Source organism: Enterobacter sp. BIDMC93 (assembly GCF_001037805.1).
Taxonomy (GTDB): Bacteria; Pseudomonadota; Gammaproteobacteria; order Enterobacterales; family Enterobacteriaceae; genus Enterobacter; species Enterobacter hormaechei_C.
Window position 1 is genome coordinate 1,137,415 of record NZ_KQ089962.1, and the last position, 56,234, is coordinate 1,193,648.

At 56.7% G+C, this 56,234-nt stretch carries 52 protein-coding genes and 1 riboswitch (2 of these 53 only partly in view); of the genes, 29 read left to right on the plus strand and 23 right to left on the minus strand.

Features of this window, described 5'->3' with window-relative positions:
- The 3 genes in view from SK58_RS05390 to hldE are tightly spaced (at most 40 nt apart) and all read left to right on the plus strand, a layout consistent with a single transcriptional unit that may run on beyond the window.
- On the plus strand, window positions 1-253 hold the end of the coding sequence (locus SK58_RS05390) for a CYTH domain-containing protein (RefSeq protein ID WP_023295460.1). Its footprint begins 1,049 nt before the window's first position; only the last 253 of its 1,302 coding nucleotides appear in the window; its start codon lies off the left edge, out of view; the stop codon is at window positions 251-253.
- 21 nt (window positions 254-274) lie between these two features.
- On the plus strand, window positions 275-3,130 hold the full coding sequence (gene glnE, locus SK58_RS05395; protein WP_023295459.1) for a bifunctional [glutamate--ammonia ligase]-adenylyl-L-tyrosine phosphorylase/[glutamate--ammonia-ligase] adenylyltransferase: 2,856 nt from the start codon (window positions 275-277) through the stop codon (window positions 3,128-3,130).
- 40 nt (window positions 3,131-3,170) lie between these two features.
- Window positions 3,171-4,601 carry a bifunctional D-glycero-beta-D-manno-heptose-7-phosphate kinase/D-glycero-beta-D-manno-heptose 1-phosphate adenylyltransferase HldE gene (hldE, locus tag SK58_RS05400; RefSeq protein ID WP_015571898.1) on the plus strand — a complete coding sequence of 477 codons (1,431 nt, stop codon included), beginning with the start codon at window positions 3,171-3,173 and terminating at the stop codon, window positions 4,599-4,601.
- A 115-nt stretch (window positions 4,602-4,716) separates the two neighbouring features.
- Here hldE and ubiK read toward each other — a convergent pair whose 3' ends face one another.
- Window positions 4,717-5,013 carry a ubiquinone biosynthesis accessory factor UbiK gene (ubiK, locus tag SK58_RS05405; RefSeq protein ID WP_000566823.1) on the minus strand — a complete coding sequence of 99 codons (297 nt, stop codon included), beginning with the start codon at window positions 5,011-5,013 and terminating at the stop codon, window positions 4,717-4,719.
- Window positions 5,014-5,133: 120 nt separating this feature from the next.
- A riboswitch (FMN riboswitch) is annotated at window positions 5,134-5,284 on the plus strand.
- 105 nt (window positions 5,285-5,389) lie between these two features.
- On the opposite strand from ubiK, the gene ribB reads away from it, so the two are divergent.
- Window positions 5,390-6,043 carry a 3,4-dihydroxy-2-butanone-4-phosphate synthase gene (gene ribB / locus SK58_RS05410; RefSeq protein WP_015571897.1) on the plus strand — a complete coding sequence of 218 codons (654 nt, stop codon included), beginning with the start codon at window positions 5,390-5,392 and terminating at the stop codon, window positions 6,041-6,043.
- 44 nt (window positions 6,044-6,087) lie between these two features.
- Here the strand turns inward: ribB and SK58_RS05415 are convergent, their stop codons facing one another.
- The 5 genes from SK58_RS05415 to zupT all read right to left on the minus strand — a co-directional run bounded on the left by SK58_RS05415 (window position 6,088) and on the right by zupT (window position 12,026).
- A complete protein-coding gene (locus SK58_RS05415) occupies window positions 6,088-7,149 on the minus strand; it encodes a fimbrial protein (RefSeq protein WP_045141809.1) in 1,062 nt (353 codons plus the stop codon).
- Entirely contained in the window at window positions 7,133-7,894 is a 762-nt protein-coding gene (locus tag SK58_RS05420) for a fimbrial biogenesis chaperone (protein ID WP_047057457.1), read from the minus strand. The genes SK58_RS05415 and SK58_RS05420 overlap by 17 nt, the downstream gene beginning before the upstream one ends.
- A 9-nt stretch (window positions 7,895-7,903) precedes the next feature.
- Window positions 7,904-10,348 (minus strand): fimbria/pilus outer membrane usher protein, encoded by a 2,445-nt coding sequence (locus tag SK58_RS05425; RefSeq protein ID WP_045344008.1) that lies wholly within the window; start codon window positions 10,346-10,348, stop codon window positions 7,904-7,906.
- 76 nt (window positions 10,349-10,424) lie between these two features.
- Entirely contained in the window at window positions 10,425-10,985 is a 561-nt protein-coding gene (locus tag SK58_RS05430) for a fimbrial protein (protein WP_032672010.1), read from the minus strand.
- Window positions 10,986-11,252: 267 nt separating this feature from the next.
- The gene (gene zupT / locus SK58_RS05435) at window positions 11,253-12,026 is read right to left on the minus strand and encodes a zinc transporter ZupT (RefSeq protein ID WP_015571892.1); all 774 of its coding nucleotides are present in this window, start codon (window positions 12,024-12,026) and stop codon (window positions 11,253-11,255) included.
- Window positions 12,027-12,156: 130 nt separating this feature from the next.
- Between zupT and ygiD the strand changes: the two genes are divergently transcribed.
- The gene (gene ygiD / locus SK58_RS05440) at window positions 12,157-12,945 is read left to right on the plus strand and encodes a 4,5-DOPA-extradiol-dioxygenase (protein WP_017692656.1); all 789 of its coding nucleotides are present in this window, start codon (window positions 12,157-12,159) and stop codon (window positions 12,943-12,945) included.
- Between the two features lie 82 nt (window positions 12,946-13,027).
- Here ygiD and SK58_RS05445 read toward each other — a convergent pair whose 3' ends face one another.
- The 3 genes from SK58_RS05445 to tolC form a co-directional block, all read right to left on the minus strand.
- Window positions 13,028-14,188 carry a glutathionylspermidine synthase family protein gene (locus tag SK58_RS05445; RefSeq protein WP_017384039.1) on the minus strand — a complete coding sequence of 387 codons (1,161 nt, stop codon included), beginning with the start codon at window positions 14,186-14,188 and terminating at the stop codon, window positions 13,028-13,030.
- Window positions 14,189-14,190: 2 nt separating this feature from the next.
- Window positions 14,191-14,856: a DUF1190 family protein gene (locus tag SK58_RS05450; RefSeq protein WP_017384040.1), complete on the minus strand. Its 666-nt coding sequence runs from the start codon at window positions 14,854-14,856 to the stop codon at window positions 14,191-14,193.
- A gap of 194 nt (window positions 14,857-15,050) precedes the next feature.
- Window positions 15,051-16,529 carry an outer membrane channel protein TolC gene (gene tolC / locus SK58_RS05455; RefSeq protein WP_017384041.1) on the minus strand — a complete coding sequence of 493 codons (1,479 nt, stop codon included), beginning with the start codon at window positions 16,527-16,529 and terminating at the stop codon, window positions 15,051-15,053.
- A 203-nt stretch (window positions 16,530-16,732) separates the two neighbouring features.
- On the opposite strand from tolC, the gene nudF reads away from it, so the two are divergent.
- Genes nudF through parE form a run of 5 tightly spaced genes read left to right on the plus strand, consistent with a single transcriptional unit; the run spans window position 16,733 to window position 21,141 of the window.
- On the plus strand, window positions 16,733-17,365 hold the full coding sequence (gene nudF / locus SK58_RS05460; protein ID WP_017384042.1) for an ADP-ribose diphosphatase: 633 nt from the start codon (window positions 16,733-16,735) through the stop codon (window positions 17,363-17,365).
- Window positions 17,362-17,784 carry a DUF1249 family protein gene (locus tag SK58_RS05465; protein ID WP_003862516.1) on the plus strand — a complete coding sequence of 141 codons (423 nt, stop codon included), beginning with the start codon at window positions 17,362-17,364 and terminating at the stop codon, window positions 17,782-17,784. Before nudF ends, SK58_RS05465 begins: the two co-directional genes overlap by 4 nt.
- Window positions 17,785-17,811: 27 nt before the next feature.
- The gene (cpdA, locus tag SK58_RS05470; RefSeq protein WP_048219474.1) at window positions 17,812-18,639 is read left to right on the plus strand and encodes a 3',5'-cyclic-AMP phosphodiesterase; all 828 of its coding nucleotides are present in this window, start codon (window positions 17,812-17,814) and stop codon (window positions 18,637-18,639) included.
- Window positions 18,639-19,220: an esterase YqiA gene (gene yqiA / locus SK58_RS05475; protein ID WP_015571888.1), complete on the plus strand. Its 582-nt coding sequence runs from the start codon at window positions 18,639-18,641 to the stop codon at window positions 19,218-19,220. Before cpdA ends, yqiA begins: the two co-directional genes overlap by 1 nt.
- A 28-nt stretch (window positions 19,221-19,248) precedes the next feature.
- Window positions 19,249-21,141 carry a DNA topoisomerase IV subunit B gene (gene parE / locus SK58_RS05480; RefSeq protein WP_017384044.1) on the plus strand — a complete coding sequence of 631 codons (1,893 nt, stop codon included), beginning with the start codon at window positions 19,249-19,251 and terminating at the stop codon, window positions 21,139-21,141.
- Window positions 21,142-21,226: 85 nt separating this feature from the next.
- Here the strand turns inward: parE and SK58_RS05485 are convergent, their stop codons facing one another.
- Window positions 21,227-23,356, minus strand: coding sequence for a TonB-dependent siderophore receptor (locus tag SK58_RS05485; protein WP_015571887.1), 2,130 nt, complete (start codon window positions 23,354-23,356; stop codon window positions 21,227-21,229).
- Between the two features lie 384 nt (window positions 23,357-23,740).
- Between SK58_RS05485 and SK58_RS05490 the strand changes: the two genes are divergently transcribed.
- The 5 genes from SK58_RS05490 to SK58_RS05510 are packed head-to-tail and all read left to right on the plus strand — an operon-like array spanning window position 23,741 to window position 28,402.
- The gene (locus SK58_RS05490) at window positions 23,741-24,553 is read left to right on the plus strand and encodes an ABC transporter ATP-binding protein (protein WP_017384046.1); all 813 of its coding nucleotides are present in this window, start codon (window positions 23,741-23,743) and stop codon (window positions 24,551-24,553) included.
- The gene (locus SK58_RS05495; protein ID WP_048219477.1) at window positions 24,550-25,533 is read left to right on the plus strand and encodes a FecCD family ABC transporter permease; all 984 of its coding nucleotides are present in this window, start codon (window positions 24,550-24,552) and stop codon (window positions 25,531-25,533) included. Before SK58_RS05490 ends, SK58_RS05495 begins: the two co-directional genes overlap by 4 nt.
- Window positions 25,530-26,570: a FecCD family ABC transporter permease gene (locus SK58_RS05500; protein ID WP_048219479.1), complete on the plus strand. Its 1,041-nt coding sequence runs from the start codon at window positions 25,530-25,532 to the stop codon at window positions 26,568-26,570. The genes SK58_RS05495 and SK58_RS05500 overlap by 4 nt, the downstream gene beginning before the upstream one ends.
- A gap of 9 nt (window positions 26,571-26,579) precedes the next feature.
- A complete protein-coding gene (locus SK58_RS05505; protein WP_047746986.1) occupies window positions 26,580-27,530 on the plus strand; it encodes an iron-siderophore ABC transporter substrate-binding protein in 951 nt (316 codons plus the stop codon).
- Window positions 27,527-28,402: a MurR/RpiR family transcriptional regulator gene (locus tag SK58_RS05510; protein WP_048219481.1), complete on the plus strand. Its 876-nt coding sequence runs from the start codon at window positions 27,527-27,529 to the stop codon at window positions 28,400-28,402. The genes SK58_RS05505 and SK58_RS05510 overlap by 4 nt, the downstream gene beginning before the upstream one ends.
- Window positions 28,403-28,443: 41 nt before the next feature.
- Here SK58_RS05510 and SK58_RS05515 read toward each other — a convergent pair whose 3' ends face one another.
- Window positions 28,444-29,283: an AraC family transcriptional regulator gene (locus tag SK58_RS05515; RefSeq protein ID WP_023295450.1), complete on the minus strand. Its 840-nt coding sequence runs from the start codon at window positions 29,281-29,283 to the stop codon at window positions 28,444-28,446.
- Between the two features lie 166 nt (window positions 29,284-29,449).
- Here SK58_RS05515 and SK58_RS05520 point away from each other — a divergent pair, with 166 nt between their 5' ends.
- The 3 genes from SK58_RS05520 to SK58_RS05530 are packed head-to-tail and all read left to right on the plus strand — an operon-like array spanning window position 29,450 to window position 33,777.
- Window positions 29,450-31,264 (plus strand): DUF2264 domain-containing protein, encoded by a 1,815-nt coding sequence (locus SK58_RS05520; protein WP_048219483.1) that lies wholly within the window; start codon window positions 29,450-29,452, stop codon window positions 31,262-31,264.
- Between the two features lie 31 nt (window positions 31,265-31,295).
- Complete coding sequence (locus SK58_RS05525; RefSeq protein WP_048219486.1) at window positions 31,296-32,561, plus strand: oligosaccharide MFS transporter; 1,266 nt, start codon at window positions 31,296-31,298, stop codon at window positions 32,559-32,561.
- A gap of 28 nt (window positions 32,562-32,589) precedes the next feature.
- Window positions 32,590-33,777 (plus strand): glycoside hydrolase family 88 protein, encoded by a 1,188-nt coding sequence (locus SK58_RS05530; protein ID WP_048219488.1) that lies wholly within the window; start codon window positions 32,590-32,592, stop codon window positions 33,775-33,777.
- A gap of 32 nt (window positions 33,778-33,809) precedes the next feature.
- On the opposite strand, the gene lysM is transcribed toward SK58_RS05530, so the two are convergent.
- From lysM to qseB, 5 genes are all read right to left on the minus strand, one after another.
- Window positions 33,810-34,250, minus strand: a complete 441-nt coding sequence (gene lysM, locus SK58_RS05535) for a peptidoglycan-binding protein LysM (protein ID WP_014885249.1) — start codon at window positions 34,248-34,250, stop codon at window positions 33,810-33,812.
- A 153-nt stretch (window positions 34,251-34,403) separates the two neighbouring features.
- Entirely contained in the window at window positions 34,404-34,718 is a 315-nt protein-coding gene (locus SK58_RS05540) for a putative quinol monooxygenase (protein WP_015571877.1), read from the minus strand.
- Window positions 34,719-34,748: 30 nt separating this feature from the next.
- Complete coding sequence (locus tag SK58_RS05545) at window positions 34,749-35,330, minus strand: NAD(P)H-dependent oxidoreductase (RefSeq protein WP_048219490.1); 582 nt, start codon at window positions 35,328-35,330, stop codon at window positions 34,749-34,751.
- Window positions 35,331-35,434: 104 nt separating this feature from the next.
- Complete coding sequence (gene qseC, locus SK58_RS05550) at window positions 35,435-36,784, minus strand: quorum sensing histidine kinase QseC (protein WP_048219492.1); 1,350 nt, start codon at window positions 36,782-36,784, stop codon at window positions 35,435-35,437.
- On the minus strand, window positions 36,781-37,440 hold the full coding sequence (gene qseB, locus SK58_RS05555) for a quorum sensing response regulator transcription factor QseB (RefSeq protein WP_023295445.1): 660 nt from the start codon (window positions 37,438-37,440) through the stop codon (window positions 36,781-36,783). The genes qseC and qseB overlap by 4 nt, the downstream gene beginning before the upstream one ends.
- A gap of 139 nt (window positions 37,441-37,579) precedes the next feature.
- On the opposite strand from qseB, the gene SK58_RS05560 reads away from it, so the two are divergent.
- The 5 genes from SK58_RS05560 to SK58_RS05580 all read left to right on the plus strand — a co-directional run bounded on the left by SK58_RS05560 (window position 37,580) and on the right by SK58_RS05580 (window position 45,059).
- Entirely contained in the window at window positions 37,580-37,981 is a 402-nt protein-coding gene (locus SK58_RS05560; RefSeq protein ID WP_003862501.1) for a YgiW/YdeI family stress tolerance OB fold protein, read from the plus strand.
- Window positions 37,982-38,099: 118 nt separating this feature from the next.
- Complete coding sequence (gene parC / locus SK58_RS05565; RefSeq protein WP_015571873.1) at window positions 38,100-40,358, plus strand: DNA topoisomerase IV subunit A; 2,259 nt, start codon at window positions 38,100-38,102, stop codon at window positions 40,356-40,358.
- Window positions 40,359-40,521: 163 nt separating this feature from the next.
- Window positions 40,522-41,259, plus strand: a complete 738-nt coding sequence (plsC, locus tag SK58_RS05570; RefSeq protein WP_003862497.1) for a 1-acylglycerol-3-phosphate O-acyltransferase — start codon at window positions 40,522-40,524, stop codon at window positions 41,257-41,259.
- Window positions 41,260-41,320: 61 nt separating this feature from the next.
- Window positions 41,321-42,733: a cell division protein FtsP gene (gene ftsP, locus SK58_RS05575; RefSeq protein ID WP_017384056.1), complete on the plus strand. Its 1,413-nt coding sequence runs from the start codon at window positions 41,321-41,323 to the stop codon at window positions 42,731-42,733.
- 151 nt (window positions 42,734-42,884) lie between these two features.
- Complete coding sequence (locus tag SK58_RS05580; protein ID WP_047636444.1) at window positions 42,885-45,059, plus strand: YgiQ family radical SAM protein; 2,175 nt, start codon at window positions 42,885-42,887, stop codon at window positions 45,057-45,059.
- 86 nt (window positions 45,060-45,145) lie between these two features.
- Here SK58_RS05580 and dkgA read toward each other — a convergent pair whose 3' ends face one another.
- Together dkgA and yqhD are read right to left on the minus strand one after the other, a co-directional pair.
- Window positions 45,146-45,973, minus strand: coding sequence for a 2,5-didehydrogluconate reductase DkgA (dkgA, locus tag SK58_RS05585; protein WP_003862493.1), 828 nt, complete (start codon window positions 45,971-45,973; stop codon window positions 45,146-45,148).
- Between the two features lie 105 nt (window positions 45,974-46,078).
- Complete coding sequence (gene yqhD, locus SK58_RS05590; RefSeq protein WP_032103337.1) at window positions 46,079-47,242, minus strand: alcohol dehydrogenase; 1,164 nt, start codon at window positions 47,240-47,242, stop codon at window positions 46,079-46,081.
- Between the two features lie 195 nt (window positions 47,243-47,437).
- On the opposite strand from yqhD, the gene SK58_RS05595 reads away from it, so the two are divergent.
- Window positions 47,438-48,337, plus strand: coding sequence for an AraC family transcriptional regulator (locus tag SK58_RS05595; RefSeq protein WP_017382749.1), 900 nt, complete (start codon window positions 47,438-47,440; stop codon window positions 48,335-48,337).
- Window positions 48,338-48,382: 45 nt separating this feature from the next.
- Here the strand turns inward: SK58_RS05595 and yghB are convergent, their stop codons facing one another.
- Together yghB and metC are read right to left on the minus strand one after the other, a co-directional pair.
- On the minus strand, window positions 48,383-49,042 hold the full coding sequence (gene yghB / locus SK58_RS05600) for a DedA family general envelope maintenance protein YghB (RefSeq protein WP_015571869.1): 660 nt from the start codon (window positions 49,040-49,042) through the stop codon (window positions 48,383-48,385).
- 142 nt (window positions 49,043-49,184) lie between these two features.
- On the minus strand, window positions 49,185-50,372 hold the full coding sequence (gene metC, locus SK58_RS05605; protein WP_015571868.1) for a cystathionine beta-lyase: 1,188 nt from the start codon (window positions 50,370-50,372) through the stop codon (window positions 49,185-49,187).
- Between the two features lie 251 nt (window positions 50,373-50,623).
- Here metC and exbB point away from each other — a divergent pair, with 251 nt between their 5' ends.
- Together exbB and exbD are read left to right on the plus strand one after the other, a co-directional pair.
- The gene (gene exbB / locus SK58_RS05610) at window positions 50,624-51,355 is read left to right on the plus strand and encodes a tol-pal system-associated acyl-CoA thioesterase (protein ID WP_003862482.1); all 732 of its coding nucleotides are present in this window, start codon (window positions 50,624-50,626) and stop codon (window positions 51,353-51,355) included.
- Window positions 51,356-51,359: 4 nt separating this feature from the next.
- Window positions 51,360-51,785, plus strand: coding sequence for a TonB system transport protein ExbD (exbD, locus tag SK58_RS05615; protein ID WP_001251472.1), 426 nt, complete (start codon window positions 51,360-51,362; stop codon window positions 51,783-51,785).
- Window positions 51,786-51,865: 80 nt separating this feature from the next.
- Here the strand turns inward: exbD and SK58_RS05620 are convergent, their stop codons facing one another.
- Complete coding sequence (locus SK58_RS05620) at window positions 51,866-52,291, minus strand: hypothetical protein (protein ID WP_017382748.1); 426 nt, start codon at window positions 52,289-52,291, stop codon at window positions 51,866-51,868.
- Between the two features lies 1 nt (window position 52,292).
- Window positions 52,293-52,697 (minus strand): hypothetical protein, encoded by a 405-nt coding sequence (locus tag SK58_RS05625; RefSeq protein ID WP_032649523.1) that lies wholly within the window; start codon window positions 52,695-52,697, stop codon window positions 52,293-52,295.
- 103 nt (window positions 52,698-52,800) lie between these two features.
- Between SK58_RS05625 and SK58_RS05630 the strand changes: the two genes are divergently transcribed.
- On the plus strand, window positions 52,801-53,304 hold the full coding sequence (locus SK58_RS05630) for an ESA_00282 family adhesion-associated protein (RefSeq protein ID WP_015571866.1): 504 nt from the start codon (window positions 52,801-52,803) through the stop codon (window positions 53,302-53,304).
- Between the two features lie 43 nt (window positions 53,305-53,347).
- Entirely contained in the window at window positions 53,348-53,836 is a 489-nt protein-coding gene (locus SK58_RS05635) for a TIGR00645 family protein (protein ID WP_006811956.1), read from the plus strand.
- Between the two features lie 77 nt (window positions 53,837-53,913).
- Here the strand turns inward: SK58_RS05635 and SK58_RS05640 are convergent, their stop codons facing one another.
- The gene (locus tag SK58_RS05640) at window positions 53,914-54,954 is read right to left on the minus strand and encodes an aldo/keto reductase (RefSeq protein ID WP_045343997.1); all 1,041 of its coding nucleotides are present in this window, start codon (window positions 54,952-54,954) and stop codon (window positions 53,914-53,916) included.
- Between the two features lie 151 nt (window positions 54,955-55,105).
- Between SK58_RS05640 and SK58_RS05645 the strand changes: the two genes are divergently transcribed.
- Window positions 55,106-56,234: the 5' portion of a methyl-accepting chemotaxis protein gene (locus SK58_RS05645; protein ID WP_015571864.1), read on the plus strand. 419 nt of this gene lie beyond the right edge of the window; 1,129 of the gene's 1,548 nt are visible here — the first part of the coding sequence; it begins with the start codon at window positions 55,106-55,108; the stop codon falls past the right edge of the window.

Genomic DNA, 56,234 nt, shown 5'->3' on the forward strand with positions numbered 1-56,234 from the left:
GGCCGAGCTGAGAACCACCTTTGCGCATCCGCTGGGCGACCAGTATGGCGATCAGCTTCCCCGCCTGGCGCGTAACATTGACAGCATGTTGCTGCTGTCAGGTGCGTATGAGGGCGTGAAGGCGCAGGCCTGGCTGGAGAACTGGCAGGGGCTGAAGCATGCCATCGAGACCCGTCAGCAGATCGAAATCGAGCATTTCCGCAACGAGGCCATTTCGCAGGATCCGTACTGGCTGCACAGCGGAAAACGTTAATTCTGGCAAGGAACCCCTGATATGCCGCTTTCTTCGCAGTTACAGCAGCACTGGCAGACCGTTTGCGAACGCCTGCCTGAGTCGTTACCCGCGTCATCGTTAAGCGAGCAGGCGAAAAGCGTGCTCACGTTCAGTGATTTTGTGCAGGAGAGCGTCAGCGCCAACCCGGACTGGCTGGCAGAGCTGGAAAGCGCGCCGCCGCAGGCTGACGAGTGGCGGCATTATGCTGGCTGGCTGCAAACCGCGCTGGCAGAGGTGGCAGACGAAGCCACGCTGATGCGCGTACTGCGTCAGTTCCGCCGCCGGGTGATGGTACGCATTGCCTGGGCGCAGGCGCTGGAGCTGGTGAGCGAAGAGAGTACCTTGCAGCAGTTGAGCGAGCTGGCGCAGACGTTGATTGTCGCCGCGCGGGACTGGCTCTACGCCGCCTGCTGTAAAGAGTGGGGCACGCCGTGCAGCGAAGCCGGGGTTCCGCAACCGCTGTTGATTCTGGGGATGGGCAAGCTGGGCGGCTGCGAGCTTAATTTCTCCTCAGACATCGATCTGATTTTTGCCTGGCCGGAGAACGGCTCCACGCGCGGCGGTCGTCGCGAGCTGGACAACGCCCAGTTCTTTACTCGCCTGGGGCAGCGGCTGATTAAGGCACTGGATCAGCCCACCCAGGATGGTTTTGTCTACCGCGTGGATATGCGTTTGCGTCCGTTTGGCGACAGCGGTCCGCTGGTGCTGAGCTTTGCCGCGCTGGAAGATTATTACCAGGAGCAGGGTCGCGACTGGGAGCGTTACGCGATGGTCAAAGCGCGGATCATGGGTGACAGCGACGATGCCTGGGCCAACGAGCTGCGCGCCATGCTGCGCCCGTTTGTGTTCCGCCGCTACATCGACTTCAGCGTGATCCAGTCCCTGCGAAATATGAAAGGGATGATTGCCCGCGAGGTGCGTCGCCGTGGCCTGAAGGACAACATCAAGCTCGGCGCGGGCGGTATTCGTGAGATCGAATTTATCGTCCAGGTCTTCCAGCTGATACGCGGCGGGCGTGAACCTTCTCTGCAATCCCGCTCGCTGCTGCCGACGCTGAGCGCTATCGAGCAGCTGCATCTGCTGCCGGAAGGCGATGCGCAAACGCTGCGTGACTCTTATCTCTTCCTGCGTCGTCTGGAAAATTTGCTGCAAAGTATCAACGACGAACAGACCCAGACGTTACCGGGCGACGAGCTGAACCGGGCGCGTCTGGCCTGGGGGATGCGGGTGGATGACTGGGCGGCGCTGACGGAACGGCTGGAAGCGCAAATGGCGGGCGTGCGCCGCATCTTTAACGATCTGATCGGCGACGACGAAAGTGAATCGCAGGACGATGCGCTCTCCGAGCACTGGCGCGAGCTGTGGCAGGACGCGCTCCAGGAAGATGACACCACGCCGGTGCTGGCGCACTTAAGCGACGATGCCCGCCATCGCGTGGTGGCGCTGATTGCCGATTTCCGCTTCGAACTGAACAAACGCGCCATTGGCCCACGTGGTCGTCAGGTGCTGGATCATCTGATGCCGCATCTGCTGAGCGATGTCTGCTCCCGCGAGGATGCGCCGGTGCCGCTGTCGCGCATGATGCCGCTGCTGAGCGGGATCGTCACGCGTACCACTTACCTTGAACTGTTAAGCGAGTTTCCCGGCGCGCTGAAGCACCTGATTTCTCTCTGCGCCGCCTCGCCGATGGTGGCGAACAAGCTGGCGCGTTATCCGCTGCTGCTGGACGAACTGCTCGACCCGAATACGCTGTATCAGCCGACGGCGACGGATGCCTACCGCGACGAGCTGCGTCAGTATCTGCTGCGCGTACCGGAAGAGGACGAAGAGCAACAGCTTGAGGCGCTTCGTCAGTTTAAGCAGGCGCAGATGCTGCGCGTGGCGGCGGCAGATATCGCCGGTACCCTGCCGGTAATGAAAGTGAGCGATCACTTAACCTGGCTGGCGGAAGCGATCATCGACGCGGTTGTCCATCAGGCGTGGGTGCAGATGGTGGCCCGCTACGGGCAGCCGAAACACCTTGCAGAGCGCGAAGGCCGCGGTTTTGCGGTGGTGGGTTACGGCAAGCTGGGCGGCTGGGAGCTGGGCTACAGCTCCGATCTGGATCTGATTTTCCTCCACGACTGTCCGGCAGACGTCATGACCGACGGCGAACGTGAGATTGACGGGCGGCAGTTCTACCTGCGTCTGGCCCAGCGCATTATGCACCTGTTCAGCACCCGCACCTCATCCGGCATTCTGTATGAAGTGGATGCGCGTCTGCGCCCGTCCGGCGCGGCAGGCATGCTGGTCACCTCGACGGAGGCTTTCGCCGACTATCAGAAGAACGAAGCCTGGACGTGGGAGCATCAGGCGCTGGTGCGCGCCCGCGTGGTATACGGCGATCCGCAGCTCAAAACGCAGTTCGATGCGATCCGCAAGGCGGTCATGACGACCCCGCGCGAGGGCAGTACGCTGCAAACCGAAGTGCGGGAAATGCGGGAGAAGATGCGCGCGCACCTTGGCAACAAACATCGCGATCGCTTTGATATTAAAGCCGATGAAGGCGGCATTACCGATATCGAGTTTATCACTCAGTACCTGGTGCTGCTGCACGCGCACGATAAGCCGAAGCTGACCCGCTGGTCGGATAACGTGCGCATACTGGAACTGCTGGCACAGAACGACATTATGGATGAGCAGGAGGCGCAGGCATTAACCCGCGCCTACACCACGCTGCGTGATGAGTTGCACCATCTGGCCTTACAGGAACAGCCGGGCCATGTGGCGCTGGACTGTTTCGCCGATGAACGCGCGCAGGTGACCACAAGCTGGCAGAAGTGGCTGGTGGAACCGTGCGTAACAAAACAAGTGTGATATTATCGCGCGCAAATTGTGAATCTTTCTGGAGTCAGGAATGAAAGTAACACTGCCAGAGTTTGAACGTGCTGGAGTTATGGTTGTCGGTGATGTGATGCTGGATCGCTACTGGTATGGGCCGACCAGCCGTATCTCTCCGGAAGCGCCGGTGCCGGTAGTTAAGGTCGACACCATTGAAGAGCGTCCAGGCGGCGCGGCAAACGTGGCGATGAACATAGCCTCGCTGGGCGCGCATTCGCGTCTGGTGGGCCTGACCGGCATTGACGATGCGGCGCGTGCCCTGAGTCAGTCGCTGGCGGACGTGAACGTGAAGTGCGACTTCGTTTCTGTTCCGACCCACCCAACCATCACCAAGCTTCGCGTCCTGTCGCGTAATCAGCAGCTGATCCGCCTCGATTTCGAAGAAGGATTCGAAGGCGTTGATCCTGAGCCGCTACACGAGCGTATTAGCCAGGCGCTGGGTAATATCGGCGCGCTGGTGCTGTCTGATTATGCCAAAGGCGCGCTGGCGAGCGTGCAGACCATGATCCAGCTGGCGCGTAAAGCCAGCGTACCGGTGCTGATCGATCCGAAAGGCACCGATTTCGAGCGCTATCGCGGCGCAACCCTGCTGACGCCAAACCTCTCTGAATTCGAAGCGGTGGCGGGCAAGTGCAAAACTGAAGAAGAGCTGGTTGAGCGCGGCATGAAAATCATCGCTGATTTCGAGCTGTCTGCGCTGCTGGTGACCCGTTCCGAGCAGGGCATGACGCTGCTGCAACCGGGCAAGGCGCCGCTGCATATGCCAACCCAGGCGCAGGAAGTGTACGACGTGACCGGTGCCGGTGATACGGTGATTGGCGTGCTGGCGGCGACGCTGGCGGCGGGTAACTCCCTGGAAGAAGCGTGCTACTTCGCGAACGCCGCGGCGGGCGTGGTCGTTGGTAAACTCGGGACCTCCACCGTTTCGCCAATCGAGCTGGAAAACGCGGTGCGTGGGCGTGCGGATACCGGCTTTGGCGTCATGACCGAAGACGAGCTGAAAGTGGCCGTTGCTGCCGCGCGCAAACGCGGTGAAAAAGTGGTGATGACTAACGGCGTGTTCGACATCCTGCATGCGGGTCATGTCTCGTATCTGGCGAATGCGCGTAAGCTGGGCGATCGCCTGATTGTGGCGGTCAACAGTGATGCCTCAACCAAACGTCTGAAGGGTGAAACGCGTCCGGTGAACCCGCTGGAGCAGCGCATGATCGTGCTCGGCGCGCTGGAAGCGGTGGACTGGGTGGTCTCATTTGAAGAAGACACCCCGCAGCGCCTGATTGCCGGAATTCTGCCTGACCTGCTGGTGAAGGGCGGTGATTACAAACCAGAGCAAATCGCAGGTAGCGAAGAGGTCTGGGCAAATGGCGGTGAAGTGATGGTGCTCAACTTTGAGGACGGGTGTTCAACCACCAACATCATTAAGAAGATCCAGAAAGACAGTCAGTAAAAAACGGGCCAACAGGCCCGTTTTTTTATGTCGGATGGCGGCTGCGCCTTACCCGACCTACGCGTTCATCCAGGCCCGGTAAGGCGTAGCCGCCACCGGGCACAGCAGGCCGCACTTATGCCTGGTCATCTACCGGTGGAATAGCTGGCGCTGGCTTCACTTCTTCCGGCGCATTGCGGCTCTCCAGCTCGCTCAGACGCTGTTCCAGCAGCGCCAGTTTCTCGCGGGTGCGCAGCAGCACCTGAGTCTGCACATCAAACTCTTCGCGGCTGACTAAATCAAGGCGAACCAACTGTGCCTGCAACGTCTGGCGGATTTTCTTCTCAACGTCATCACCAAACTCACGAATACCTTTCGGCATGGACTCATGAACCTGACGCGCGATCTGCTCAATTTTCTTTGGGTCAATCATTGTCGTTTCCCTTGATGAAAAGGTGTTAGTGCCTATTGTAGCGCGTCATGCCGTGGGTTAAACAAAATTGTTTGAAGCTTATGCATTGCCCAGGGTAATCAATAGCGTTATAGTTATCTCGCTTATTCTCAGGGCGGGGCGAAATTCCCCACCGGCGGTAAATCAGCTTAACGCTGAAAGCCCGCGAGCGCTTTGGGTGAATTCTCAAAGGTCAGCAGATCCGGTGTAATTCCGGGGCCGACGGTTAGAGTCCGGATGGGAGAGAGTAACGATCCAGTCGGGCATGGCCCGCTCACGTTATTTTTTTGCCGCTAGTACGGCGCTCCTAAGACTGCCCTGATTCTGGTAACCATAAAGTTAATGAGGTTTTTTTACCATGAATCAGACGCTACTTTCCTCTTTTGGCACTTCAACTCAACGTGTTGAGCATGCACTGGATGCACTGCGCGAAGGCCGCGGTGTGATGGTGCTTGACGATGAAAACCGTGAAAACGAAGGCGACATGATTTTTGCCGCCGAGAACATGACCGTTGAGCAGATGGCGCTGACCATCCGTCACGGTAGCGGCATCGTATGCCTGTGCATCACCGAAGACCGTCGCAAGCAGCTTGATCTGCCGATGATGGTTGAAAACAACACCAGCGCCTTTGGTACCGGCTTCACCGTGACCATTGAAGCAGCGCATGGCGTAACCACCGGTGTGTCGGCGGCTGACCGCCTGACTACCGTGCGTGCAGCGATTGCTGATGGTGCGAAACCATCCGATCTGCACCGCCCTGGTCACGTCTTCCCGCTGCGCGCGCAGCCGGGCGGCGTGCTGACCCGTGGTGGTCATACCGAAGCGACCATCGATCTGGTGACGCTGGCTGGCTTCAAACCCGCAGGCGTGCTGTGCGAACTGACCAACGATGATGGCACCATGGCGCGCGCGCCGGAGTGCATCACCTTTGCGCGACTGCACAATATGCCAGTGGTGACGATTGAAGATCTGGTTGAGTACCGCCGGGCGCACGAGCGCAAAGCCAGCTAAACATGCTGATGTGAAAAAGCCGGGGAAACCCGGCTTTTTTGTTTCTAGTGGTAGTTAATTTTGAACAGTACCACGGTTTCAAACGGCCCGGACTGAATCGCTTTCCCTTCTTCCCGTGAAAGTTCAGCCGTGTAGTTTTGCTCAACATTCATCGTATCGCCCGTAAAATCGGCGTACTCCTTGTACTGGTTGAAGGTGTAAGGCTCCGTTCCGTTAAGAATACGCAGCTTTAACCCATTCCCTATCAGTACCGCGGTGTCGTCTGCGCTAAGCGTTTCGGTTGTGTAAAACGACGAGTCCATCTTAAATCCGTCCGAGCATTGGGCATCCTGCACTTTGGTGGTTCGTATTGAAAACGTGCGCATACGCGTCTGCTGATTCACAATGTCGCGCGCGCTGAAGGCGCCGAAGTCGATCTCCTGATTTTCAGGGAAAATGCTAAACGTCGCTCCGCAATCAAGCACCGTAATGTTTTGCAGTCCGTTGATGTGATACTTGAGGTTCTTCGCGTCGGCCATCTGATTAACGCCACCCTTACCGTCAAACTGCACAACGATGTAATCGCTGAGCGAACTGATATAACCATGTGGCGGCATAGCCTTAATTCGCACGAAAAGTCGTAATCGGGCGACGAACGTGCGTGAAATATGGATATCATCCGGATTGCCGGAGCAGATGCGATTCTCCCAACCCATCTGGCGGATTTGATCCGCGGTGTAAATGGTGATGTTATCGTTGTCCAGGCACTGGCGGGTATCCACGCCGTTGGGCTGGCCCGTGGCATCGTAATCTATGCCTTCATAGGTGACGCCCAGTTCATAATAGGGATCGGTTGCGGCAGGATAAGGGTTCACCCATGCAAAGACATCTTCCAGCTCAAAATTGCTCGTGACGTTGTTATCACACGTCACCGGAATTTTAATGTCATCAGACTCCCATATTTTTTGACCAACCTGAGCGTTGCTGGGTATCGCAAAAGGGGTGATCGTTTTTGTCTCCTCGACGGGGCCGCCAGATCCACCCAGATAGCAGTTAAGCGCCAGCGCATCTTTCAAAGGCAGCGCTGAAAGCAGCAGTATAAACAGGAAACTAGCGAGCTTTTGCATCTTTATCGATTTTCCGTTCGGTAAGTTTACATAGCGCCGTTCCGGTGCACTGCACGTCGACTTTTTTTAGGGCGCCGTAATCGTCGATATAGCCGATGCTGTAATAACTACCGTGGTAATCGCCGGTAGAGGCGGTTGCCGTGGCGAAAGGCGCAATCATCAGACTGTCAAAACCCGGCAGCATGGTTTTGGCATTTTTGCTCAGCCACGCCAGCGTGATGTAGTACGGCGTAGGGTTGTGGGCCGTGAGTCCTTTCGCGCTGGCGGTAATTTCCATGCGCATTTCAGCCAGTTCGCCGGATTTTTTGCTAATCGCTTCCGGACGCCAGAACAGCTTGATTCGGCTCTGCATGGCAACCTGCATCACGCTGCGCTCCTCGCTGGCGCTGATGCTTTTTGGCGGTACTTCACGCAGGTTGAAATAAAACAGCGATTCCCTGTCTTTTGGCAGCTGGCGGGTGGCGGCTTGTTTAACAATTCTTACCTGCGACGAGGCGCCCGCTTCGATACGTTGAATGGGGGGAAGCGCCATAAAGTGCGTATCTTCTTTTTGCCCCTTTTCATCTTCAATCCAGGAGAGCGCCAGATAAGGCAGCGCCTTGCTCTGGTTGTCCACTTTCAGGCTGCTGGCCTTGTCGCTTTCTGGAAAAACAATGCGCGTGCGGTCCAGGTTAATGGCCGCATGGGTGGTAAATGCTGTGCTGATTAGCATCAGGCACAGGCTTTTAATCGGCGTTAATTTCATGATGATTTCTTACTGACACGGCAGTATCAACTGCATACTGTTTTCTAAGTGAGAAGGTAACGAGAAGCGACACTGTTGGTTGTCGCCCCATGTCACGCGAAACTGCTGTTCTGGCTCAACGGCGCCCAGCCAGACGTGGCCTTCATCGGCCACCATCCCAACCTGCAAATCGCTTTCTTCCAGGCGAACAATCGCCCCGAGCGGTGGCGTTCCTGATGACATCCGCAGAACGCCTGCCACGTCCTGACCTGCACGCGTGGCAATCTGACGAAAACCAATGGCCCCCTCAGTCCAGGTTGAGGTCACGACGCGGCTGTCCACGTCCACGCCATCCGGAAGGTTGTTCATATTGACCTGCACGCTGGAGGGGGAATAGCTGGAAAATGACGGTAAAACGCCGATGCCAAAACGGTTGGTTTCATCTCGCGACATATTCAGCGGGATATTGCCTACCCCGTCGGTGCTGACCATTACGCGGGGTTCATTACCGTAGCTGCGCCGGTGCAGCGCGGCGCCTTTCGCTGTTGAGGTGAAGGAACCGCTCCAGCTTGCGCTGAGGGAGTTATATTCGTCAGCTTTATAACTGCCGGAGAGATTGAGATCGCCGTACGCAGAATAATGCTGATAATTCCCGCTGACCTGCGCGCCGGAGTCTGGCTTCCCGCTCTCCGCGCCCGCGGAAACGCCCCAGGTGTTATTGCGATCCGACGTGTCGTACCACGACACGTTATGGCTCAGCGTGTCGCGGTTACGCAGGTCATAGTTAAGGCGATGATCGGGATCGAGCGGTACGCTGAGCGAGAGATAGAACTGAGTATCGTCACTTTCGTCTTTCTCATCGTAATGCGTTTTACTCCAGGACAGGGTTACGCCAAGGTTCTTCCAGCGGCCCATATCAAAGTTGTAGCCCGCCGTGATACTGCCGGTCGTGGAGGGTGAATCATTCCACCATGTCTGACGCAGCATATTGACGTACAGGTTCAGGGATAACGCCGAAATGTACTGGCTTGCCGTCACGCTCAGGGTTTGTTTTTCCGACTGGCGGTCACCGTCGTCATAATCAAGGTAGCGGGCGTAGCTCAAAAACTGTGGATCTGAGTAGCGGTAGCTGGCGAGCGTAAGCTGACTGCCGGTGGTATCGAAACGCTTGCTGTAGTTAATGCGATAGCTGTAACCCGTCTGGCTGCGCTGGTGTGGCAGCTGGCTGGTGGCCTGCGTGACGTCAAAAGAGAGCGCCCCCAGCCAGGCCATATTCTGGCCGATCCCGGCAGCGAGGGAACGATAGCGGTCGCCATCGGCCAGCGTACCGCCATACAGGGAGGTGTGCGACAGCATGCCCCAGGAAAATTCGCCGCTCATGAAGGCGTTATCTTCAACGTCATGGGAGGCGCCCTGGCGCGCTTTACCCGCCGCGAGCTTGTAGCGCACCTGACCCTTGCGCGTTAAAAATGGTACGGATTCGGCCGAGACCTGGAAGGTGCTGACGCGTCCATCCTCTTCCGTGACTTTGACGTCCAGCGTGCCCTGAACCGACTGGTTAAGATCCTGAATAACAAAAGGGCCTGGCGGCACTTTACTCTGGTAAATCACGCGATCGGCAAGGCTTACGGTTACCGTGGCGTTGGTTTGCGCTATCCCGGTAATCTGCGGGGCATAGCCGCGCAGCGACCATGGCAGCATACGTTCATCGCTGATTAGCGATGCGCCGGTGTAGGTAAAGGCGTCAAAAATTGCGGACTGGAAATCCGTTTCACCCAACGTCAGTTTCGCACCGATCGAGGGCAGAGGGCGGAACATATACACGCGTGAAAAACGTCCATTATGCTCCGAGCCTGCGTCAGTATGGCTTTGCGTGTACTGGTAATCGCTGCGTAGCCGCCACGCGCCCATGTTTGCACCGGCGGTGCCATAGGTATTGGCGTTGTCATTGTTGCCGCCACTATTGGGCTGATAATGGCTGGCAAAAAGATTGTAATCCAGCAGTACGCCCGGCACGCCGATGTCCCAGGTGGATGGCGGCATCCAGTCAACCGCACGGTATTGCAGCCACGCCTGGGGGATGGTCACTTTCAGGGTCTGGCTGCCTTGCTCAAAAGTAAATCGGATGTCGGGTCTGGCGGAGAAATCAACGCATCCCTCTTTCTCAGGCAAAGCGTGGCGAACGTCATCCTGCAACGCAAAGGTATCGACCAGCTCGGGGGGAATACAGACCTGAACGGCATTATTTATTTCTCGCCAGCGAAGCTGCCAGCCATTTGCCAGCGGAATATCATTGACGGCAACCGTAACGAAATAGCTTCCCGGCGTAACCGATATTTGATCTTTAAACAGTGATAAATCGACGCTGCCGCGCTGATCTTTATCGATGGCGTTTATATTAAACTCGGTGGCAGAGGCAACTTTCGTCATTAACAGGGACGCAATGATGATTATCCATTGTAATTTGTATGTCATCATCCTGTTACTCGAGTAAATAGAGAGTGCCGACCGGCATGAATTACCAGTCGGCTGGTGCCGTGACGTAACAGAATTATTTGTACATCAGGACGTAGTTAGCCGTGGCTTCAACCTGGCCTGCCGTCGCAGTTTTACCTGTAGGGACTTCCATAACCGCTTTGAAATGCAGCGTCTGGGTGGTTGAACCCGCCAGCAACTCAACCTCGTTGGCTTCTCCCAGTGTGATAGCAGACTCCGCGTTATCCAGCAGACGCACCCCCACGTTCTGCGCACCGCTTGCATAGGTGTTGCTCATCAGGCTGGTATCCGCCGCGTCTGTCGCTGCGCTGGTAAAGGTCACATCCACTTTGGTAATTGGCGTGTCGGTCTCGTCTGCCGGATCGTCAAGCTGGCAGTTTTCCAGATTGATATCGACCGGAACCGGGGTAGATTTTTTGTTGGCGTTGATAACAGCCGTGGTCACTTCACCCAGATCGACTTCTTTATCAACGCTGTCTGGTGCGATACTGCACGGTGCGTCAATAACAATACCTTTGAATTTGATTTTTCCTGAGCCTTGATCATCTGCAAAAGCAGCACCCGATACAATGACTGCCATAGCCGTCGCTAACAGTAGCTTTTTACCCATATACATGAAAATATCCTTTTTCAGAGTGATTCATAATGTGAATATTAATTTCAGAATACTCGCGAAGTATACGAATTAGGGTGGGGAGACGCGATTAACATGACTTAAATATATTTTTAGATGGTTTTAATTAATATTTGCAGGCTATTTTAAGAGGCGTGGTTTTTCGGGGTTTTAACAGGTCTATATTTTTCAGGTTATTATAGGTGAAATATATAGGATTGTTTTTTTGAATAATATATAGCCTCCGTATAAAACGGAGGCTATATATTCTTAGCCAATACCGGCCGTTTGCAGCAGTACCAGACTCATCCCCATCACTGACATTCCACACAGTACGCCGTAGCTGGGGTTATTGTTGGGATCGATCTCTTTCGCCAGCGGCATCAGCTCATCGACAGAGAGCGCGACCATAATCCCGGCCACGGCAGCCATAATCGCAGCCATCACAATCGGGGAGACGAGGCTACCGAGGATCAGCCACGCCAGCACGCCGCCGAGAATTTCAGCCATCCCGGAGATACCCGCCCAAAAGACAGCCGTACGTTTTGAGCCCGTGGCGGCATAAACGGGCCCGGCAACGGCAAGTCCTTCAGGAATATTGTGCAAAGCCACGGCCAGCGCCACACCAAAACCCATTTCCAGGTTGCTGCTGGCCGTGACATAGGTGGCGATACCTTCCGGAAAGTTATGCAGGCTGATACCCAGCGTCAGCAGAATGGCCGTGCGTTTGATATTGCCCGGGATGGGGGTAACGCTTTTTTGCATTAAATCCTGCGGGTGCGCGTGAGGAAGAATACGGTCGAGCGCAAAATAACCCAGCAGTCCAATGATAAACATGCCATAGCCCAGAACAGGCGACATACCTTCGGTGTGAAGCGCGGCGGGCAGCATCTCCATCAGCGAGATAAGCAGCATGATCCCGGCGGCGAAACCCAGCGAGAAGGCCAGAAGGCGATTAGAGGGTTTTTGCCCGAGTACCCCGAGGAACGCACCGATAAAGGTTGCGGCGCCCGCGAGTAAGGTCAAAATCAACGGTACTGACATGCATTCTCCTTAAGCGATATCTGACATTCAAATTTCCTGATGATGATCTTCACGGTTATCTGCGTTCATCTTCACCTGAATGCGCGTAATGTAGGCCCATCACATTGACACCTCCTCTAAGGATATCACCATGTCTTCTTCTCGTATGCCAGCACTGTTTTTAGGCCATGGCAGCCCAATGAACGTCCTGGAAGATAACGTCTATACCCGTGCCTGGCGTCAGCTGGGTGAGACGTTACCGCGTCCGAAGGCAATTGTGGTGGTCTCTGCGCACTGGTTTACCCGGGGTACCGGTGTGACGGCCATGGAAGCGCCAAAAACGATTCATGATTTTGGCGGCTTTCCGCAGGCGCTGTATGACACGCATTATCCTGCTCCGGGCTCCCCCGAGCTGGCGCAGCGGCTCGTTGATCTGCTCGCCCCTGTTCCGGTTGCGCTGGACAAAGAAGCCTGGGGCTTTGACCACGGCTCATGGGGGGTGTTGATCAAAATGTATCCGGATGCCGATATCCCGATGGTGCAACTGAGTATCGACAGCACCAAACCGGCTGCCTGGCACATGGAGATGGGGCGTAAGCTGGCTTCGCTTCGTGATGAGGGCATCATGCTGATTGCCAGTGGCAACGTGGTACACAATCTGCGTACGGTACGCTGGCACGGTGAAAATACGCCGTACCCCTGGGCAACAGCCTTTAATGACTATGTAAAAGACAACCTGACCTGGCAAGGGCCGGCCGAACGACACCCTTTGGTGAACTATCTGGATCACGACGGCGGTTCGCTCTCTAACCCGACGCCGGAACACTTCTTGCCATTGCTGTATGTATTAGGCGCGTGGGATGGTCAGGAGGTTATTACAATCCCGGTCGACGGTATTGAGATGGGGAGCTTGAGTATGCTGTCGGTGCAGGTGGGGTAAAAACATGTCGGGTGGCGGCTTCGCCTTACCCGACCTACATATTGAGCGTAGGCCCGGTAAGCGTAGCGCCACCGGGCAAGTCTTACTCGACGAAAATATGCGGGTAGAAACGCGACAGATCCTGCGTAATCAGCGCGCGATCTTCGCGAATGCCAATCCCGGCAGGCTGATCGTTAATAAGCCAGCTGCCGATCAACGTATAGCTGTCGCCAAACTTCGGCAGTTGATAAAACGCCTGGACGATCATCCCTTCTTCACCGTACGGCCCTTCAACCGCTTCCAGCGTTTTACCGTTTTCGATAATCGAGACGTTTGCCCCTTCACGGGAGAAAATTGGCTTAACGACGTATTTCTCCATCGGTGGGAAATCATCTTCAGCAAAGTAAGCAGGCAGCAGGTTCGGGTGATTCGGGAACATCTCCCACAGCATCGGCAGCAGGGCTTTATTGGAGATAATGCTCTTCCAGGCCGGTTCCAGCCAGCGCACGCCGGCGTCTTCCAGTTTGGTAGAGAACATTTCCCGCAGCATGTATTCCCACGGATAGAGCTTGAACAGGTTGCTGATGACCTGATCCTGCATGTCCGTAAACTGACCTTTTTCACCTAAACCGATATCTTCGATATAGAGGAATTCCGTCGCCACTTCCGCTTCGGCTGCGCAGTCCTGCAAATACTGAACCGTACCGCGATCTTCTTCGGTATCGCGGCAGCAGGCGAGGTGCAACAGGTTGAAACCGTGCTGTTCACGCAGTTCGACGAAACGCTCAATCAGCTTTTCCTGAAGGCTGTTGAACTGGTCGCTGCCTTCGGGCAAGTTTCCGGCATTCGCCTGATCTTCCAGCCAGATCCACTGGAAGAACGCGGCTTCGTACAGAGAGGTTGGTGTATCCGCGTTGTTTTCTAAAAGCTTCGGTTCACCCACGCCATCCCATGCCAGATCGAGGCGAGAGTAGAGCGAAGGCTGGTTCGTTTTCCAGGACTGACGAACAAAACTCCAGGTGTGCTTCGGAATGCGGAATTTGGTCATCAGCTCATCGCTGTCGATGACTTTTTCTACTACCTTCAGGCACATCTGGTGCAGCTCTGCGGTTACCTCTTCAAGCTTTTCGACCTGAGCGAGCGTGAGCTTATAGTAAGCATCTTCACACCAGTACGGCTCGCCGTACATGGTGTGAAAGTTGAAACCGTATTCGGTGGCTTTTTCGCGCCAGTCCGGGCGCTCAACAATACTGACTCGTTCCATGATCAGCCGCCCATTGAGCGAGTTGAGGAGCCGGTCGCACTACGCTGCATGGTGGTTTGTTTGGCAACAGACTCACCAAAGCCGCCACGGGTAATGGTGCTGGTGGTGGCTGGTTTCGGCGCCATTGCGGTTTTCGGTACGGTCATCGTACGGCCTGGCGTTGCAGCACCGTAACCCTTGCCGGTGGCATCGGTGTATTTACCGTAGGCCGGGCTGTTCGGGTTTTTGGAGCTAAACAGCGGCTGCTGCTGGTAGCCCGCACCGCCGCTCATCAAACGGCCCATCATATAACCCGCCATCAGCGGCATCCAGAAGCTGCCGCCGGACTGTGCCTGCGCCTGGTTTTCCGGTGCCATACCCGCCTGAGCAGGTGCCTGCTGGCACTGGCCTTCACCGAATTCGGCTACACAGTCTTCGCGAGAGGCATATTTCGGCGCGGTACGTTCCGCTTCTTTGAGGGCGTTGTTATAGGCCGTCGTACACTCAGCGGCTTTACCGGTTGCGCTCGCGCAGTCGTCGGCGTTTTGATACAGCGAAACCGTTTCGTCGTTTTGCTCACAGCCTGCCAGCATAAAGACGGCGGTGACCGCCAGCGCGACAGGTGTCAGGTGGCGTGCGTTCCAGCTTTTGCGGAACGACGCGTGATTCATCGTTTTTGTCCGTTTCATATTTGTCTTCCAGGACCCAGTGGTAATAACGCTCAGGATAGAGGATGAGTGGTTGAAAATGAAGCGAAGAGGGGCGAAATGCGGGGGATCTTTACGTTGGCTTACGTTCAGGTGTGATTTTGCGCCGGGTGGCGCTGTGCTTACCCGGCCTACGGTTAAGTAGGCCCGATAAGCTCAGCGCCATCGGGCAAGGCTTAATGACGGAACGGATTCGTACCGCTGCTGGCAGGTGCGGTGCTACGCGCTGCCGCTGGCTGCGCAAGCGGGGCGCTGCTGTTAGGGGTGAAATTATCAACGGCGGCATCCTGCTGTGGATTTTCCGGCGCGACGCTGTCAGGCGACGTAGGGACCGGTTTGCCTAGCGTGCTGTTCAGCATTTGCAGATCCTGCTCGTTCAGCGTACCCAGCGCCTGCTTGATGTTCAGCTGGTTAATCAGATACTGATAACGTGCGCTGGAGAGCTGCTGTTTCGCGTTATACAGCGTGGTCGTTGCGTCTAACACGTCCACGATGGTACGCGTACCTACGGAGTAACCCGCTTCGTTCGCATCCAGTGAGCTCTGGGCAGAGACGACGGCCTGTTTATAGGCGTTGATGCTGCTGATAGAGGCATTTACGTTGTTGTAGGAAGAACGCACGGTCTGCACCACGTTGCGGTGTGCGCTTTCCAGCTGCTCGCTGGCACCCACAAAGTTGTACTGCGCCTGTTTAACCTGAGAGTTAACCATCCCGCCCTGGTACAGCGGCAGAGAGAAGCTGAGACCCACTTTGTTCTGGCCAACGTTGCTGTCGTCATAGGCCTGAGAGGTCGTTTTAGACCCGCTGTAGCTGGTGTCCGATACGCCGGTAGAGGCGCTCAGGCTCAGAGTTGGCAGGTGACCATCCTGTGCAAGACGGATCTGTTCGCGCGCCAGATCCTGGCTCAGGCGTGCCTGCAACAAGGTCAGGTTGCGGTTTTCCGCTTCTTTCAGCAGGGCGTTAACCGCCTGCGGTTTGTCCGTTTTGAAACTGTCCACGTTCAGAGAGGCCAGCTCAGGATAGTAGTTACCGGTGACCTGACGCAGTGCTTCCAGGGCGTTGTCGAGGTTGTTACGTGCGGTCACTTCGTTAGCCAGTACGGTATCGTACTGTGAACGGGCGTTCTGCACGTCAGTAATGGCGACCAGGCCCACGTTAAAACGCTGGGTGGTTTGATCTAACTGACGGTAAACCGCCTGTTTCTGCGCTTCGGTGTAGGAGAGGGCGTCAATCGCGCTCAGAACCTGGAAATAGGCGGTCGCGGTATTCAGGATCAGCGTCTGCTGATCGGTTTGATAGGTGACATCCTGAATGCCGGCGCTCTTTTCCTGCAAGCTCAGTTCCCGCCATTTGGACATGTCGAACAGGGTTTGTGTAAGCTGTAAAGAGGCGCTGGTGGCATTCGAATCGATGCCATTGTTATCGCGAAAACCGTTAGTGTAGGTATAATCTGCACCTAAGCCTAACTGCGGCAGCAGTGGACTACGTGCTTCGTTAATCTTTTCAAACGCAGCATCACGATCGGCCGCTGATTTACGTAAATCAGGGTTGCCCAGACGTGCCTGCTGGTAGACCTGTAACAGGTTTTCTGCCTGGCTCATTGCACTGAAGCCCGTCAGGCTCAGGCCGATAAGGATGGGGAGCAATTTCTTCATTTGCATTCCTTGTTGTGAAGCAGTATTAGCGCTGATCTAATTAAAAATAATTGCCGATTCTAACAGAATCATCCACACCAAAAGGTTGGCGTAACGTGCCATCTGGCGGTAATTTGCTCCAATCTACCATATAGCCATACAAACGGCAGCCAAACAGCCTTGAAATTCACAATTTCATCACCATTGCTACCAGGACTCGACCGATGCAAAAACCAGAAAACGTGCCTGTCACCTTCGCCAAAAACGATGTAGAAATTATTGCACGAGAAACGCTTTATAGCGGTTTTTTTTCAATGGAACTTTACCGTTTCAGGCATCGTCTGTTTAACGGTGAGATGAGCGGTGAAATCAAACGCGAAATTTTTGAGCGCGGGCATGCGGCTGTGTTGCTACCCTATGACCCAGTGCGTGATGAAGTGGTGCTGGTCGAACAGGTGCGTATTGCGGCTTATGATACCAGCGATACGCCGTGGTTGCTGGAGATGGTGGCCGGGATGATCGAAGAAGGTGAGTCGGTCGAAGACGTCGCTCGCCGTGAGGCGCTGGAAGAGGCGGGCCTGGCGATCGGCCGGACGAAACCGGTGTTGAGCTACCTGGCAAGCCCGGGTGGGACAACGGAACGTTCATCTATTATGGTGGGCGAAGTGGACGCCAAGACAGCGGAAGGGATCCACGGTCTGGCAGATGAAAACGAAGATATTCGGGTTCATGTGGTGAGTCGGGAGCAGGCTTACCAGTGGGTAGAAGAGGGGAAAATCGACAACGCAGCGTCTGTCATCGCCCTGCAATGGCTACAGCTGCATTATCAGACATTACGACACGAGTGGAAAAAATGAAGCGTTATACACCTGACTTCCCAGAAATGATGCGCCTGTGCGAAACCAATTTCGCCCAGCTGCGCCGCCTGCTGCCGCGAAACGACGCGCCCGGCGAAACGGTGAGCTATCAGGTGAGCAACGCGCAGTATCGGTTAACGATAACAGAATCAACGCGCTACACTACGCTGGTGGAGATTGAGCAAACGGCGCCGAGCATCAGCTACTGGAGCCTGCCGTCGATGACGGTACGTCTTTATCATGACGCGATGGTCGCTGAAGTGTGTTCAAGCCAGCAGATCTTTCGCTTTAAAGCGCGGTATGATTACCCGAATAAAAAGTTGCATCAACGCGACGAAAAGCATCAAATTAACCAGTTTTTAGCCGACTGGCTAAGATATTGTTTAGCACATGGAGCAATGGCGATTCCGGTTTGTTAGCGTCATAAACCTACCTAAGGACACCATTTGGAAAGCCTGTTGAACCTGACTGTTGCTGGTGGGGCGCCAGTCAGGATATTACAAATCACCGACACCCACCTTTTTGCCGAAAAGCATGAGACGCTTCTGGGCGTGAACACCTGGGAGAGTTATCAGGCGGTTCTTGACGCGATCCATGCTGAAAAGCGGCCATGCGATCTGATCGTCGCGACGGGCGATCTGGCGCAGGATCAATCCTCCGCAGCCTATCAGCATTTTGCTGAAGGGATTGGGAGCTTTAGCGTGCCTTGCGTCTGGCTACCGGGCAATCACGATTTTCAACCCGCTATGTACAGTTCGCTTCAGGATGCGGGGATTTCACCGGCAAAATGTGTCTTTGCGGGGGACCAGTGGCAAATTCTGCTCCTCGACAGTCAGGTGTTTGGCGTTCCGCACGGTGAGTTGAGCGACTATCAGCTTGACTGGCTGGAGACAAAACTGGCCGCCGAACCGAATCGCAATACGCTGCTGTTGCTGCATCATCACCCGCTGCCGGCGGGCTGTAGCTGGCTCGATCAGCACAGCTTACGCAACTCTGCGGCGCTGGACGGCGTACTGGCGAAATTTCCGCGCGTGAAAAATTTGCTGTGCGGGCACATTCACCAGGAACAGGATCTCGACTGGAATGGTCGCCGCCTGCTCGCGACGCCCTCTACCTGCGTGCAGTTTAAGCCGCACTGCGCCAACTTTACGCTGGATACCATCGCACCGGGCTGGCGCTGGCTGGAGCTGCATGCCGATGGCTCGCTGACCACCGAAGTTTGCCGTCTGACCGGGGCTCAATTCCGCCCGGATACCGCTTCGGAAGGCTATTGATGTCGACGCTTCTCTATCTGCATGGGTTTAACAGCTCACCACGATCGGCGAAAGCGACGCAGCTTCGCCAGTGGCTGAGCGCGAATCATCCCCACGTGGAGATGATTATTCCGCAGTTGCCCCCTTATCCGGCGGATGCGGCAGAGATGCTGGAATCGATCGTGCTTGAACACGGCGGCGAATCGTTTGGCGTTGTTGGGTCGTCGCTCGGCGGCTACTACGCCACCTGGCTGTCGCAGTGCTTTATGTTGCCCGCTGTCGTCGTCAACCCGGCGGTCCGGCCATTTGAGCTGTTAAGGGACTTTCTTGGCGAAAACGAGAACCCCTACACCGGCCAACAATATGTGCTAGAGTCACGCCATATTTACGATCTCAAAGTTATGCAGGTCGACCCGCTTGAAGCGCCCGATCTTATCTGGCTGCTGCAACAGACGGGAGATGAAGTGCTGGATTACCGCCAGGCAGTGGCGTATTACGCATCCTGCCGCCAGACTGTAGAAGAGGGCGGTAACCATGCTTTCACGGGCTTTGAAGATCATTTCACCCAGATTGTCGATTTTCTTGGACTGCACAGCCACTGACAATCAATGCGAATTGCTAGCTTAAATCATGACGCAAACCTATAACGCTGATGCCATTGAGGTACTCACCGGGCTTGAGCCGGTTCGCCGCCGCCCGGGGATGTACACCGATACGACGCGCCCAAACCACCTGGGCCAGGAAGTAATTGATAACAGTGTGGACGAAGCGCTGGCAGGCCATGCCAGACGCGTGGACGTTATCCTGCACGCCGATCAGTCGCTGGAAGTTATCGACGACGGCCGCGGCATGCCGGTAGATATCCACCCGGAAGAGGGTGTTCCCGCCGTTGAGCTGATCCTCTGTCGTCTGCACGCGGGCGGTAAGTTCTCCAACAAAAACTACCAGTTCTCCGGCGGCTTGCACGGCGTGGGGATCTCCGTGGTTAACGCCCTGTCAAAGCGCGTGGAAGTGAACGTTCGTCGCGATGGCCAGGTGTATAACATCGCGTTTGAAAACGGCGAAAAAGTGCAGGATTTGCAGGTCGTCGGGACGTGCGGTAAACGCAACACCGGCACCAGCGTCCATTTCTGGCCTGACGAAAGCTTCTTCGACAGCCCACGCTTTTCCGTTTCTCGCCTGACGCACCTGCTGAAAGCCAAAGCGGTGCTGTGCCCGGGCGTGGAAATCACCTTTAAAGATCACGTAAACAACACCGAACAGAGCTGGCGCTACGAAAAGGGTCTGAACGACTACCTGTGCGAAGCGGTTAACGGCCTGCCGACCCTGCCGGAAAAACCGTTCGTCGGGAATTTCGAAGGTGACACCGAAGCGGTGGACTGGGCGCTGCTGTGGCTGCCGGAAGGCGGTGAGCTGCTGACGGAAAGCTACGTCAACCTGATCCCAACGCTGCTCGGCGGGACGCACGTCAACGGCCTGCGTCAGGGGCTGCTGGATGCGATGCGCGAGTTCTGCGAATACCGCAACATTCTGCCGCGCGGCGTGAAGCTTTCCGCAGAAGATATCTGGGACCGCTGCGCCTACGTGCTCTCCGTGAAGATGCAGGATCCGCAGTTTGCCGGTCAGACTAAAGAGCGCCTGTCGTCACGCCAGTGTGCGGCGTTCGTCTCCGGCGTGGTGAAAGATGCGTTTACCCTGTGGCTGAACCAGAACGTTCAGGCCGCAGAAATGCTGGCTGAAATGGCTATCTCCAGCGCCCAGCGTCGCCTGCGCGCGGCGAAGAAAGTGGTGCGTAAAAAGCTGACCAGCGGCCCCGCGCTGCCGGGCAAGCTGGCGGACTGTACCGCCCAGGATCTCAACCGCACCGAGCTGTTCCTGGTGGAAGGGGACTCGGCAGGCGGATCGGCCAAGCAGGCGCGCGATCGTGAATATCAGGCGATCATGCCGCTCAAGGGTAAGATCCTCAACACCTGGGAGGTCTCGTCTGATGAAGTGCTGGCCTCGCAGGAAGTACACGACATCTCCGTGGCGATCGGCATCGATCCGGACAGCGACGATCTGAGCCAGCTGCGCTACGGCAAGATCTGTATCCTCGCGGATGCGGACTCCGATGGTCTGCACATCGCCACGCTGCTCTGTGCGCTGTTCGTGAAGCACTTCCGCACGCTGGTGAAAAACGGTCACGTCCACGTGGCGCTGCCGCCGCTGTACCGTATCGACCTTGGCAAAGAAGTCTACTATGCGCTGACGGAAGAAGAGAAAGCGGGCGTGCTGGAGCAGCTCAAACGCAAGAAGGGCAAACCGAACGTTCAGCGCTTTAAAGGGCTGGGCGAGATGAACCCGATGCAGCTGCGTGAAACCACGCTGGATCCGAACACCCGCCGTCTGGTGCAGCTGACCATCAGCGATGAAGACGAACAGCAAACCAACGCCGTGATGGATATGCTGCTGGCCAAGAAACGTTCTGAAGACCGACGTAACTGGCTCCAGGAGAAAGGCGATATGGCGGATATTGAGGCCTGATGTCCCCTCACCCTAACCCTCTCCCACAGGGAGGGGGTTAGGATCGTAGGCCCGGTAAGCGTTAGCGCCACCGGGCTTTTTTACGTCAAAACTCCATCTTCACCGTAAACTGCACTTCACGCGGGTCGCCAATCTGGTTGCCCAGGTTGTTGGTCGCAATCGACGACGTGTAGTAGGTCTTATCGAACAGATTCTTCACGTTCACCTGTAGCGTCACCGGATATTGCAGCTTCATTTTGTACGCCGCAAATGCATCCGCCACGAAATAGCCCGGCAGATAATAATCCGCACCGTTAGTCGCTGAGCGGCGGCTTACGCCGTGCCCGCCGCCGCCAATTGTCAGCGTATTCCCGGCAAACGCATTGTGAATATCGTACGTCAGGAACAGGGAGCCGGTATGGCGCGGTACGTTCGGCAGCGGTTTGCCCGCGTAGTCCGGGTCTTCCAGCACCTTCGCATCGGTATAGCCGTAGCTGGCGATAATGTTGGTGTTCTCGGTCAGCGATCCGGCGAGATCCACTTCGACACCCTGCGAGCGCACGCGGCCCGCGGTTTTGGCGACGGTTTCATCACCGACGCTCTCGGTGTACAGCACGTTGCGCTTGTGGATATCAAACAGCGCGATGTTGGCGGTAATGCCGTCGAACAGGTCGAACTTAGCGCCTATTTCATACGCGTTCGACGTTTCCGGCGGCAGGTCGCCGATGTAGCTCGCAATGGACGACTGCGGCATAAACGTCTGGGAATAGTTGGCAAACAGGGAGACTGCCGGCGTGAGCTTGTATACCAGGCCCAGCTTCGGCGTCCACTGGTCGTCGCGGCTGTCGGTGTTGACGTTAAACGGACGGCCTTTGCCCGCGTACTGGGTGTAATACTGGTAGCGCAGTCCGGCAACGGCGATCCATTTATCGGTCAGGTACAGCGCGTCCTGCGCGTAGGCGGAGTAGCTCTCCTGCTTGATGGTTTGATCGCTGTCGGCTGCCGAGACGGTGGTGCACTTGCCGAGGCTGCCGTAGCTCGGGTTGTAAATATTGAAATCCTTAACGTTCTTACAACGGATCATGTCCGTGCGCAGCAGATCGTAATTCTCATACGACACGCCGGTCAGTATCTCATTGTAAAAGCCCGCGATGTCCACGTTCCCCTGCAAATCTGCCCGCGTTGTGTGCATACGCTGGGTCGAACCCTGGGTCGCATCCACGCGGCGGGTCAGGTTGCCGGTTTTTGAATCGTAGGCCATCACGCGAGCCTGGTTATCGCTGTACTTATCCTGGCTGTAGCTGTAGTCGAACTTCGCGGTCCACTGGCTGTTGAGCCGATACTCCGCGTTAAGCTGAGCGAGGTCGGACTGACCGTCGGTCACGTTAAATGGCTCATCAAAGCGGGTTTTGCGATCGACGTCGACGGCCTTTTTGGTGTTGAGATCGAAGATCGTTCCGCGATCGAACGGCGTTTTATAGTCGCGATGCGAATAGAGCACGGTCACGGTGGCATCATCGCCGAACCAGGTCAAAGACGGGGCGATAAAGGTGCTGCGTTCGGTGCCGAAATTACGCCAGTAATCCTCGTCCTGATACTCCCCCGTCAGGCGATAGGCCAGACGCGTACCTTCAATTGGACCGGTGACGTCAAACTGTCCGCTACCGCCGCCAAAGCTGGTTGATGTGGCAGAAATCGAGCCGCCGAAGGTTTTCTCCGGGCGTTTGGTCACCACGTTAATCAGGCCGCCGGGGTCGAGAATACCGTAAAGGGTCGAGGCCGGGCCTTTTAGCACCTCCACGCGCTCGGTTGCGGCATTGAAGCTGCGCGGCAGCACGGTGCGCAGGCCGTTGGTCATGATCGAGCCATCGCGGTTTGCGCCGAAGCCACGGCGCACGAAGGCATCCTGCGTGCCGCCCAGGGTGTTGGTCTGCACCACGTTGCTGACGTTATACAGCGCCTCGTCTAGCGTGGTCGCGTTTTGGTCTTCCAGCACTTTATCGCTGACGGTATTGACCACCTGCGGGATGTCCAGCATCGGCATGTTGGTCAGCGTGGCGGTGGAGGTGTTCAGGGGCTGATAGCCGCTGGTGGCGTCGGTGGAAGCGTAAGGATCGGCAGTGACGGTAAGCGTCTCACCGTCTTTTGCTGCTGCGTGCACCAGAGGCGCCATGAACAGGAGTGAAAAGAGCGCGCGCCCTTTTACCCCGGCGAATGAAGGTGTGAACTTAGCCATTACATCTGTTTTCCCAAAATATCCTGCGATGAAATGCTCGCGGAAGAATGTGTGAGTCATTGCCCTTACGGTCTGTCCGTTAGCCTCTACGGCATCGGACTTGTAATTGAGAATCATTCAAGCATGAGGGCATGTAGTAGTAAATGGAATAAATAAAAATTTCGCTACAGAGGTTTCTCTCTGGCTAACACGCTTCGATTTATTGCTTAAGGTATTGAAAATAATCAATAAAAATGAATTTTAATTTGTGCGGTGATGCTCAATTATCCCTGGGTTTTACAGGGTGTATCTTCGCTTGACTACTACATGGAGCGGCGGCAAACTCACAAAAGAGAATGAGTTTTATTTTTATTTGTTGGTTTTTTTTCTTACGTTGGCGTTCACGTGGCTCACTACATCAAAAAGCCGGGACTGGTTCTTGAGAACCTCTCCGCGGGTTACCAGAAAAAAATCATCGTTGATGATATCTCCCTTGCGATCCCCCAGCAGAAAATGACTGTTCTGGTGGGCGCAAACGGCTGCGGAAAATCGACGCTGTTAAGTACCCTCGCACGGCTGCTTCAGCCGCTCGGCGGCAGCGCGGTGCTGGACGGCAAAGCCATCCACTCGCAGCCAACCAAAGCGGTCGCCCGCCAGCTCGGGATCCTGCCGCAGTCTCCGCTGCTTCCAGAAGGGTTAACCGTATTTGAGCTGGTCTCGCGCGGACGTTTCCCCTGGCAGAACGTGATGCGCCAGTGGAGCGAGGAAGACGAGCGGGCCGTGGAAGAGGCGTTACGCCTGACCGGAACGGCAGAGTTTGCCCATCATCTGGTTGAAAGCCTGTCCGGCGGCCAGCGCCAGCGCTGCTGGATCGCTATGGTGCTGGCGCAGCAAACGCCCTATATCCTGCTGGATGAACCCACGACGTACCTCGATCTTCGCTACCAGGTGGAGATCCTCGAACTGCTGCACACGCTGACGCGCCGGCACGGGCGCACCGTGGTGGTGGTTCTGCACGATCTCAACTTCGCCGTGAATTACGGTGATTCGCTGGTCTTTTTACGTCAGGGAAAGGTTGAGGGGGTACTGCATGAGGGCGACGCCTGCACGCCGGAGCTGATCAAAGCGGTGTTTGACGTCGACGTGCATATGTCGGTTAACCCGCTGACCGGCAAGCCGTTCTTTATGCCGTTCCGTCAGGCTGACGACAAACCATGATGCGCACATCTGTGGCCTTTATTCTCTTTACGCTGCTGCTTCTGGCAGGCGCGATTGCGCACCTGAGCATCGGGGCGCGCGTTATCGCCCCCCGGACGGTAGTAGACGCATTTTTCCACTTCGACCCGCGCAATTTTGAGCATAGCGTGATCGTCAGGCTGCGCTTGATGCGGCTGTGCGCCGCCCTGGTGGCGGGCGCGGCGCTCGGCGTCGCGGGCGTGCTGCTGCAATCAGTGATCCGCAACCCGCTCGGCGAGCCGCATATCCTGGGGCTGAATGCAGGGGCGGCGCTGGCGGTGGTGCTGACGGGTGCCCTCGGGCTGTCGCTGCCGTTTGGCCGCCCTCTGATAGCCGCAGCTGGCGCCGCCGCGCTCTTTTTGCTGGTGCTAACGTTCTCCTCATCCGGGCGTACCGGTCTCACGCCGATGAAGGTCACGCTGTGCGGCGTGGCAATGTCGGCATTTGCCTCATCGATAACCGCCACGGTGTTGATTCTGGATGAACAGACGCTGCTGGCCGTGCGGACCTGGCTTGCGGGGGATGTGGCGGGAGTCATCGGCGAGACGATCGCTAGCGCCGCGGGGGCCGCTGCCGTGGGTTTTGCGCTGGCGCTCTGGCTGTCGCCGTCGCTGAACATGCTGGCGCTGGGCGAGAGAATGGCGCAGGGGCTTGGCGTGTCGCTGCTGAAAACGCGCCTGCTCGCGCTGCTGGCCATCGCCCTGCTGTGCGGCGCGGCGGTTTCAGTTGCCGGACCGATCGGGTTTATCGGACTCGTGGTGCCGCAGCTGATTCGCCGTCTGGTATCGGTGGACCTGCGCGTGATGGTGCCGCTTTCAGCCCTCTGCGGGGCGCTGGTTCTGCTGATGGCGGATATCGCCGCCCGTACGCTGTTTACGCCGTATGAGCTGGCAACCGGCGTGATGACTGCGCTGGTCGGCGCGCCGGTCTTTATCCTTATGGCGTCAAGGATGTTCAAATGAACCGGGCTGGATTGAGGGCAGTACGATTTTTCTCCTTCTCGGCGCTGGTTCGCCCGAGGGCGCTGCTGTATCTGGCCGTATTATCGCTTGCCGCTCTCCTGCTGCTAAGTTTTGGCCTGACGCACGGTTCGCTGCCCATTCCTGCTTCCGCCATCGGACGTGCGCTGTTTTATCCTGAACGTCTGACGGCGGATGCGCATTACATTGTGATGGATATCCGCCTGCCGCGCCTGCTGATGGCGGTGCTGTGCGGCGCGATGCTCGGCATGGCGGGGGCGGCCATGCAGTCCATTACCCGCAACGGCCTTGCTGACCCCGGTCTTATCGGCGTGAAAGAGGGCTGTAGCGCGGCGGTGCTGCTGCTGATTTTTCAGTTTCCGGGATTGGGGCCGTACTGGCGTCCACTTATCGGCATGGCCGGTGGGCTGCTGACCGCGCTGCTGGTAGTGGCGCTGGCGCGTGATATCTCGCGCCAGCGATTCATCCTGATCGGCATCGGCGTGTCATGGGCGTTTGCCGCCGCGATGGGGGTCTTTATGACGACCGCCGACGTGCGCGACGTCCAGACGGCGATGCTGTGGCTGGCGGGGAGCCTGCATACGGCAAGCTGGACGCTGGTCAGCATCGCTGCTGCCTGGACAGTGCCAGCGTTTGCGCTGCTGCTCTTTACCGCACGCGCCGCAGACGTAGCCTTGCTCGGCAACCACACTGCGACGGGGCTGGGCGTGCGGACTTCACGCCTCGCTCTGCTGCGCGTGTTTGCCCCCGTGGTGCTCACCGCGGCCTGCGTCTCCTGCGTGGGGAGTATCGGCTTTGTCGGGCTGATTGCCCCGCACATGGCGCGCCTGCTGCTGCGCGGAGGGCAAACGGCACTGCTGACGGGAAGTGCCGTACTGGGCGCGCTGCTGGTGCTGCTGGCGGATAACGTCGGGCGGCTGGCATTTCTCCCGTTGCAGCTGCCGGCGGGAATTGTCATTTCACTGATTGGCGGACCGTTTTTCCTGCTGCTGCTCTGGCAGCGTCGGGATCGATTTTAGGGGATAAAAATGCGCGTATTTTTTGCAATGCTGGTGCTGGTGGGTTTTGCTGTAGGAGCCGCAGAGCCAACGCAGACGTTTACTGACGACCTGAACCGCAACGTGGTGGTGCCGGTTAACCCGAAGCGGATTGTGTCCCTGCACGACCTGGATATCACCATTCCGCTGATCGAGCTTGGCGTACCGCCGGTTGCCAGCCATGGCCGCACCCGACCGGACGGCAGCCATTTTCTGCGTTCCAGCGGTATGCTGACGGGCATCGATTTTGATAATTCCGACATCACATTCATCGGCACCGCGGATATCGATATTGAAGCCATCGCCGCGGCGAAGCCGGATCTTATCATCACCGAGCCGACCCGCAACACGCCGATCGAACAGCTTGAAAAAATTGCCCCGACGGTGAGTATCGATCACCTCGACGGCGGTGCGCCGGAGATCTACCGCAAGCTGGCGCAGCTTACCGGGACAGAGGCGCGGCTGAAGATTCTGGAGCGTCGCTATCAGGAGCAGATCGAGGCGCTAAAGGCGACCATCGATACGAGCAAACTGACCGTCTCGGTGATTCAGGCCAATCAGGGCAAAATCAACGCCATGCACAGCTACCACTCGCTTGGGCGCGTGCTGCGCGACGCAGGGTTCAGGTTCCCGCCGCTGATTGAGAGCATCCCGGAGGGCGGGCGCATCGACGTCAGCGCCGAGCGCCTGCCGGAGCTGGATGCTGATTTTGTCTTTGCCACCTGGCGCGGGGACACCGGCGGAAAACCGCAGGACGAGCTGGCGGCGATGGATGCGGTGATGCCGGGCTGGTGTCAGTTTCTCAACGCCTGCCGAACCGGGCATTACGTGCTCATCTCCCGCGAGGAAGCGATCTCAAATTCATTTGCCTCGCTGGGGCTGATGGCCGCGCAGGTGCAGTCGCAGATAGTGGGCCGTCCGCTGCCGGAGGCCGCACGATGATCCGAAAAATTGATGTCTACGGCGACCGCCTCCGCTCGCGGGCGCACCAGCTGACGCCGCGTCTGCTGCAGGTGGCGAGCTATATCAATGAAAATCGTGAAGCGGTTATTGAGCAGACGGCAATGGAGATTGCCGCTGTGCTACACACCTCGGACGCCACCGTGGTGCGTGCCATTCAGGCGCTTGGGTTTGGCGGGCTGCGGGATCTCAAGCAGACCCTGGAGCAGTGGTTTGGCCCGGTGGTCACCTCCAGCGAGAAGATGTCCACCACGGTAAACACGCTTACCAGCGACGTCGACGCGAGCATCGATTTTGTGCTGGAAGGCCATCAGCACACCTGCGCGGTGTTGTCCGAACCGGGCAACCGCTACGCGATGGCGCAGGCCGTGTCGCTGCTGGCGCAGGCGAGACAGGTCGCTATTTTTGGCATTGGCGCATCCGGCATTCTGGCCGAGTACACCTCGCGACTGTTTAGCCGTATAGGCCTGCCTGCGATCCCGCTCAACCGCACCGGTATTGGCCTCGCCGAACAGCTGATTGCCCTACAGCGCGGTGACGTGCTGGTAATGATGGCGCAAAAATCCGCGCACCGGGAGGGGCAGACCACGCTGCGCGAAGCGAAGCGCCTGGGTATTCCCACCATTTTGCTGACCAACGCCACGGACTCGCGCTTTAGCAAAGAGGCAAACGTAGTGATCCACGTCCCGCGCGGCGGCGAGAAAGGCAAAATCCCGCTGCACGGCACGGTGCTGCTGTGCCTGGAGATGATTATTCTGTCCGTCGCCTCCACCGAGCCGCAGCGCACCATCAAGTCGATGAAGCGCATCAACGAGTTACACCGCGGATTAAAGCCGGGGAAGAAGAGCGGATGATCTTCCCCCTCTCTCCGTGGGAGAGGGCGGGGGTGAGGGCGTCAAACCGCACGATGGTTCTTCCTGTACTGCAACGGCGTCTCGCCAATCCCCTTTTTAAACGCGCTGATAAACCACGTCACGTCGGAAAATCCCGCCTGTGCGGCAATGTCACGCACGCTCGAATCCGTGTGGAGTAAACACTCGCACGCCTTACGCAACCTTAGCGTGTTCAGGTAGTCGTGAATTTTTTCGCCCGTTTCCGCATGGAATCTTCGCGATACGTAACTGCGTGATTTACCCAGCTCTTCGGCCAGGGCATCCAGACGAAATTTCTCCTGATAATGCTCGTCGAGCCAGAACATTACCTGGCTGGCGATCCCCTGGCTGTTGCCCGGCTCACCGTCGCGATCGTCGGGGAGCATCGCGAACAGGCCGATCAGCAGGCTGGCGATGCTCTCGCCGTTCATCGGCGGTTTATAGCAGCTAAACAGATGGTCGATATGGTGGTGACAGTGGGCTAAATCGGCGACCCACGCTTCGCCGCCACGGCGTGACAGCCGCTCCAGGCGCTGCCGGGTCTGGGGAAAATCCCGCAGGATCTTCAGCACCGCGTGCTGGTCGAGATGAATAATGGTGCGGCGGTAAATTGCCTCCGCCTGTTCGTCCACCATGACCTTGTGCAGCGTAAAAGGCGGGAAGAAAAACAGTCGTCCGGGGCGCATGGTGTAGTGACGATTATCGACAATCGCCACGCCAAAGCCCTCTTCCACATAGAGGATCTCCAGACACTGATGCCAGTGATGGTAGCGCACCGTATTGGCAAACAGGCGGCTGAACGAGGCCACGGTATCGTTCAGGGCGATCAGTTCCAGAAGGTCGGATGTCGGCGTGTCGCGCATAGTGCAATAAAACTCAACTTTTTCCCGTCTGATCGTCTTTATAAACCACCTTTTTAAATTTTCTCAACTGGAGGTTTATTCATCGTTCATGCCTGTGACATGGCTAACATTTCTGCCCCTTGCGGATTCACTATGCTTTGCCGCAGTTGATTACGAGGGCGAACCGATGTGGGCGGCAAACAAAGAAAAATCAAATCCGTTGTCTTCACGCCAGGAGGTAGTGGCGTCGTTGAATGCACTTTTACAGGCGCTGGACACGCAATTTCCGGTGAACCGTTCACGATTCCCGCTGGGCGACACCTGCGCCCATTACACAGCGGATATTGCGCAGATGGAGGGACTTTCTCGCGCGCTGTGGGGGCTGTTTCCGCTGATGGCATCTGGCGAAAGCACGCCGTTCAGCGAGAAGTACCTTACTGCCATTAAGCTTGGTACCGACCCGCAAAGCAGCGGCTACTGGGGTGAAACCGGCCCGTACGATCAGCGTCTGGTGGAGATGGCGGCCTACGGTCTGGGGCTCGCTCTGCTGGGGGATAAACTCACCGCGCACTTTACCGGGCGCGAGGTGATGAACCTGCACGCGTGGCTCAACCAAATCACCGACGCGCAGATGCCGGACAGCAACTGGAACTATTTTGCCATTATGGTCCAGCTCGGCTTTAAGCGCGCCGGCCTGCCGTACGATCGGGCCGCCATTGACCACCGCTTTGCGCTGATGGACGCCTACTACCTCGGCGACGGCTGGTATTCCGACGGTCCCGGTCGCCCGAAAGATTACTACATCTCCATGGCTTTCCATTTCTACGGCCTGATTTACGCCACGCTGAGTGACGACGAGGCGAGGGCGAAGGTGCTGCGCGAGCGCTCGCGTCTGTTCGCGGAAGACTTTATCTACTGGTCCGCCGCCGATGGCGCCTCGGTGCCGTTTGGCCGCAGCCTGACCTACCGCTTTGCCATGGTTGCCTTCTGGAGCGCGGTGGCCTTTTCTCAACTGGACGTCTTCACCCCGGGCATCGTGAAGGGCATTGTGCTGCGGCATCTGCGCTGGTGGCAGCAGCAGTCGATTGTCGATCGCGACGGTATTCTTACCCTGGGGTTTGCGTATCCGAACCTGGCGATGTGCGAGGATTACAACTCCCCCGGTTCACCGTACTGGGCGCTGAAAATCTATCTGATCCTGGCGCTGCCGGAAGCACACCCGTTCTGGCAGGCGGAAGAACAACCGCTGCCCACGCTTGCTGAAAAACATGTGATTCCGCATGCGCAGCAGATCCTGATGCATTCGAAAGATTCGCAGCACGTCGTCATGCTCACCGCCGGTCAGCTGGAGCTGAACAACTACGTCAACACCGAAGCGAAATACACCAAATTTGCCTACTCCAGCCGCTTCGGATTCACCCTTGAGCGCGGGCGTTTTGGCCTGAAGCATGCCGCCTGCGATTCCATGCTGCTGCTGGCGGACGGAGATGACTATTTCCGCGGTCGTCGCGAGTGCGAAGAGGTTCGGGTGGATGAAAATTACCTTTTCTCGCGCTGGTCGCCGTGGCGCGACGTGCAGATTGCGACCTGGCAGATCCCGTTCGGGGAGTGGCACCTGCGCCTGCACCGTATCAACAGCGCGCGCACTCTGCAAACCGTCGAGGGCGGCTTTGCGGTGATGAAAACCGCCCACCAGGTGCGCGAACGCGGTTGTTATCTGTTGGCTGAAAACGGCAGCAGCGTCATTGTCGATCTTTCGCCGATCATTCAGCGCCAGCCAGACAGCATCGTCACGCCGCCGAACAGCAGCATTATGTTTGCGGAGTGCGCCTCCATTCCGCTGTTAAAAGCTGACCTCCCGCAAGGGGAAAGCTGGCTCTGTTGCGCCGTTCTGGCTGGCGGAAAACAGCCCGCTGCGGCGACGCCGCAGCTGAATATAACCCATAACCAGGTCGTGATTAGCGAACCCGGAAGCGAACGTAAGCTGTCGTTCACATTATAAAAATCTGGCCCTACACCCCGGCGAGGATGATATGAAAAGCACATCGACAACCAACAGAACTGAATATTACAAAATCAGCAGCTTTATCTTTCTCTATTTCTTTACCTGGTCTGCCAGTATTGGTCTGCTGGCGATCTGGCTCGGTCAGAAAGCCAACCTGAGCGGATCGGTGATTGGAACCGTCTTTGCGGTGAACGGGATATTCTCCGTTATTCTCAAGCCGATCTACGGCTATATTCTCGATAAGATCGGCATGAGCAAATATCTGCTCTATTTTGTGGTGATCATGTCGGCCCTGATGGCGCCATTCTTTATTTATGTTTACCAGCCGCTGTTAATGTCTAATACCCTGCTGGGGATTATTATCGGCGCGCTCTATTTAAGCTTTGCCTGGTACGCGGGCGTGGCGGCGTGTGAATCCTATTCCGACCGCTTTAGCCGTTTGAATGGCATGGAGTTCGGGCAGATCCGTATGTGGGGATCGCTCGGCTGGGCGGTGGCGTCATCTTTCTCCGGCCTGCTGTTCAACCTCTCACCGGCGTATAACTTTATTCTCGGCAGCGTGGCGTCGGTGGTGATGCTGATTGTCCTGCTGAGCCTGAAAGTGAACACTAACTCCGCTCACGCAGGCGAGGTGCTGGCGAAAGAGAAAATAGCCCCGTCTGACGTTTACGCCCTGCTGCGTAACCGCAAATTCTGGGCCTTCTGCCTGTACGTGGCGGGCGTGGCATGGATGATGTTTATCGCCGAGCAGCAATTCTCGCGCTATTTCGTCACCTTCTTCGATGATATTCATGAGGGCAACGCCGTATTCGGCTATCTCGGGACCGTACAGTCGGGCATGGAATTTGTCATGTATATGGTGGTCCCGCTGTTTGTGAACTTTATTGGCGCCAAACGCGGGCTGTTAATTGTCGGGCTGGTGGTTGGGGCGCGTCTGATTATTTCCGGCATGTGTGATTCACACCTGTTAATTTCAGTGCTTAAGCCGCTATACGGTCTGGAAATTTGTCTCCTGCTGGTGTCGGTATTTAAATATATCGCCGAGCATTTCGACAAGCGCGTCAATGCCACCATGTATTTACTCGGCTATCAGGCGATGCTCTACGTTGGCAACGTGGTGGTCTCTTCCCCTGCCGGCTATATGTATGACCGTATTGGCTTTGAGCACACCTATATCATCATGGGCGCAACGGCGCTGACCTTTACCCTTATTTCTGCTTTTACGTTATCCGCCTGTCAGAGCAAATGGCGCGGGGCTCGTGCGCTGAACGTAGCAGAAACGTCAACTCGATAAATTACGCCGTCAAAGAAGGAACCGAAATATGTTAAGTCGTATCAAAAAAGAACGTCTGCCTGTTATCGCTGCGCCCGTTGACTCCCGCGCATTCAGCGATGAACTGAATTCGGCGCGCAGCCACGTTCTTGACCTGATTAGCCGTCATTTAACGGAGTTCGGCGACAAATTCCCGGCGGAAACCTGCCAGAACGGTTTTTATCCGCTGACTGACAACGTGGAGTGGACCACCAGCTTCTGGACCGGGCAGCTGTGGCTGGCATGGGAGATGAGCGGCGAGGAAAAATTCCGCGCGATGGCGGAAAAACACGTGCGCTCGTTTGGCCTGCGCATCGCCGGGCGCAACGACACCAACACCCACGATTTAGGCTTCCTCTACACGCTCTCCTGCGTAGCCGCGTGGCGGCTGACCGGAAGCCGCGAGGCGCGCGGCTTCTCGCTGCTGGCGGCGGAAGCCCTGCTGGAACGCTTCCACGAGAAGGCGAAAATCATCCAGGCGTGGGGCGATCTCTCCGATCCGGAGCAGGCCGGGCGGATGATCATCGACTGCAACATGAACCTGCCGCTGCTCTACTGGGCAACGGAGCAGACGGGCGATCCGCGCTTTGCCGACGCCGCAAAAGCGCACGTCATGCAGGCCGCGACATACCTCATTCGTGACGATGCCTCCACCTTCCACACCTACTATATGGATGTGGCAACCGGCGCACCGCGCTACGGCAACACCCAGCAGGGCTACGCCGACGACTCCTGCTGGTCGCGCGGGCAGGCTTGGGGCATTTACGGTTTCCTGCTGAGCTATATCTATACCGGCGACGAAACGATGATCGCCCTGTCAAAACGGCTGGCGAACTACTTCCTCAATCGCCTGCCGGAAGACTACGTCTGCCACTGGGATCTGGCGCTGGTGGGCACCGACGCACTGCGTGATTCTTCCTCGGCGGCAATTGCGGTGTGTGGACTGCTGGAGCTGGTGAAACATCTGCCGGTCACAGATCCGGATCGCGAACGTTACCTCGAATGGGCGAAAGGGATTATGTCCTCGCTGACAAAGCACTATCTGATGGGCAAAGAAGAGAAGGGCAACGGGCTGCTTAAGCACTCGGTGTATCACCTGGCGAGCAATAAAGGCGTGGATGAGTGCGCGAGCTGGGGCGATTACTTCTACGTTGAGGCACTGGTGCGTTTTACGCAGAGCTGGAAACTATACTGGTAAAAACAGTCGGGGGGTAACCCCCGACTTATCGATCACGCTTTCGGAATACGCAGCGTCTGACCGGGATAGATCTTATCCGGGCTGGAGAGCATTGGGCGGTTAGCCTCAAAAATCTTATTGTACTGGTTGGCATCGCCGTACACGGTTTTAGAGATTGCGCTCAGGGTATCGCCGGATTTCACCGTATAGTAGGTGGCTTCATCTTTGGCATCTGTTGCGGTGATATTGTTCTCCACTTCGCTGACGCCCGCGATGTTGCCGACGGCGACCTGGATTTTTTCTTTCTGCTCCTGCGTCAGCCCGTCGCCCGTCACGCTGGCCTTGCCGTCAGTGACGTTAACCTGAACCTTATCGGAACCGGGAATGTTGAGTTTCTTGAGGTGCTCGGTGATTTTGTCGCCCTGACCTTTATGATCGGTCAGGTTATCCCACAGCTTTTCGCCTGCTTCTTTTACGAAGTTAAAAAGTCCCATTCCATCCTCCTGTTAACAATGAAGTCAGAATAAGCATAGCAGTTGAGTATTAAGATGATACAAAAAGCCCGGTGGCGCTAGCGCTTACCGGGCCTACGAGTCAGGTTTTGTAGGCCGGGTAAACGCAGTGCCACCCGGCAAATTTCACGGAACTTAAACCCCTTGCTCCAGAATACGGATATGGGTATCCAGCACGTCACCTTTTACCGCCTCACTCCACGCTTTCATGTGCGGAGTCTGCAAATGCGCTTCAAGGTGCGCGACGGTTTCCCACTGCTCAACCATGATGATTGAGTCTGGCGCGGTCGCCTGAAAGCTTGCGCTGGTGGCGGCGTCCACCATCGGCGCGTAGCCGTGGCAGCCTTCTTCTTTCAGTACGGTCGGGATGATCTTCGCGAACTCATCCAGTACCGCCTGGCGGTGATGTTGGCCAGGACGCGTACGGATTTCAGCAATAACGGTAAGCATAATTAACTCCTTCTAATTCCAGGCTACCAGTTAAGCAAAAATTTCCGCGAGATGCTTGCAATATTCTGCGATATAGCGCGGGACGTCCGGCATTTTAATTACGTCGTTGACGATAAAGGTCGGCAGCGGCTCCATACCCAGGAACTGATTCGCCTTGTGGAACGGCAGATACGCGCCGTCTACGCCCACGCCTTCGAAGAACTGATCTTGCTCAGTGAACGCTTCTAGCGGGGCATTCCAGGTCAGGGAGAGCATGTATTTCTTGCCCTGAATCAGGCCGCCGGAACCGTATTTTTTAGACGCGTCTGAGCGGGTGCGGCCGTCGCTGGCATACAGCGAACCGTGACCTTCGGTAAACACATCGTCCATGTATTTTTTCACGGTCCACGGTGCGCCCATCCACCAGCCCGGCATCTGCCAGATAACCACGTCGGCCCACAGGAAGTTCTGCACTTCGGCCTTCACGTCGTAATCGCTGTCCGCGCGCACGACCTTAACATCATGTCCGGCGTCGCGCAGGAAACCATCCGCGACCTCGGTCAGGGTGTCATTCAGTTGGCCTTTGGAATGCGCAAATTCTTTCGCGCCGTTGATAATCAGAATGTTGCTCATTATTTGTCCTCGATGCTGAGAGTATGCCGGGTATTCTACGCGCGAGGACGGAGCGGAAAAATAAGCAGAATGTGCAAAGTCTTTTGCGCTCAGCGCAATAATGGCTACCAGCTGACGGTCACCTCAAAGCCCCCTTCCGGCGCATTGCCCAGCGAGACGCTCATCCCATGTAACGTCGCGATACGCTTGACGATAGACAACCCCAGACCGCTGCCGGTGGCGTCCTGGCCCGGTGGACGATAAAAGCGCTCGCCGAGACGCGCCAGCGCAACGGATGAAATGCCCGGGCCGTTGTCGCGCACGGTAAAGCTTTGGGTGTTCAGCGTCACGTCCACCACGCTGCCGCGCGGGCTGTAACGAACGGCGTTGTCCAGCAGGTTACGCGCCAGCAGGCTCAGCAGCAGCGGCTGTCCGTGACGCATCACCTCGGGCGCGTTGACGTTGAGCCGAATATCAATGCCCGCCTGCTGCGCCGGATGCCAGATATCCAGCACCGCGGATTGCAGCAAATCGGCCATCATCACGGGTTCGACGTCATCAAGATTATCCAGTGAATCCAGGCGCGACAGGGTGAGAAGCTGGTCCACCAGCCGGGAGGCGCGGTCGATGCCCGCATGCAGCTGCCCCAGCGCTTTAGACTGCGCCCCGGGATCGTCAAAGGAAAGCTGCGCCACGTCGGTTTGCACCTTCAGCGCGGCCAGCGGGCTGCGCAACTCATGGGCGGCATCCGAGGTGAAGCGGCGCTCGCGGGCCATCATCTCCTGCGTACGGGCGAAAAGATGGTTAAGCGCATCAAGCAGCGGGCGAACCTCCGTCGGCACGCCGTGGGTGGGCAGCGTATCGGTCGCATCCGGCGAGCGCGAGCGCAGGGTCCGCGCCAGATTTTTCAGCGGTTTCAGTTCCCGGCTCAGCAGAACAATCAGCAACAAAAGCATGACGGGCAGCGCCACCAGCCACGGCGTCAGCTGCGAGCTGACCACGTCCAGCGCCATATCCTGTCGGTACTCCCACTCCTGGCCAACCACCACGCGGTATTTCCCGTCCGGAGAAGTCAGCCACAGGAAACGCCATTCGTCGTTGTCATCCTGCAACCGACCGTCATCAAACCCGTCCCGGCGGTAGAGGTAAGGTATGTCGCGCCCGTTTTCGCCGTCGTTAAGCACCATGCTGCCGTCGGCGGTGAAGATTGCGAAGGCCAGCGCATCGTCGTCCAGATGGCCGTGTTTGGCTTTTTTCGGTACCTCGCGCATGCGTTCCGGGGCGCGAAGTTCGTCTACGTCCATCGTCAGCAGCCGTTTGGCAAACAGCATCTGCTGGGTATCGAACAGCTTATCGAGCTTGTCGGTCGTCTGGTGCCAGGCCACCACGCTTGCGGCAAACCAGGCCGCCAGGGACAGCAACAAAAAGAGGAGCGTCAGGCGCAGCTTCAGGCTCAGGCGTTGGGTCAGTTTCATGCGTCACCCAGGGTATAACCGATGCCGTGCACGGTGCGGATAAATTCGCTGCCGAGCTTGCGGCGTAAATGATGAACGTGGACTTCGACGGCGTTGCTGGAGACGTCATCATCCCAGTTGTAGAGTTTCTCCTCGATGGTCTTGCGCGGCAGCACGCGGCCCGCGTTGCGCATCAGCAGCTCCAGCAGGGCGAACTCTTTGGGTTTGAGCACCAGCGTTTCGCCCTCCAGCGTGGCGACAAGGCTTGCCGGATCGAGCGTGACCTTGCCGTGACGCAGCTCGCTGCGCGCCTGCCCGTGGCTGCGGCGCACCAGCGCTTCAAGGCGGGCCGCCACTTCAATCAGCGCGAACGGCTTACACAGGTAATCATCCGCCCCCAGGCGTAACCCTTCGACGCGCTGATTCAGCGCATCCCGCGCGGTCAGGATCAGCACCGGTTCGCTCTTTCCGCTTTCGCGCCAGGCGCGCAGGATCTCAAGCCCGTCGATTTCCGGCAGCGTCAGGTCCAGCACCACGGCATCATACGGCGCGGTGTACAGGGCCGCCTGCCCGGTTTTCCCGTCGGTAAACCAGTCCACGTTAAAGCCCATTTTGCTTAAGCCCGCTTTGATGCCGTCGCCGATAAGCTTGTCGTCTTCTACCAGTAAAATGCGCATATTTCCTCCTTGATGCCGTCAGTAAACCTTCTGCAAGCGCCTGCTGTACAGTAAAAATAAATAAATTTTCCCCTTAAGAAGTTGTTAAGGTTTACCCTGTTTAATGGATTGTGAAACGACATTAAAGGGAGAGATAAAGATGAAAAAATTCGCTGCAATTGCTGCCATCATGATGATGACCACGGCCCCTGTCTTTGCTGCACAGGGTGGCTTCTCTGGCCCATCTGCGACACAGAACCAGACGCAAACCCAGCAGGGTGGCTTTGTCGATAACAACGCCAACCTCACCACCGCGGCTAAAGTGAAAGACCTGAAGGATGATGCCTGGGTGAAGCTGCGCGGGAACATTACCGAGCGCCTGTCCGATGACCGTTACACCTTCCGCGATGAAAGCGGCACGGTAGTGGTGGAGATCGACCACAAGCGCTGGAACGGCGTGACGGTGACGCCCCAGGATAAAGTCGAACTCCAGGGTAAAATCGATAAAGACTGGAACGAGTTTGAAATCGACGTGAAGCAGGTTATCAAGCTGAACAAATAACCCGGAAAGGGCCGCTTATGCGGCCCTTTTTCTTTGTGACTCAACTCGCCAGATGAGGTAGTATCTGCGGCAATATTGCCTGAAACCCATCGGTTTCTGAGTTGAGGAATCACACGTAATGAGCGATATGGCAGAGCGCCTCGCGCTACATGAATTCACGGAAAACGCCTACCTGAACTACTCCATGTACGTCATCATGGACAGGGCGTTGCCGTTTATCGGGGATGGCCTGAAGCCCGTTCAGCGCCGCATCGTCTATGCGATGTCCGAACTGGGACTGAATGCTACCGCCAAGTTTAAGAAATCCGCCCGTACCGTCGGCGACGTGCTGGGTAAATACCATCCGCACGGCGACAGCGCCTGCTATGAAGCGATGGTGCTGATGGCCCAGCCGTTCTCTTATCGCTATCCGCTGGTGGATGGCCAGGGGAACTGGGGGGCGCCGGACGATCCGAAATCCTTCGCGGCAATGCGTTATACCGAATCCCGCCTGTCTAAATATGCCGAAGTGCTGCTGGGCGAGCTGGGCCAGGGGACGGTCGACTGGGTGCCAAACTTCGACGGTACGATGCAGGAGCCGAAGATGCTGCCTGCGCGTCTGCCGAACATCCTGCTGAACGGCACGACCGGTATCGCCGTGGGCATGGCGACGGACATTCCGCCGCACAACCTGCGTGAAGTGGCAAAAGCCGCCATCACCCTGATTGAGCAGCCGAAAACCTCGCTGGACGATCTGCTGGATATTGTGCAGGGGCCGGACTACCCGACCGAAGCCGAGATCATCACCTCGCGTGCGGAAATCCGCAAAATCTACCAGAACGGCCGCGGATCCGTGCGCATGCGCGCGGTGTGGACTAAAGAAGACGGGGCCGTGGTGATCACCGCGCTGCCGCACCAGGTGTCCGGTGCGAAGGTGCTGGAGCAGATCGCCTCCCAGATGCGCAATAAAAAGCTGCCGATGGTGGACGACCTGCGCGACGAATCGGACCACGAAAACCCGACCCGTCTGGTGATCGTGCCGCGCTCTAACCGCGTGGACATGGAGCAGGTGATGAACCACCTGTTCGCCACTACCGATCTGGAAAAAAGCTACCGCATCAACCTGAACATGATTGGTCTGGACGGTCGTCCGGCGGTGAAAAACCTGCTGGAGATCCTCACCGAATGGCTGGCCTTCCGCCGCGATACGGTGCGCCGTCGTCTGAACCATCGTCTGGAAAAAGTGCTTAAGCGCCTGCATATCCTCGAAGGTTTGCTGGTGGCGTTCCTCAACATTGACGAAGTGATCGAGATCATTCGTACCGAGGACGAACCTAAGCCTGCCCTGATGTCGCGCTTTGGCATCAGCGAAACCCAGGCCGAAGCGATCCTCGAACTGAAATTGCGCCATCTCGCCAGACTGGAAGAGATGAAGATCCGCGGCGAGCAGAACGAGCTGGAAAAAGAGCGCGATCAGCTTCAGGCGATTCTGGCGTCCGAGCGCAAGATGAACACCCTGCTGAAGAAAGAGTTGCAGGCCGATGCCGACGCCTTTGGCGACGACCGTCGTTCTCCGCTGCACGAGCGCGAAGAGGCGAAGGCGATGAACGAGCACGACATGCTGCCGTCCGAGCCGGTGACCATCGTGCTTTCCCAGAGTGGCTGGGTACGTAGCGCCAAAGGCCACGATATCGACGCGCCGGGTCTGAGCTACAAATCCGGTGACAGCTTCAAGGCGGCGGTGAAGGGCAAGAGTAACCAGCCGGTGGCGTTCATCGACTCCACGGGCCGCAGCTACGCCATCGACCCGATCACGCTGCCGTCTGCGCGCGGCCAGGGCGAACCGCTAACTGGCAAGCTGACGCTGCCGCCGGGCGCCACGGTGGACCATATGCTGATGGAGGCCGACGATCAAAAACTGCTGATGGCGTCTGATGCGGGCTACGGCTTTATCTGTACCTTCAACGATCTGGTGTCGCGTAACCGTGCTGGTAAGGCGCTGATTAGCCTGCCGGATAACGCACACGTCATGCCGCCGCTGATCATCGAGAACGAAAGCGACATGCTGCTGGCGATCACAGCTGCCGGACGCATGCTGATGTTCCCGGTCAGCGATCTGCCGGAGCTGTCGAAAGGGAAGGGCAACAAGATCATCAGTATCCCGTCAGCGGAAGCGGCAAAAGGCGTCGATGGCCTCGCGCATCTCTTCCTGCTGCCGCCGCAGAGCACGCTGACCATTCATGTCGGCAAGCGTAAAATCAAACTGCGTCCGGAAGAGTTGCAGAAGGTGGTGGGTGAGCGTGGACGTCGCGGCTCACTGATGCGCGGCCTCCAGCGAATCGACCGCGTGGAGATCGACTCGCCGGCGCGCAGCAAAGCGGATGACAGCGAAGAGTAACCTGTTTCATCCCCCCTCTTTCCGGAGGGGGAATTACCATAAAATTTCCCGTAAAAACGTTGTTAATTCGTGCGTTGCGATTAACAATACGCGCTCGTAATAAAGTCCTTACCTGGCCACAGGTGAAGTATAATTGTCAGCTGTCAGGGCTTCAGAGGTCGCTATGCTATACATTGTTCGTCTCATTCTTACCGTTATTTATTGCATTCTGGTCTGTATTTTCGGATCGATTTATTGCCTGTTCAGCCCGCGTAACCCAAAGCATGTCGCGACGTTTGGCCACATGTTTGGTCGTCTTGCGCCGCTGTTTGGCCTGAAGGTTGAAAAGCGTCTGCCTGAAGGGGCGGAGAATTTCGGTAACGCCATCTATATCGCTAACCATCAGAACAACTACGATATGGTGACGGCCTCAAATATTGTTCTTCCGCCGACCGTAACCGTGGGTAAAAAAAGCCTGCTGTGGATCCCGTTTTTCGGTCAGCTGTACTGGCTCACCGGTAACTTACTGATTGACCGTAACAACCGCGCCAAAGCGCATGGCACCATTGCGGAAGTGGTGGATCAGTTTAAAAAGCGCCGGATTTCCATCTGGATGTTCCCGGAAGGGACGCGCAGCCGTGGTCGCGGCTTGCTGCCGTTTAAGACCGGCGCGTTTCATGCTGCAATTGCGGCAGGCGTTCCAATTATTCCCGTGTGTGTTTCCAATACATCGAATAAGATTAATCTTAACCGTCTGAATAACGGACTGGTCATTGTCGAAATGCTGCCGCCGGTAGATACCTCAAAATACGGTAAAGACCAGGTGCGCGAGCTGGCCACGCACTGCCGCGAGCTGATGGCTCAGCATATTGCGCAGCTCGATAAAGAAGTTGCAGAGCGAGAAGCCGCCGGTAAGATTTGACCCGGTGTCGTGTAAGGGAAAACGAATTCCCGCGTTGTTAGTCGTTTCAGATGGAGCTTATATGTCACTCAGTCGGCGTCAGTTTATTCAGGCTTCGGGTATCGCCCTTTGTGCGGGTGCGATGCCGCGGACAGCCAGCGCCGCCGGGCAGCAACAGCCGCTGCCTATTCCGCCGTTGATTGAATCCCGTCGCGGGCAGCCGCTATTCCTCACGCTTCAGCGTAGCCACTGGTCCTTTACCCAGGGAACGCGCGCGCAGGTATGGGGCATTAACGGACGCTACCTCGGGCCGACCATTCGCGTGTGGAATGGCGATGACGTTAAGCTCATCTACAGTAACCGTACGACGGAAAATGTCGCGATGACCGTCAGTGGTTTGCAGGTGCCGGGGCCGCTGATTGGCGGCGCGGCACGCATGATGTCGCCGAATGCCGACTGGGCGCCCGTCCTCCCGATTCGTCAGAGCGCGGCGACATTGTGGTATCACGCCAACACCCCGAACCGCACCGCCCAGCAGGTCTACAACGGCCTGGCCGGAATGTGGCTGATTGAAGATGAGGTCAGCAAAACGCTGCCGATCCCGAATCACTACGGCGTTGATGATTTCCCGATCATTATTCAGGACAAGCGGCTGGATAACTTCGGCACGCCGGAGTACAGCGAGCCGGGCAGCGGTGGTTTTGTGGGCGATACGCTGCTGGTTAACGGCGCGCAAAGCCCGTATGTCGAAGTGTCTCGTGGCTGGGTGCGCCTGCGTCTGCTGAATGCCTCTAACTCGCGTCGCTATCAGTTGCAGATGAGCGACGGCCGCGCGCTGCACGTGATTTCAGGCGATCAGGGGTTATTACCTGCGCCGGTGTCGGTAAAACAGCTGGCGCTGGCGCCGGGCGAACGTCGTGAGATCCTCGTGGATATGACCAACGGGGATGAAGTGTCCGTGACCTGCGGCGAAGCGGCAAGCATTGTTGACCGTATTCGCGGCTTCTTTGAACCGTCGAGCGTTCTGGTCTCCACGCTGGTGCTCACGCTGCGCCCGACCGGCCTGTTGCCGCTGGTGACCGACAGTCTGCCGATGCGCCTGCTGCCGCAGGAGATTGTGACCGGCCCGGCAGTACGCAGTCGCGATATCAGCCTTGGCGACGATCCGGGCATCAACGGTGCGCTGTGGGACGTAAACCGCATTGATATCACCGCCCAACAGGGAACATGGGAGCGCTGGACCGTCCGCTCGGAGATGCCGCAGTCGTTCCATATTGAAGGGGTGTCATTCCTGATCCGCAACGTCAACGGGGCGATGCCGTTCCCGGAAGACAGGGGCTGGAAAGATACCGTCTGGGTGGATGGCCAGGTCGAACTGCTCGTCTACTACGGCCAGCCTTCCTGGCCGCACTTCCCGTTCCTGTTCCACAGCCAGACGCTGGAGATGATGGACAGGGGATCGGTAGGGCAGATGCTGGTGAATCCGGCACCGTAAAACGAGTCGGGTGGCGGCTTCGCCTTACCCGACCTACAGGCCCGTAGGCCCGGTAAGCGTAGCGTCACCGGGCAATAAATACCCCTTCATTTCCCCCGGTAAACCAGCGTATAATCCCGCTCCTTTTGTCTATTTTTTCTTCGGAAGCATTATGAGCGCTATTTCCCTGATCCAGCCGGATCGCGACCTCTTCTCCTGGCCCCAGTACTGGGCAGCCTGCTTTGGACCGGCGCCGTTCCTGCCGATGTCCCGGGAAGAGATGGATCAACTGGGCTGGGACAGCTGCGATATCATTCTGGTGACGGGCGATGCGTATGTCGATCACCCGAGCTTTGGCATGGCGATCTGTGGCCGTATGCTTGAAGCCCAGGGCTTCCGCGTGGGGATCATCTCCCAGCCTGACTGGAACAGCAAAGACGACTTTATGCGTCTGGGCAAGCCTAACCTGTTCTTCGGCGTGACCGCGGGCAACATGGACTCGATGATCAACCGCTATACTGCCGACCGTAAGCTGCGCCATGACGACGCTTACACGGCTGACAACGTGGCGGGTAAACGTCCCGATCGCGCGACCCTCGTCTACACCCAGCGATGCAAAGAAGCATGGAAAGACGTGCCGGTGATCCTGGGCGGCATCGAGGCGAGCCTGCGCCGCACCGCACACTACGACTACTGGTCTGATACCGTGCGCCGTTCGGTGCTGGTGGATTCGAAAGCCGACATGCTGATCTTTGGCAACGGCGAGCGTCCGCTGGTGGAAGTGGCGCATCGCCTGGCGCAGGGTGAACCGGTCAGCGCGATCCGCGACGTGCGCAACACCGCGATCATGGTGAAAGAGGCGCTGCCGGGCTGGAGCGGGGTGGATTCCCGCATTATCGATATGCCGGGCAAAATCGACCCTATCCCACATCCGTACGGTGACGATCTGCCGTGCGCGGATAACAAACCGGTTGAGCCGAAGAAAGCGGAAGCAAAGGCCGTGGTGGTGCAGCCGCCGCGTCCGAAGCCGTGGGAAAAAACCTATGTGCTGCTGCCGTCTTACGAAAAAGTAAAAAGCGATAAAGTACTCTACGCCCACGCATCGCGCATCTTACACCATGAAACCAACCCCGGCTGCGCGCGCGCTCTGATGCAAAAGCACGGCGAGCGCTATATCTGGGTTAACCCACCGGCGATCCCGCTCTCTACCGAAGAGATGGACAGCGTCTTTGCTCTGCCGTACAAGCGTGTGCCGCATCCGTCATATGGCAACAGCCGTATTCCGGCGTACGAGATGATCCGTTTCTCAATCAACATCATGCGCGGCTGCTTCGGCGGGTGCTCATTCTGTTCGATCACCGAACACGAAGGCCGTATTATTCAGAGCCGTTCCGAAGAGTCGATTGTTAACGAGATCGAAGCGATTCGCGACACGGTACCGGGCTTTACCGGCGTGATCTCCGATCTGGGTGGTCCAACGGCCAACATGTACATGCTGCGCTGTAAATCGCCGCGCGCCGAGCAGACCTGCCGTCGTCTCTCCTGCGTCTATCCGAGCATTTGCGAGCATATGGACACCAACCACGAGCCGACGATCAATCTTTACCGTCGCGCCCGTGACCTGAAAGGCATCAAGAAGATCCTGATCGCCTCCGGCGTGCGTTACGACATTGCGGTGGAAGATCCGCGCTACATCAAAGAGCTGGCGACGCACCACGTTGGCGGTTATCTGAAGATCGCCCCGGAGCACACCGAAGAAGGCCCGCTGTCCAAAATGATGAAGCCAGGCATGGGCAGCTATGACCGCTTTAAACAGCTGTTTGATACCTATTCAAAACAGGCGGGGAAAGAGCAGTATCTGATCCCATACTTCATCTCCGCACACCCCGGCACCCGTGATGAAGACATGGTGAATCTGGCGCTGTGGCTGAAGCAGCGTCGATTCCGTCTGGATCAGGTGCAGAACTTCTATCCGTCGCCGCTCGCCAACTCGACGACCATGTATTACACCGGCAAAAACCCGCTGAGTAAGATTGGTTATAAGAGCGAAGACGTGGTGGTGCCGAAAGGGGATAAACAGCGCCGTCTGCATAAAGCGCTGCTGCGTTATCACGATCCGAAGAACTGGCCGCTGATCCGTCAGGCGCTGGAAGAGATGGGGAAAAAGCACCTGATCGGCTCGCGTCGTGATTGCCTGGTGCCAGCGCCAACGCTGGAAGAGATGCGCGAAGCGCGCCGCCAGAACCGCAACACGCGCCCGGCGCTGACCAAGCACACGCCTATTGCGCATCAGCGTTCGAACGGTGTTGCGGGAACGAAGAAGAACGTAAAACGTAAGACCGGTTAAACCTGTAACAATGCCCGGTGGCGCTGCGCTTACCGGGCCTACAGGTCTAACCCTCTCCCCTCCGGGGAGAGGGCAGGGTGAGGGGATTACCCGCCAAACTGATCCGGGTCCGGCCCAAGCCGTTTGCCCTGATCCAGCTTCGCAATTTCACCCAGCTCGTCTTTATCCAGGCGGAAATCCCAGACGTCGAAGTTCTCGGCGATACGCGATGGCGTGACCGATTTCGGGATCACCACCAGACCGCTATCCAGATGCCAGCGAATGACGATCTGCGCCGGGGTTTTACCGTACTTATCCGCCAGTTCACGGATGATTTTCTGGTCAAACACCCCTTCGCCGCCCTGGGCCAGCGGGCTCCAGGATTCGGTCTGGATCTTGTGCGTGGCGTTCCATGAATGAAGCTGGCGCTGCTGCATCAGCGGGTGCAGCTCAATCTGGTTAATCACCGGCGCGACGCCCGTTTCATCAATCAGGCGTTGCAGATGATGAACCTGGAAATTACAGACGCCGATGCTTTTTATTAGCCCCTCTTTTTGCAGTTCAATCATCCCTTTCCAGGCATCAACGTAATGGTCGATAGCCGGTACCGGCCAGTGCATGAGATAAAGATCGACGAAATCGAGCTGGAGTTTCTCCAGACTCTCCTGCAACGCTTCGCGGGGACGCTTTTGATCGTCGTTCCACAGCTTGGTGGTGATGAAAAGCTCATCCCGGGGAACGCCGGCGCTGGCAAGCGCTTTTCCCACGCCGTCCTCGTTTTTATAGGCGGCGGCGGTATCGATGGACCGATAGCCGACTTCAAGGGCTTTATGAATGGCGGAGACGACCTCGTCGTTACCGGCTTTCCATACACCTAGCCCCAGCTGGGGCATCACGTTGCCGTCCTGTAGCTTGATTACGGTTTGGTTTGCCATTTTTCCTCCTTCAGGTGCTCATCGCCGGAGGGAACCTCCGACGATGTGATGTGCATTAAGTCTGGACGAAATGTCAAAAAACGAAAGTCAGGATCCTAAAAACGCTTAGCGTGCCGCTTCGTAAATACGACGGCTGACGTCCAGGGTGATGTCGCCATGCTCGCCGATCTGCGTCATACCGTGTGCTTCCAGTTTCGCCAGCAGGGCAGGGATGGAGCTGCCGTCCAGGCCGTAGCCAGAGAGACGCGTTGGCACGCCCAGGCTTTCAAAGAAGTGACGGGTGGCTTCAATCGCGGCATCGATACGCGCATCGTCGGAACCGTCGGTGATGTTCCACACGCGTTCGGCGTACTGGAGCAGTTTGGCGCGTTTAGCGTCACGTTTTTCGTTCCACAGCGCAGGCAGAACTACCGCCAGCGTCTGGGCGTGATCCAGGCCGTGCATCGCCGTCAGCTCGTGGCCGAGCATATGGGTAGCCCAGTCCTGCGGCACGCCTGCGCCGATCAGGCCGTTCAGCGCCTGGGTGGCAGCCCACATCACGTTGGCACGCACGTCGTAATTTTCAGGCTCTTTCAGCGCTTTTGGACCTTCTTCAATCAGCGTCAGCAGAATGCCTTCCGCGAAACGATCCTGAATTTTGGCGTTTACCGGGTAAGTAACGTACTGCTCAACGGTGTGAACAAAGGCGTCGACCACGCCGTTCGCCACCTGACGCGCAGGCAGGGTATAGGTGTAAACCGGATCGAGGATCGCGAACACGGGCTGAACGTGTTCGTTCATAAAGGCCTGCTTGTCACCGGTGGTTTTACGGGAGATGACCGCGCCTTTGTTGGACTCTGATCCGGTGGCCGGCAGCGTCAGCACGGAGCCCATCGGGATCGCACTGCTGATGTCGCTGCCGCCCGTTTCCAGAATATGCCACGGGTCGATGTCGTCAGCGTAATGGGCCGCCGCCGCGATGAATTTGGTGCCGTCCAGCACGGAACCGCCGCCCACCGCCAGCAGGAAGGTAATTTGCTCCTCACGGGCGATTTTTACCGCGTTCATCAGCGTTTCATAAGACGGGTTAGGCTCGATACCGCCGAACTCGCGCACGTCCAGACCTTCCAGAGCGCTGTACACCTGATCCAGTACGCCGGTTTTTTTCACGCTGCCGCCACCGTAGGTGATCAGCACACGGGCGTCAGCGGGGATTTGCGCGCGCAGGTCGGCGATGGCGTCTTTACCAAACAGAATGCGGGTTGGGGTATGAAGATTAAAGTTGTTCATGGCTTGTTCCCTGTAGTGGGTAAAAAATCGTGGTGGCGCAGAAGGCAACCTGATGCTGCTCATTGTGGCGGGCAGGCGCTATCCTCTCAATGCACATTCCTGCCGATGTCTTGCCCATTTCTACAGCGCGCTGGAGAAACGGTAAGAAAATGCGCACACTGTCAGCGTCGGAAACCGTACCCGGAGTAACTGAAAATGAACCGTGATGCCATCTGCCGCCAGCTAACGTCGCAGATTAAAAGACTGATAGATAACGGAAATGATTCGGCTGAGCTGTTGCCGGATATTCGATTGCTGTACGGTACCCAGCCCGGGACGCGCACCCCGGTGATGTATCAGCCCGGCATCGTGTTTCTCTTTTCTGGCCATAAGATTGGCTATATCAATGAGCGCGTGTTCCGTTACGACACCAATGAATATCTGCTTCTGACAGTACCTTTACCCTTCGAATGTGAAACTTTCGCGACAGAGGAGGTACCGCTGGCCGGGATCCGCGTCAACGTCGACATCCTCCAGTTGCAGGAGCTGCTGATGGAGATTGGGGAGGACGAACTTTTCCGGCCGTCAATGGCGGCAAGCGGTATCAACTCCGCGACCCTGTCGGAGGAAATTCTCTGCGCGATTGAACGCCTGTTAGACGTGATGGAAAGGCCGCTGGATGCGCGTATTCTCGGAAAACAGATTATCCGCGAAATTCTTTACCATGTGCTGCTGGGACCGGGCGGCGGGGCGCTGCTGGCGCTGGTAAGCCGGCAAACGCACTTCAGCCTGATTAGCCGCGTGCTGAAGCGCATCGAGAGCCAGTACACGGAAAACCTCAGCGTTGACCAGCTGGCGGCGGAAGCCAATATGAGCGTCTCGGCGTTTCACCATAACTTTAAATCCGTCACCAGCACGTCGCCGTTGCAGTACCTCAAAACCTACCGTCTGCATAAGGCGCGGATGCTGATGATCCACGATGGCATGAAGGCCAGCGCCGCGGCGATGCGGGTCGGGTATGAAAGCGCGTCGCAGTTTAGTCGGGAGTTTAAGCGCTACTTCGGCGTCACGCCGGGGGAAGATGCGTCACGTATAAGAACCATGCAGGGAGCCTGAGGGGAAACGGAGGCCGGGTAAGCGGTAGCGCCACCCGGCTTTTATTTATGCGCTGCAATACTTTTTCTTAATCACTACCGCAATGGTACCCACCAGCCCTGCAACCAGCAGGAAAATCGGCAGGATCATCAGGAAGGTCATCACCTGGTCTTCATGGCGCTTAACAAAGGGGATCATATTCAGCGCGTAGCCGAGCGTGGTGACCACGCCTACCCAGAGCAGGGCGCTCAGCCAGTTGAAGAACTGGAAGCGGCGGTTAGAGAGGCCTGAAATACCCGCCATGGTAGGCAACAGGGTACGAACAAACGCCAGAAAACGCCCGGCGAGTAACGCCAGCAGGCCGTGACGGTCAAACATGCAGGTCGCGCGCTGGTGATATTTATGCGGCAGCTGCGCCAGCCAGCCTTTCACCACGCGAGTGTTTCCAAGCCAGCGCCCTTGCAGGTAGCTCAGCCAACAGCCGAGACTGGCCGCAGAGGTGAGGATCACCATTGTCGGTGCGAAGTCCATCACGCCCTTGCCGATTAACGCCCCTGCGAGCAGGAGCAGGCTGTCACCGGGTAAAAATGAGGCTGGCAGTAATCCATTTTCCAGAAACAGCGTCGCGAACATCACGAAATAGACAATCCCGACGACATGCGGGTCCGCCAGCGCGGCAAAATCGTGTTGCCAGAGCGCCGTGATGATATTTTGAATAACAGCCATGGACTTTCCTGTGGAACAGCAGATATAACGCTATTGTACTCCCAATTTTGCCTGTCGGGGTTGATCGCAGGCGCATCTCATACAGACTTTTCTGCTTGCGGTGTTCAGAATAGCGTCCGGGGAGTACATTTCAGCCAGCACTTTACACGATGCGCTCAAATCCTGCCGATAAATCCGCAATTAAATCGTCCACATTTTCCAGCCCAATATGCAGGCGGATTAAGGTCCCCTCGAAGTCCACCTCGCCGCCCGGGCGCAGGGCCGCAATCTGCTCCGGCTGGTTGGGCAGGATCAGCGATTCAAACCCACCCCATGAATAGGCCATGCTGAAGAGGGTAAAGTTATCCAGATAGCTTGCCAGTTCGGCGTCATTCAGGCGCTTTTTAAGAACAAATGAGAACAACCCGCTGCTACCCGTAAAGTCACGTTGCCAGTATTCGTGGCCCTTGCTGCCCGGCAGCGCCGGATGGTTAACGCGCTCCACCTGCGGATGCAGCGCCAGCCACTGTGCAATTTGCAGGCTGCTTTCGTGATGCTGACGCAAACGCACACCGAGCGTACGGATGCCCCGGCTGGTCATGTAGGCGGTATCGGCATCCACCATCTGGCCCATCAGGTAGGCGTTTTCACGCAATTGATCCCAGCAGCGGGCGTTAGACACCGCCGTACCGATCATGCCGTCGGAATGGCCAATCAGGTATTTGGTCGCCGCCTGAATGGAGATATCGATGTCAAATTCCAGGGCTTTAAACAGCACACCTGCCGCCCAGGTGTTGTCGATCATGATGATCGCTTCCGGCGCTATGCTGCGCACCGCCTTCACGATGGCCGGGACGTCATGCACTTCCATGGTGATGGAGCCGGGAGATTCCAGGAACACAACGCGCGTGTTGGGCTGAATAAGCGCGGCAATACCGGCCCCAATCAGCGGATCGAACCAGCTGGTGGTGACGCCGAGCTTGCTGAGTATTTTGGTGCAGAAGTCCTGGCTTGGCTCGTAGGCGGTATTGGTCATCAGGACGTGGTCACCCTGTTCCACAAACGCCAGAATGGTATTGGCGACCGCCGCCGCGCCGCACGGGAACAGCGCGCAGCCCGCGCCGCCCTCCAGTTCGCACATGGCTTCCTGCAACGAGAAATGGGTTAACGTGCCACGACGACCGTAAAACAGCCCGCCCTTCGCGCGATTACGCGTAGCGATTTTTTTATCTTCAACGGTATCAAACACCAGCGAGGAGGCGCGCTGGATCACGCTGTTGACCGAGCCCTGCGTGTATTTTTTACTGCGTCCTGCCTGCACCAGCGTGGTCTCAAGCTGCTTTTTAGTCATGTTCGCTAACCCTATTTTTATACGTCTGGACGTCCAGACTACCACGATTGTCAGAATGTGCATCCGGATGCTTATCGAATAAGCAGAAAATATTATCAAAAATTCGCATAAGAAATTTTTACTGCGTAAGCGCAAGGAAAGTGAGCGAAAATTACGGCACTATGTAAATACTAATGAGAACTACTATCAATTCGACGACGTTTTGATATTATTACGTTCAGATTTTGTGATTTGCGTCCTGGAGATACAGAGTGGGTAATAATTTGATGCAGACGGATCTCTCCGTTTGGGGCATGTATCAACATGCTGACATCGTAGTTAAGATTGTGATGATCGGCCTGATTCTGGCGTCCGTGATCACCTGGGCTATCTTCTTCAGCAAGAGCGCCGAACTTCTTTCACAAAAACGCCGCCTCAAGCGTGAGCAGAAGCAGCTGGCGGAAGCCCGCTCTCTGGATCAGGCTTCTGATATCACCTCATCCTTCCATGCGAAAAGCCTGACTACCCTGTTAGTGAACGAAGCGCAGAACGAGCTGGAACTCTCCGCAGGCAGTGAAGATAACGAAGGCATTAAAGAGCGTACCGGCTTCCGTCTGGAGCGTCGCGTTGCGGCCGTGGGTCGTCATATGGGCCGCGGTAACGGCTACCTGGCGACTATCGGCGCCATCTCCCCGTTCGTCGGCCTGTTCGGTACCGTCTGGGGCATCATGAACAGCTTTATCGGTATCGCCCAGACGCAGACCACTAACCTTGCGGTCGTCGCGCCGGGTATCGCAGAAGCGCTGCTGGCCACGGCTATCGGTCTGGTTGCCGCTATCCCGGCGGTTGTTATCTATAACATCTTCGCGCGCATGATTGGCAGTTACAAAGCCACACTGGGTGACGTTGCCGCGCAGGTTCTGCTGCTGCAAAGCCGCGATCTGGACCTGAACGCCAGCGCCGTTAAACCGGTACATGCGGCGTCCAAACTGCGCGTAGGTTGATTGTATGGCAATGCGTCTTAATGAAAATCTGGACGATAACGGTGAAATGCATGAGATCAACGTGACGCCGTTTATCGACGTCATGCTGGTTCTGCTGATTATCTTTATGGTTGCCGCACCGCTGGCGACGGTGGACGTGAAGGTGAATCTGCCTGCGTCCTCCAGCCAGCCGCAGCCGCGTCCGGAAAAACCTATTTACCTGTCCGTGAAGGCCGATAAGTCCATGTTCCTGGGCAACGATCCGGTAACGGATGCCTCGGTTATTCCGGCGCTGGACCAGCTGACCGGCGGCAAGAAAGACACCACCGTCTTCTTCCGCGCGGATAAAACCGTCGATTATGAAACCATGATGAAGGTAATGGACACGCTGCATCAGGCGGGATACCTGAAGATTGGTCTGGTCGGCGAAGAGAAAGCGGCCGCGAAGTAAAACGAAAGCTTTTGCCGCCTTCCCTGCCGGGTGGCGGCGTCGCCTTACCCGGCCTGCATTCCGCAACAATCATTGTTGACTCACACTGAAGGCGCCGTCGGCGCCTCTTCATCAAGCGCTACACAGGTCACGTTTGAAGTTCGGTAATGACCTTCCGAGAGTTTACGGGTCAGGCGCAGGGTGGCTGTCTCGCGTGCCAGCAGGTACTGATAGTTCGCCTCCAGTCGCCCGAGGATCTTCTCTTTAAGCTCAGGGCGCTGTTCAATAATGGCGTTCATCACCGCGCCGTAAATCTCCTCCTTGGCCTGCAAGGCGTAAATCTCCCGACGATTCTGCCATTTCAGGCGCACCAGCGTGGCCGGAATCGAAACCAAATCCTGCGTAATTCGCGTCATCTCGTCATTTTTTATCTTTTTCAGGGCGTCGAGATTCTGCTTTAAGATAAATTCATCGCTTTTCTTATCATCTAAAGTCAAATAAACGTTATTACCGCTGTCATCATTCACGTTAATCTTCCCCCAGGTTATAAAAAATGGGATTGTTTTTTTCACGCGTAATTAAATTAAGCCAAATTTCATTGCCGGCCTCATTTATTTGCTGCGTTTTCTCGGTCATTATTTGACTTAGCGTCTGGGCATCTATTTCCCCTTCGGCCTGTAAATCATTTAGTAGATGAACTAAGGCTTCAATCTTGATGGCGCGAAATAAACGCTCTTTTAAATGGCGATCGTGCTCTTCCAGCACCATATTACGGGATTTGCCGGTGCGTGAAACACCAATTAATATGTCGGCTTCATAGTCGGAGAGTTTTCTTTTTCCTTGAGTGAAATTCGCCTCTTTATCTGCTTCCGTCGAAGGCTGTTCCACAGGCGTAATGTGGTACTTTGCCGGGACAAGATTGTCGGGCAGCATTTTAATTTCCTTTAATTTCAAAAAAGGTGGGGGTGGAAAAAGGGTGAGATTCGTTGACAATAACATGAGGCAATTTTAAAATCAAAAAAAATGGAGCCTACCCATGAACAGCATTTTCTTTACGGTCATAACGTTACTATTACTGACCGCTGGCGTGCTTTTATTGATGCAAGCGTTAAATAAAACGAAAGCGTCAAAAGACGCCAGTGAACCGCCGCAGCCTGAATTGATGTCGAAAGAGGAGGGGGAAGATCATTTCTCCGTATTGATGAACGCCGTGACGCCGGTCTGGTACTGGCGGGTAAATCACGAATATATCGATTTTCTCCATGCGACAATTAAGCGAATGAAAATGGCTGAAATTAATGATACGCCCGGCCTGTTCGACGCGCAGCGCCGTTGTAGCGACCTTAATTCGGCGGTTTATAAATATTACGACAATATCAAAAAGCGCTGTCTGAATGGCGAGAAGGTGTCGTACTCCGATTTAGACGTATTAAATCTGCGCCAGTGTTTTCGCGAGTTTAGCCTGGAAGCCTACCCGGAACTGGTCGCGCTGGTCTGGCCGGAGTATGCGCGTCCGGATGTGGATCCCAACGAGGTATAGTTGAGATATACTAAGCGCTGGTTTCGTTTGCAGACAGGATTTTATGGAACGCTTCTTTGAAAACGCAATGTATGCCTCTCGCTGGCTGCTCGCACCCGTCTATTTTGGTCTCTCCCTGGCGTTGGTCGCCCTGACGATCAAGTTCTTCCAGGAGATATTTCACGTCCTGCCAAACATTTTCTCCGTGGCAGAAGCCGATTTGATTCTGGTTCTGCTGTCGCTGGTGGATATGACGCTGGTGGGGGGGTTACTGGTGATGGTGATGTTCTCCGGTTATGAGAATTTCGTCTCTCAGCTTGATATCGCCGAGCACAAAGAAAAGCTCAACTGGCTGGGAAAAATGGATGCCTCATCGCTGAAGAATAAAGTCGCGGCGTCGATTGTGGCGATTTCGTCTATACACCTGTTACGCGTCTTTATGGACGCGAAAAACGTCCCGGATAATAAGCTGATGTGGTATGTGATTATCCACCTGACGTTTGTGCTGTCGGCGTTTGTGATGGGGTATCTGGATAAGATCAGTAAGAAATAAATCCACCACGCCCCTCACCCTAACCCTCTCCCCAGAGGGGAGAGGGTTAGGGTGAGGGGCGAAAGCATCGGACTGCACTATTTATCCGACGACGCCTGCCACAAATTCAGCTCACCATCCGCAACGTGCTGGTCAATCCGCGTCAGTTCATCTTCGCTAAAGCGCAGGTTATTCAGCGCCTGAACGTTCTCTTCCAGCTGCTCCGGGCGGCTCGCGCCAATCAGCACCGACGTTACACGCTCATCTTTCAACAGCCAGCTTAGCGCCATCTGCGCCATCGTCTGCCCGCGCGCGTGCGCCATCTCGTTCAGCAAACGAAGGCTGCTCAGGTTGGCTTCCGTCAGCATTTTCTCCGTCAGGCCGCGCACTTTTTTCCCTTCGCGTTGCATACGTGAACCGTCCGGAATACCGTTCAGGTATTTTCCGGTCAGCAGGCCCTGTGCCAGCGGGGTAAAGGCGATACAGCCCGTTCCGTTTTTCTCCAGCGCGTCCAGCAGGCCGGTCTTGTCGACCCAGCGGTTAAGCAGGTTGTAAGACGGCTGGTGGATCAAAAGCGGGATCTTCCACTCGCGCAGCAATTCGGCCATTACCGCCGTGCGTTCCGTGGAGTAGGACGAAATGCCGACGTACAGCGCTTTTCCGCTCTGCACCGCGTGCGCCAGCGCGGAGGCGGTCTCTTCCATCGGCGTGTTTTCGTCTACGCGGTGAGAATAGAAAATATCCACATACTCCACACCCATGCGTTTCAGGCTCTGGTCGAGGCTGGCGAGCAGGTATTTACGTGAACCGCCCGAACCATACGGCCCTGGCCACATGTCGTAGCCCGCTTTGGTGGAGATGATCAGCTCGTCACGATACCCGGCAAAATCCTCCCGCAGCAGACGGCCAAAATTCTCTTCAGCGCTGCCCGGTGGGGGGCCGTAGTTGTTGGCAAGGTCAAAGTGGGTAATACCGAGATCGAAGGCCTTACGCAGCAGCGAGCGCTGGGAATCGAGCGGCTGAACGTGACCGAAGCTGTGCCACAGGCCTAGCGACAGTGCCGGTAAGCGCAGGCCGCTTTTGCCGCAGTATCGGTACTGCATGTTTTCGTATCGGCCGGTGTAAGGGTGCCAGGACATGATGTCTCCTTTCTTGTCGGTGAATTTTCGAAACAACGTTTTCATTCTATGCCGACTCGATAACAAAAAAGTATATTTTCTGCGGTATCTGCCGATAAAGAGGGTAGTACTCGCCTCTGGGCGAATTCACCCTCACGGCAAGGAATACTCAATGAAGATGCTTCGTAATTTCACCATCCGTTTCGTCATGCTGACGATACTGGGGATCTTTTGTGTCATGTGGGCAGGCGTGGGGCTTTACAGCACCTGGTCTCTGTCTCGTGTTTCTGATGGTAATGACGTTGACCGCCAGCTGGTCCGGCAAATGACGGTGCTGAGCCAGGGCAACGATCAGTATTTCCGTTTCGTCACCCGCCTGAGCCGGGCGATGGAAGTTAAAGCGGCGGGCGGCACGCCGGACCTGGCTCCTGCTCAGCAGGCGCTGGATAACATGAGTAAAAAGCTGGCAGAGATGAAAGCTATCTCTCCGGGCCCGATGGATGAAAAGGTGTCTGCGCAGGTGATTTCCACCTGGCAGGCGCTGCTCGATCGTGGCGTGACGCCGCAGATGGCGCAGGCGAAGCAGGCGACGCTCGAAGGCTATCGTCAGCATGCCAACAACGTCACGCCGCCGCTAAGCCGTGCATTCGGGTCAGCGGCTGAGAACTTTAACAACACCGCGGCGAAGGCGCTCGACAGCACGCGCGTGGTGGTCGACGGCCTCACCAGCATGACCCGGACGGTGATTATCACCGCCACGATCGTGGGTCTGCTGATCCTGCTGTTCACCGACCGCTACCTGGTGGCGATACTGGTAAAACCGCTGGATCGTATCCGTCAGCAGTTCCGCCAGATTGCGCAGGGCGATCTCAGCCAGCCGATTGAATCCTTTGGCCGCAACTGCGTGGGGCAACTGGTGCCGCTGCTGAGCGCCATGCAGGACAGCCTGCGGGAGGCAGTCAGCACGATTCGTTCCGGCAGCGAGAATATCTGGCGCGGGGCAACGGAGATCTCCAGCGGGAATAACGATCTCTCTTCGCGTACCGAAGAGCAGGCCGCCGCGCTGGAAGAGACCGCGGCCAGCATGGAGCAGCTAACCGCAACGGTGAAGCTGAACGCCGAAAGCGCGCGCCAGGCCAGCCAGCTTGCGGATGTCGCCTCCAGTACGGCCAGCCGCGGCGGGTCGCTGGTGGAAGATGTGGTTACGACCATGAGCGGCATTTCGGACAGCTCGAAAAAAATCGCTGAAATCACTACCGTCATCAACAGCATCGCCTTCCAGACCAATATTCTGGCGCTGA

What these genes read in the sequence shown, in the direction of transcription:
- qseB (WP_023295445.1), bottom strand. Translation starts at nt 37,440, where the DNA reads ATGCGCATTTTACTGGTAGAAGACGACAAGCTTATCGGCGACGGCATC.
- glnE (WP_023295459.1), top strand. Translation starts at nt 275, where the DNA reads ATGCCGCTTTCTTCGCAGTTACAGCAGCACTGGCAGACCGTTTGCGAA.
- SK58_RS05485 (WP_015571887.1), bottom strand. Translation starts at nt 23,356, where the DNA reads ATGGCTAAGTTCACACCTTCATTCGCCGGGGTAAAAGGGCGCGCGCTC.
- SK58_RS05635 (WP_006811956.1), top strand. Translation starts at nt 53,348, where the DNA reads ATGGAACGCTTCTTTGAAAACGCAATGTATGCCTCTCGCTGGCTGCTC.
- nudF (WP_017384042.1), top strand. Translation starts at nt 16,733, where the DNA reads ATGCAAAAACCAGAAAACGTGCCTGTCACCTTCGCCAAAAACGATGTA.
- ftsP (WP_017384056.1), top strand. Translation starts at nt 41,321, where the DNA reads ATGTCACTCAGTCGGCGTCAGTTTATTCAGGCTTCGGGTATCGCCCTT.
- SK58_RS05625 (WP_032649523.1), bottom strand. Translation starts at nt 52,697, where the DNA reads ATGCTGCCCGACAATCTTGTCCCGGCAAAGTACCACATTACGCCTGTG.
- yghB (WP_015571869.1), bottom strand. Translation starts at nt 49,042, where the DNA reads ATGGCTGTTATTCAAAATATCATCACGGCGCTCTGGCAACACGATTTT.
- lysM (WP_014885249.1), bottom strand. Translation starts at nt 34,250, where the DNA reads ATGGGACTTTTTAACTTCGTAAAAGAAGCAGGCGAAAAGCTGTGGGAT.
- SK58_RS05465 (WP_003862516.1), top strand. Translation starts at nt 17,362, where the DNA reads ATGAAGCGTTATACACCTGACTTCCCAGAAATGATGCGCCTGTGCGAA.
- yqiA (WP_015571888.1), top strand. Translation starts at nt 18,639, where the DNA reads ATGTCGACGCTTCTCTATCTGCATGGGTTTAACAGCTCACCACGATCG.
- SK58_RS05640 (WP_045343997.1), bottom strand. Translation starts at nt 54,954, where the DNA reads ATGTCCTGGCACCCTTACACCGGCCGATACGAAAACATGCAGTACCGA.
- parC (WP_015571873.1), top strand. Translation starts at nt 38,100, where the DNA reads ATGAGCGATATGGCAGAGCGCCTCGCGCTACATGAATTCACGGAAAAC.
- metC (WP_015571868.1), bottom strand. Translation starts at nt 50,372, where the DNA reads ATGACTAAAAAGCAGCTTGAGACCACGCTGGTGCAGGCAGGACGCAGT.
- SK58_RS05415 (WP_045141809.1), bottom strand. Translation starts at nt 7,149, where the DNA reads ATGCAAAAGCTCGCTAGTTTCCTGTTTATACTGCTGCTTTCAGCGCTG.
- SK58_RS05500 (WP_048219479.1), top strand. Translation starts at nt 25,530, where the DNA reads ATGAACCGGGCTGGATTGAGGGCAGTACGATTTTTCTCCTTCTCGGCG.
- qseC (WP_048219492.1), bottom strand. Translation starts at nt 36,784, where the DNA reads ATGAAACTGACCCAACGCCTGAGCCTGAAGCTGCGCCTGACGCTCCTC.
- SK58_RS05560 (WP_003862501.1), top strand. Translation starts at nt 37,580, where the DNA reads ATGAAAAAATTCGCTGCAATTGCTGCCATCATGATGATGACCACGGCC.
- SK58_RS05450 (WP_017384040.1), bottom strand. Translation starts at nt 14,856, where the DNA reads ATGAAACGGACAAAAACGATGAATCACGCGTCGTTCCGCAAAAGCTGG.
- SK58_RS05505 (WP_047746986.1), top strand. Translation starts at nt 26,580, where the DNA reads ATGCGCGTATTTTTTGCAATGCTGGTGCTGGTGGGTTTTGCTGTAGGA.
- SK58_RS05430 (WP_032672010.1), bottom strand. Translation starts at nt 10,985, where the DNA reads ATGTATATGGGTAAAAAGCTACTGTTAGCGACGGCTATGGCAGTCATT.
- SK58_RS05530 (WP_048219488.1), top strand. Translation starts at nt 32,590, where the DNA reads ATGTTAAGTCGTATCAAAAAAGAACGTCTGCCTGTTATCGCTGCGCCC.
- SK58_RS05520 (WP_048219483.1), top strand. Translation starts at nt 29,450, where the DNA reads ATGTGGGCGGCAAACAAAGAAAAATCAAATCCGTTGTCTTCACGCCAG.
- SK58_RS05445 (WP_017384039.1), bottom strand. Translation starts at nt 14,188, where the DNA reads ATGGAACGAGTCAGTATTGTTGAGCGCCCGGACTGGCGCGAAAAAGCC.
- SK58_RS05510 (WP_048219481.1), top strand. Translation starts at nt 27,527, where the DNA reads ATGATCCGAAAAATTGATGTCTACGGCGACCGCCTCCGCTCGCGGGCG.
- tolC (WP_017384041.1), bottom strand. Translation starts at nt 16,529, where the DNA reads ATGAAGAAATTGCTCCCCATCCTTATCGGCCTGAGCCTGACGGGCTTC.
- SK58_RS05420 (WP_047057457.1), bottom strand. Translation starts at nt 7,894, where the DNA reads ATGAAATTAACGCCGATTAAAAGCCTGTGCCTGATGCTAATCAGCACA.
- SK58_RS05545 (WP_048219490.1), bottom strand. Translation starts at nt 35,330, where the DNA reads ATGAGCAACATTCTGATTATCAACGGCGCGAAAGAATTTGCGCATTCC.
- plsC (WP_003862497.1), top strand. Translation starts at nt 40,522, where the DNA reads ATGCTATACATTGTTCGTCTCATTCTTACCGTTATTTATTGCATTCTG.
- exbD (WP_001251472.1), top strand. Translation starts at nt 51,360, where the DNA reads ATGGCAATGCGTCTTAATGAAAATCTGGACGATAACGGTGAAATGCAT.
- SK58_RS05540 (WP_015571877.1), bottom strand. Translation starts at nt 34,718, where the DNA reads ATGCTTACCGTTATTGCTGAAATCCGTACGCGTCCTGGCCAACATCAC.
- yqhD (WP_032103337.1), bottom strand. Translation starts at nt 47,242, where the DNA reads ATGAACAACTTTAATCTTCATACCCCAACCCGCATTCTGTTTGGTAAA.
- ygiD (WP_017692656.1), top strand. Translation starts at nt 12,157, where the DNA reads ATGTCTTCTTCTCGTATGCCAGCACTGTTTTTAGGCCATGGCAGCCCA.
- SK58_RS05595 (WP_017382749.1), top strand. Translation starts at nt 47,438, where the DNA reads ATGAACCGTGATGCCATCTGCCGCCAGCTAACGTCGCAGATTAAAAGA.
- SK58_RS05425 (WP_045344008.1), bottom strand. Translation starts at nt 10,348, where the DNA reads ATGACATACAAATTACAATGGATAATCATCATTGCGTCCCTGTTAATG.
- ribB (WP_015571897.1), top strand. Translation starts at nt 5,390, where the DNA reads ATGAATCAGACGCTACTTTCCTCTTTTGGCACTTCAACTCAACGTGTT.
- ubiK (WP_000566823.1), bottom strand. Translation starts at nt 5,013, where the DNA reads ATGATTGACCCAAAGAAAATTGAGCAGATCGCGCGTCAGGTTCATGAG.
- SK58_RS05630 (WP_015571866.1), top strand. Translation starts at nt 52,801, where the DNA reads ATGAACAGCATTTTCTTTACGGTCATAACGTTACTATTACTGACCGCT.
- SK58_RS05525 (WP_048219486.1), top strand. Translation starts at nt 31,296, where the DNA reads ATGAAAAGCACATCGACAACCAACAGAACTGAATATTACAAAATCAGC.
- dkgA (WP_003862493.1), bottom strand. Translation starts at nt 45,973, where the DNA reads ATGGCAAACCAAACCGTAATCAAGCTACAGGACGGCAACGTGATGCCC.
- SK58_RS05495 (WP_048219477.1), top strand. Translation starts at nt 24,550, where the DNA reads ATGATGCGCACATCTGTGGCCTTTATTCTCTTTACGCTGCTGCTTCTG.
- SK58_RS05580 (WP_047636444.1), top strand. Translation starts at nt 42,885, where the DNA reads ATGAGCGCTATTTCCCTGATCCAGCCGGATCGCGACCTCTTCTCCTGG.
- zupT (WP_015571892.1), bottom strand. Translation starts at nt 12,026, where the DNA reads ATGTCAGTACCGTTGATTTTGACCTTACTCGCGGGCGCCGCAACCTTT.
- SK58_RS05515 (WP_023295450.1), bottom strand. Translation starts at nt 29,283, where the DNA reads ATGCGCGACACGCCGACATCCGACCTTCTGGAACTGATCGCCCTGAAC.
- parE (WP_017384044.1), top strand. Translation starts at nt 19,249, where the DNA reads ATGACGCAAACCTATAACGCTGATGCCATTGAGGTACTCACCGGGCTT.
- hldE (WP_015571898.1), top strand. Translation starts at nt 3,171, where the DNA reads ATGAAAGTAACACTGCCAGAGTTTGAACGTGCTGGAGTTATGGTTGTC.